The sequence below is a fragment of the Microbacterium aurantiacum genome, assembly GCF_040532595.1.
In the GTDB taxonomy this organism is placed as follows: domain Bacteria; phylum Actinomycetota; class Actinomycetes; order Actinomycetales; family Microbacteriaceae; genus Microbacterium; species Microbacterium chocolatum_B.
Genome location: NZ_JBEVYX010000002.1, coordinates 396,201 through 452,570, shown reverse-complemented (window position 1 = coordinate 452,570; position 56,370 = coordinate 396,201). Strand labels below are relative to the sequence as shown.

The 56,370-nt window shown below is 69.9% G+C and carries 54 protein-coding genes and 4 tRNA genes (2 of these 58 running past the window's edge); 41 read left to right on the top strand and 17 right to left on the bottom strand.

The features are described 5' to 3' along the window. On the top strand, positions 1–188 hold the 3' portion of the coding sequence (locus ABXJ56_RS14390; protein WP_354000408.1) for an undecaprenyl-diphosphate phosphatase. It extends 637 nt beyond the left edge of the window; only the last 188 of its 825 coding nucleotides appear in the window; its start codon lies off the left edge, out of view; it ends in the stop codon at positions 186–188. A gap of 7 nt (positions 189–195) precedes the next feature. On the opposite strand, the gene ABXJ56_RS14385 is transcribed toward ABXJ56_RS14390, so the two are convergent. Continuing rightward, on the bottom strand, positions 196–1,059 hold the full coding sequence (locus ABXJ56_RS14385; protein ID WP_354000407.1) for a PAC2 family protein: 864 nt from the start codon (positions 1,057–1,059) through the stop codon (positions 196–198). A gap of 61 nt (positions 1,060–1,120) precedes the next feature. On the opposite strand from ABXJ56_RS14385, the gene ABXJ56_RS14380 reads away from it, so the two are divergent. The 9 genes from ABXJ56_RS14380 to lnt are packed head-to-tail and all read left to right on the top strand — an operon-like array spanning position 1,121 to position 10,994. Further along, a complete protein-coding gene (locus ABXJ56_RS14380; RefSeq protein ID WP_354000406.1) occupies positions 1,121–1,813 on the top strand; it encodes an HAD family hydrolase in 693 nt (230 codons plus the stop codon). Further along, positions 1,810–2,817, top strand: coding sequence for a tRNA (adenine-N1)-methyltransferase (locus tag ABXJ56_RS14375; RefSeq protein WP_354000405.1), 1,008 nt, complete (start codon positions 1,810–1,812; stop codon positions 2,815–2,817). The genes ABXJ56_RS14380 and ABXJ56_RS14375 overlap by 4 nt, the downstream gene beginning before the upstream one ends. A gap of 9 nt (positions 2,818–2,826) precedes the next feature. Further along, the gene (locus tag ABXJ56_RS14370) at positions 2,827–3,780 is read left to right on the top strand and encodes an FKBP-type peptidyl-prolyl cis-trans isomerase (RefSeq protein WP_354000404.1); all 954 of its coding nucleotides are present in this window, start codon (positions 2,827–2,829) and stop codon (positions 3,778–3,780) included. A 46-nt stretch (positions 3,781–3,826) separates the two neighbouring features. Then, the gene (locus tag ABXJ56_RS14365; protein WP_354000403.1) at positions 3,827–4,819 is read left to right on the top strand and encodes a helix-turn-helix transcriptional regulator; all 993 of its coding nucleotides are present in this window, start codon (positions 3,827–3,829) and stop codon (positions 4,817–4,819) included. Beyond that, positions 4,816–5,781 (top strand): helix-turn-helix transcriptional regulator, encoded by a 966-nt coding sequence (locus ABXJ56_RS14360; protein ID WP_354000402.1) that lies wholly within the window; start codon positions 4,816–4,818, stop codon positions 5,779–5,781. The genes ABXJ56_RS14365 and ABXJ56_RS14360 overlap by 4 nt, the downstream gene beginning before the upstream one ends. 47 nt (positions 5,782–5,828) lie before the next feature. Then, positions 5,829–6,065: a twin-arginine translocase TatA/TatE family subunit gene (gene tatA / locus ABXJ56_RS14355; protein ID WP_354000401.1), complete on the top strand. Its 237-nt coding sequence runs from the start codon at positions 5,829–5,831 to the stop codon at positions 6,063–6,065. An 8-nt stretch (positions 6,066–6,073) separates the two neighbouring features. After that, positions 6,074–6,895: a twin-arginine translocase subunit TatC gene (tatC, locus tag ABXJ56_RS14350; protein WP_354000400.1), complete on the top strand. Its 822-nt coding sequence runs from the start codon at positions 6,074–6,076 to the stop codon at positions 6,893–6,895. Continuing rightward, the gene (locus ABXJ56_RS14345) at positions 6,892–9,384 is read left to right on the top strand and encodes a DEAD/DEAH box helicase (RefSeq protein WP_354000399.1); all 2,493 of its coding nucleotides are present in this window, start codon (positions 6,892–6,894) and stop codon (positions 9,382–9,384) included. The genes tatC and ABXJ56_RS14345 overlap by 4 nt, the downstream gene beginning before the upstream one ends. Positions 9,385–9,419: 35 nt before the next feature. Continuing rightward, on the top strand, positions 9,420–10,994 hold the full coding sequence (lnt, locus tag ABXJ56_RS14340) for an apolipoprotein N-acyltransferase (RefSeq protein ID WP_354000398.1): 1,575 nt from the start codon (positions 9,420–9,422) through the stop codon (positions 10,992–10,994). Between the two features lie 3 nt (positions 10,995–10,997). On the opposite strand, the gene ABXJ56_RS14335 is transcribed toward lnt, so the two are convergent. The 4 genes from ABXJ56_RS14335 to ABXJ56_RS14320 all read right to left on the bottom strand — a co-directional run bounded on the left by ABXJ56_RS14335 (position 10,998) and on the right by ABXJ56_RS14320 (position 13,864). Beyond that, a complete protein-coding gene (locus ABXJ56_RS14335) occupies positions 10,998–11,378 on the bottom strand; it encodes an RNA polymerase-binding protein RbpA (protein WP_354000397.1) in 381 nt (126 codons plus the stop codon). A gap of 93 nt (positions 11,379–11,471) precedes the next feature. Next, positions 11,472–12,206 (bottom strand): glycerophosphodiester phosphodiesterase family protein, encoded by a 735-nt coding sequence (locus tag ABXJ56_RS14330; protein ID WP_354000396.1) that lies wholly within the window; start codon positions 12,204–12,206, stop codon positions 11,472–11,474. A 70-nt stretch (positions 12,207–12,276) separates the two neighbouring features. After that, positions 12,277–13,365 (bottom strand): SPFH domain-containing protein, encoded by a 1,089-nt coding sequence (locus ABXJ56_RS14325; protein ID WP_354000395.1) that lies wholly within the window; start codon positions 13,363–13,365, stop codon positions 12,277–12,279. Next, the gene (locus tag ABXJ56_RS14320; protein WP_354000394.1) at positions 13,358–13,864 is read right to left on the bottom strand and encodes an NfeD family protein; all 507 of its coding nucleotides are present in this window, start codon (positions 13,862–13,864) and stop codon (positions 13,358–13,360) included. Before ABXJ56_RS14320 ends, ABXJ56_RS14325 begins: the two co-directional genes overlap by 8 nt. 129 nt (positions 13,865–13,993) lie before the next feature. Between ABXJ56_RS14320 and ABXJ56_RS14315 the strand changes: the two genes are divergently transcribed. Together ABXJ56_RS14315 and ABXJ56_RS14310 are read left to right on the top strand one after the other, a co-directional pair. Continuing rightward, positions 13,994–14,758: an SDR family oxidoreductase gene (locus tag ABXJ56_RS14315; protein ID WP_354000393.1), complete on the top strand. Its 765-nt coding sequence runs from the start codon at positions 13,994–13,996 to the stop codon at positions 14,756–14,758. 3 nt (positions 14,759–14,761) lie between these two features. Then, complete coding sequence (locus ABXJ56_RS14310) at positions 14,762–16,741, top strand: S9 family peptidase (protein ID WP_354000392.1); 1,980 nt, start codon at positions 14,762–14,764, stop codon at positions 16,739–16,741. Positions 16,742–16,798: 57 nt separating this feature from the next. On the opposite strand, the gene ABXJ56_RS14305 is transcribed toward ABXJ56_RS14310, so the two are convergent. From ABXJ56_RS14305 to ABXJ56_RS14290, 4 genes are all read right to left on the bottom strand, one after another. Then, the gene (locus ABXJ56_RS14305; protein ID WP_354000391.1) at positions 16,799–18,949 is read right to left on the bottom strand and encodes a 3-hydroxyacyl-CoA dehydrogenase NAD-binding domain-containing protein; all 2,151 of its coding nucleotides are present in this window, start codon (positions 18,947–18,949) and stop codon (positions 16,799–16,801) included. 11 nt (positions 18,950–18,960) lie between these two features. Next, complete coding sequence (locus ABXJ56_RS14300) at positions 18,961–20,166, bottom strand: thiolase family protein (protein WP_354000390.1); 1,206 nt, start codon at positions 20,164–20,166, stop codon at positions 18,961–18,963. A gap of 73 nt (positions 20,167–20,239) precedes the next feature. Further along, a complete protein-coding gene (locus ABXJ56_RS14295; RefSeq protein WP_354000389.1) occupies positions 20,240–21,439 on the bottom strand; it encodes a ribonuclease D in 1,200 nt (399 codons plus the stop codon). After that, positions 21,436–22,020 (bottom strand): DUF3000 domain-containing protein, encoded by a 585-nt coding sequence (locus ABXJ56_RS14290; RefSeq protein ID WP_354000388.1) that lies wholly within the window; start codon positions 22,018–22,020, stop codon positions 21,436–21,438. Before ABXJ56_RS14290 ends, ABXJ56_RS14295 begins: the two co-directional genes overlap by 4 nt. 25 nt (positions 22,021–22,045) lie before the next feature. On the opposite strand from ABXJ56_RS14290, the gene ABXJ56_RS14285 reads away from it, so the two are divergent. The 4 genes from ABXJ56_RS14285 (at position 22,046) to ABXJ56_RS14270 (ending at position 26,333) form a co-directional block, all read left to right on the top strand. Then, entirely contained in the window at positions 22,046–23,272 is a 1,227-nt protein-coding gene (locus tag ABXJ56_RS14285; RefSeq protein ID WP_354000387.1) for an alpha/beta hydrolase family protein, read from the top strand. Further along, the gene (gene zapE, locus ABXJ56_RS14280) at positions 23,269–24,294 is read left to right on the top strand and encodes a cell division protein ZapE (protein WP_354000386.1); all 1,026 of its coding nucleotides are present in this window, start codon (positions 23,269–23,271) and stop codon (positions 24,292–24,294) included. Before ABXJ56_RS14285 ends, zapE begins: the two co-directional genes overlap by 4 nt. 225 nt (positions 24,295–24,519) lie before the next feature. Continuing rightward, the gene (locus ABXJ56_RS14275; RefSeq protein WP_354000385.1) at positions 24,520–25,749 is read left to right on the top strand and encodes an ammonium transporter; all 1,230 of its coding nucleotides are present in this window, start codon (positions 24,520–24,522) and stop codon (positions 25,747–25,749) included. Between the two features lie 83 nt (positions 25,750–25,832). Next, the gene (locus ABXJ56_RS14270) at positions 25,833–26,333 is read left to right on the top strand and encodes a type II toxin-antitoxin system PemK/MazF family toxin (RefSeq protein ID WP_435405015.1); all 501 of its coding nucleotides are present in this window, start codon (positions 25,833–25,835) and stop codon (positions 26,331–26,333) included. Between the two features lie 64 nt (positions 26,334–26,397). On the opposite strand, the gene ABXJ56_RS14265 is transcribed toward ABXJ56_RS14270, so the two are convergent. Continuing rightward, a tRNA-Val gene (locus ABXJ56_RS14265) sits at positions 26,398–26,470 on the bottom strand. A gap of 148 nt (positions 26,471–26,618) precedes the next feature. Here ABXJ56_RS14265 and ABXJ56_RS14260 point away from each other — a divergent pair. The 3 genes from ABXJ56_RS14260 to ABXJ56_RS14250 all read left to right on the top strand — a co-directional run bounded on the left by ABXJ56_RS14260 (position 26,619) and on the right by ABXJ56_RS14250 (position 26,907). Then, positions 26,619–26,691 (top strand) — tRNA-Gly (locus ABXJ56_RS14260). A 47-nt stretch (positions 26,692–26,738) separates the two neighbouring features. After that, positions 26,739–26,809 (top strand) — tRNA-Cys (locus ABXJ56_RS14255). A gap of 26 nt (positions 26,810–26,835) precedes the next feature. Next, a tRNA-Val gene (locus ABXJ56_RS14250) sits at positions 26,836–26,907 on the top strand. 75 nt (positions 26,908–26,982) lie between these two features. On the opposite strand, the gene ABXJ56_RS14245 is transcribed toward ABXJ56_RS14250, so the two are convergent. Further along, positions 26,983–27,750 carry a hypothetical protein gene (locus tag ABXJ56_RS14245; RefSeq protein ID WP_354000383.1) on the bottom strand — a complete coding sequence of 256 codons (768 nt, stop codon included), beginning with the start codon at positions 27,748–27,750 and terminating at the stop codon, positions 26,983–26,985. Positions 27,751–27,841: 91 nt separating this feature from the next. Between ABXJ56_RS14245 and ABXJ56_RS14240 the strand changes: the two genes are divergently transcribed. Beyond that, positions 27,842–28,507: a DNA alkylation repair protein gene (locus ABXJ56_RS14240; protein WP_354000382.1), complete on the top strand. Its 666-nt coding sequence runs from the start codon at positions 27,842–27,844 to the stop codon at positions 28,505–28,507. Here ABXJ56_RS14240 and ABXJ56_RS14235 read toward each other — a convergent pair. Further along, positions 28,504–29,667 (bottom strand): SLC13 family permease, encoded by a 1,164-nt coding sequence (locus ABXJ56_RS14235; protein ID WP_354000381.1) that lies wholly within the window; start codon positions 29,665–29,667, stop codon positions 28,504–28,506. The genes ABXJ56_RS14240 and ABXJ56_RS14235 overlap by 4 nt on opposite strands. A gap of 90 nt (positions 29,668–29,757) precedes the next feature. Here ABXJ56_RS14235 and thrS point away from each other — a divergent pair, with 90 nt between their 5' ends. From thrS to ABXJ56_RS14220, 3 genes are read left to right on the top strand one after another with little or no spacing between them, the layout of a single operon-like run. After that, positions 29,758–31,767, top strand: a complete 2,010-nt coding sequence (thrS, locus tag ABXJ56_RS14230; RefSeq protein WP_354000380.1) for a threonine--tRNA ligase — start codon at positions 29,758–29,760, stop codon at positions 31,765–31,767. Continuing rightward, positions 31,764–32,324 carry an HIT family protein gene (locus ABXJ56_RS14225; protein ID WP_354000379.1) on the top strand — a complete coding sequence of 187 codons (561 nt, stop codon included), beginning with the start codon at positions 31,764–31,766 and terminating at the stop codon, positions 32,322–32,324. Before thrS ends, ABXJ56_RS14225 begins: the two co-directional genes overlap by 4 nt. A 59-nt stretch (positions 32,325–32,383) precedes the next feature. After that, positions 32,384–32,962, top strand: coding sequence for a hypothetical protein (locus ABXJ56_RS14220; protein WP_354000378.1), 579 nt, complete (start codon positions 32,384–32,386; stop codon positions 32,960–32,962). 6 nt (positions 32,963–32,968) lie between these two features. Here ABXJ56_RS14220 and pdxY read toward each other — a convergent pair whose 3' ends face one another. Both pdxY and ABXJ56_RS14210 read right to left on the bottom strand, forming a co-directional pair. Beyond that, positions 32,969–33,820 (bottom strand): pyridoxal kinase PdxY, encoded by an 852-nt coding sequence (pdxY, locus tag ABXJ56_RS14215; RefSeq protein WP_354000377.1) that lies wholly within the window; start codon positions 33,818–33,820, stop codon positions 32,969–32,971. A gap of 7 nt (positions 33,821–33,827) precedes the next feature. Next, positions 33,828–35,183, bottom strand: coding sequence for an aminotransferase class I/II-fold pyridoxal phosphate-dependent enzyme (locus tag ABXJ56_RS14210; protein ID WP_354000376.1), 1,356 nt, complete (start codon positions 35,181–35,183; stop codon positions 33,828–33,830). 98 nt (positions 35,184–35,281) lie between these two features. Between ABXJ56_RS14210 and pdxS the strand changes: the two genes are divergently transcribed. The 10 genes from pdxS (at position 35,282) to ABXJ56_RS14160 (ending at position 45,449) form a co-directional block, all read left to right on the top strand. Then, complete coding sequence (pdxS, locus tag ABXJ56_RS14205) at positions 35,282–36,172, top strand: pyridoxal 5'-phosphate synthase lyase subunit PdxS (RefSeq protein WP_354000375.1); 891 nt, start codon at positions 35,282–35,284, stop codon at positions 36,170–36,172. Beyond that, on the top strand, positions 36,166–36,762 hold the full coding sequence (gene pdxT, locus ABXJ56_RS14200; protein ID WP_354000601.1) for a pyridoxal 5'-phosphate synthase glutaminase subunit PdxT: 597 nt from the start codon (positions 36,166–36,168) through the stop codon (positions 36,760–36,762). The genes pdxS and pdxT overlap by 7 nt, the downstream gene beginning before the upstream one ends. A gap of 23 nt (positions 36,763–36,785) precedes the next feature. After that, positions 36,786–37,544: a YebC/PmpR family DNA-binding transcriptional regulator gene (locus ABXJ56_RS14195; RefSeq protein WP_354000374.1), complete on the top strand. Its 759-nt coding sequence runs from the start codon at positions 36,786–36,788 to the stop codon at positions 37,542–37,544. Positions 37,545–37,602: 58 nt separating this feature from the next. After that, on the top strand, positions 37,603–38,163 hold the full coding sequence (ruvC, locus tag ABXJ56_RS14190) for a crossover junction endodeoxyribonuclease RuvC (protein WP_354000373.1): 561 nt from the start codon (positions 37,603–37,605) through the stop codon (positions 38,161–38,163). 45 nt (positions 38,164–38,208) lie between these two features. Beyond that, positions 38,209–38,835, top strand: coding sequence for a Holliday junction branch migration protein RuvA (gene ruvA / locus ABXJ56_RS14185; protein WP_354000372.1), 627 nt, complete (start codon positions 38,209–38,211; stop codon positions 38,833–38,835). Beyond that, positions 38,828–39,856: a Holliday junction branch migration DNA helicase RuvB gene (ruvB, locus tag ABXJ56_RS14180; RefSeq protein WP_354000371.1), complete on the top strand. Its 1,029-nt coding sequence runs from the start codon at positions 38,828–38,830 to the stop codon at positions 39,854–39,856. The genes ruvA and ruvB overlap by 8 nt, the downstream gene beginning before the upstream one ends. A 74-nt stretch (positions 39,857–39,930) precedes the next feature. Next, complete coding sequence (locus ABXJ56_RS14175) at positions 39,931–40,380, top strand: preprotein translocase subunit YajC (protein ID WP_354000370.1); 450 nt, start codon at positions 39,931–39,933, stop codon at positions 40,378–40,380. A gap of 38 nt (positions 40,381–40,418) precedes the next feature. After that, positions 40,419–42,149 (top strand): protein translocase subunit SecD, encoded by a 1,731-nt coding sequence (gene secD / locus ABXJ56_RS14170; RefSeq protein ID WP_354000369.1) that lies wholly within the window; start codon positions 40,419–40,421, stop codon positions 42,147–42,149. Beyond that, the gene (gene secF / locus ABXJ56_RS14165; RefSeq protein WP_354000368.1) at positions 42,149–43,138 is read left to right on the top strand and encodes a protein translocase subunit SecF; all 990 of its coding nucleotides are present in this window, start codon (positions 42,149–42,151) and stop codon (positions 43,136–43,138) included. The genes secD and secF overlap by 1 nt, the downstream gene beginning before the upstream one ends. A 61-nt stretch (positions 43,139–43,199) precedes the next feature. Then, positions 43,200–45,449: a RelA/SpoT family protein gene (locus ABXJ56_RS14160; protein ID WP_354000367.1), complete on the top strand. Its 2,250-nt coding sequence runs from the start codon at positions 43,200–43,202 to the stop codon at positions 45,447–45,449. Here ABXJ56_RS14160 and ABXJ56_RS14155 read toward each other — a convergent pair. The 3 genes from ABXJ56_RS14155 to ABXJ56_RS14145 form a co-directional block, all read right to left on the bottom strand. After that, a complete protein-coding gene (locus ABXJ56_RS14155) occupies positions 45,428–45,979 on the bottom strand; it encodes a hypothetical protein (RefSeq protein WP_354000366.1) in 552 nt (183 codons plus the stop codon). The genes ABXJ56_RS14160 and ABXJ56_RS14155 overlap by 22 nt on opposite strands. An 81-nt stretch (positions 45,980–46,060) precedes the next feature. Continuing rightward, positions 46,061–47,335 carry a DUF349 domain-containing protein gene (locus tag ABXJ56_RS14150; RefSeq protein WP_354000365.1) on the bottom strand — a complete coding sequence of 425 codons (1,275 nt, stop codon included), beginning with the start codon at positions 47,333–47,335 and terminating at the stop codon, positions 46,061–46,063. Between the two features lie 89 nt (positions 47,336–47,424). Then, complete coding sequence (locus ABXJ56_RS14145; protein WP_354000364.1) at positions 47,425–47,739, bottom strand: dioxygenase; 315 nt, start codon at positions 47,737–47,739, stop codon at positions 47,425–47,427. Positions 47,740–47,853: 114 nt separating this feature from the next. Between ABXJ56_RS14145 and ABXJ56_RS14140 the strand changes: the two genes are divergently transcribed. From ABXJ56_RS14140 to aroC, 8 genes are all read left to right on the top strand, one after another. Beyond that, positions 47,854–49,203, top strand: coding sequence for a replication-associated recombination protein A (locus ABXJ56_RS14140; protein WP_354000363.1), 1,350 nt, complete (start codon positions 47,854–47,856; stop codon positions 49,201–49,203). A gap of 182 nt (positions 49,204–49,385) precedes the next feature. Continuing rightward, entirely contained in the window at positions 49,386–50,015 is a 630-nt protein-coding gene (gene rpsD / locus ABXJ56_RS14135) for a 30S ribosomal protein S4 (protein ID WP_053547503.1), read from the top strand. Positions 50,016–50,126: 111 nt separating this feature from the next. Next, on the top strand, positions 50,127–50,357 hold the full coding sequence (locus ABXJ56_RS14130; protein WP_354000362.1) for an ATPase: 231 nt from the start codon (positions 50,127–50,129) through the stop codon (positions 50,355–50,357). A 55-nt stretch (positions 50,358–50,412) separates the two neighbouring features. Continuing rightward, a complete protein-coding gene (gene alaS, locus ABXJ56_RS14125) occupies positions 50,413–53,070 on the top strand; it encodes an alanine--tRNA ligase (RefSeq protein WP_354000361.1) in 2,658 nt (885 codons plus the stop codon). Further along, complete coding sequence (ruvX, locus tag ABXJ56_RS14120) at positions 53,067–53,534, top strand: Holliday junction resolvase RuvX (protein WP_354000360.1); 468 nt, start codon at positions 53,067–53,069, stop codon at positions 53,532–53,534. The genes alaS and ruvX overlap by 4 nt, the downstream gene beginning before the upstream one ends. Beyond that, the gene (mltG, locus tag ABXJ56_RS14115) at positions 53,534–55,123 is read left to right on the top strand and encodes an endolytic transglycosylase MltG (protein ID WP_354000359.1); all 1,590 of its coding nucleotides are present in this window, start codon (positions 53,534–53,536) and stop codon (positions 55,121–55,123) included. The genes ruvX and mltG overlap by 1 nt, the downstream gene beginning before the upstream one ends. Beyond that, positions 55,093–55,992, top strand: a complete 900-nt coding sequence (locus tag ABXJ56_RS14110) for a shikimate dehydrogenase family protein (RefSeq protein WP_354000358.1) — start codon at positions 55,093–55,095, stop codon at positions 55,990–55,992. Before mltG ends, ABXJ56_RS14110 begins: the two co-directional genes overlap by 31 nt. Positions 55,993–55,996: 4 nt before the next feature. Then, positions 55,997–56,370: the 5' end (the start) of a chorismate synthase gene (gene aroC / locus ABXJ56_RS14105; RefSeq protein ID WP_354000357.1), read on the top strand. It continues 853 nt past the right edge of the window; only the first 374 of its 1,227 coding nucleotides appear in the window; the start codon lies at positions 55,997–55,999; its stop codon lies off the right edge, out of view.

Sequence of the window (56,370 nt, the reverse complement as noted above, 5' to 3'; positions counted from 1 at the left end):
AGGGGCCGTTCACCCTCGTCGAGACCGGGGTGGCGACCGCGGTGGCGTTCGTGGTCGCGCTCGCCGTCATCGCGTTCTTCATGGCCTGGATCTCCAAGCGCAGCTTCCTGCCCTTCGTGATCTACCGGATCGTTCTGGGATCGGTGATCCTGGTGCTGCTCGCGACCGGCGTGCTGTCGGCGTACTGACTTCGCCTCAGCGGCGGGGGTCGTCGCGCCCGGGCTTGCCGGGGCCGTCCCCGCGGCGTCGCAGGTAGCGCTCGAACTCCTGCGCGATCGCGTCGCCGGACGCCTCGGGCGAGTCCCACGTGTCGCGGGTGGTCTCCAGCTGGCGGATGTACTCCGTCATCTCCTCGTCATCGGCCGCCGCGGCGTCGATCGACGCCTCCCAGGCGGCGGCATCGGTCGACAGCGTGCCGCGCGCGATGTCGGCGCCGGTGAGGTCCTCGAGACGATCGAGGAGGGCGAGCGTCGCCTTGGGTGAGGGGGTGTGGCCGGCCACGTAGTGCGGGACGCTCGCCCACAGGCTCGCCGCGGGGATGCCGGCGGCGTCGGCTGCGTGCGCGAGGGCGCTGAGGATTCCGACGGGCCCCTCGTACGAGCTGCGTTCGAGGTCGAGCGTGGTGCGGAGCTGATCGTTGTCGCTGCCGGCGAAGACCGAGATCGGACGCGTGTGGGGGACGTCGGACATCATCGAGCCCAGAGCGACGAAGCCGGTCACATCCTCGCGCAGCGCGATGTCGACGAACTCGTTCGCGAACGCCTGCCAGGCGCGCGCCGGCTCCACACCGGTGAGCAGCCACAGCTGGGTGCCCGAGGCGGGGGACGTGGGTCGAAGGAGCGTGGCCTCCGGCCAGCGGAGCGTGCGCTTCCCGTCGGCGTCGGCGGCGATGTGCGGCCGGGTGTACTGGTAGTCGAAGTACAGCTCGGGGTCGACCGAGAACACCGGCTCGTACTCTCCGGAGTCCCGCAGGTGCGTCAGGGCGGATGAGGCCGCCTCGCCCGCATCGTTCCACCCGTCGAACGCGGCGACGAGCACCCGACGTCCCAGTCCGTTCACGCGACCTCCTCCTGCCCGCCGGCGCGGACTGTCTCCAGGATAGGCCCGTACCATGGGGCGGATGACTTCCCCCACCCTCGCCGCGGTCCTCTGGGACATGGACGGAACGCTCGTGGACACCGAGCCCTATTGGATGAACGCGGAAACGCCGCTCGTGGAGAGCTTCGGCGGTTCCTGGTCGCACGAGCAGGCCCTGGGGCTCGTCGGCCTCGGGCTGGAGGACTCCGCCCGCATCTTCCAGGACGCCGGTGTCCGCATGGGGGTGCACGAGATCATCGACCACCTCACCGACGACGTCATGCGCCAGCTCGCCGAGACCGGCGTGCCCTTCCGTCCGGGTGCCCGCGAGATGCTCGCAGAGCTCAAGGGGGCGGGCATCCGCACGGCCCTGGTGACGATGTCGATGCGTCGGATGGCCACCACCGTCGTGGACCTGATCGACTTCGACGCCTTCGACGTCATCGTCGCCGGCGACGACGCGACCCGACCCAAACCGCACCCGGACCCCTACCTGCAGGCGTGTGCCGCTCTCGGCGTGGACCCGACCGAGGTGGTCGCGATCGAAGACTCCCCGAACGGCCTGCGGTCGGCGGTGGCCTCGGGTGCGGTGTCCATCGGCGTTCCGCTCATGGTGTCGCTCGAGGGGACCGGCGCCCATGCCCTGTGGCCGAGCCTCGAGGGGCGGTCGGTGGACGACCTCCGGGCCGTCCACGCCGCCCACGCGGCGCGTCGTGGGACGGAGGCGTCCGCATGAGCGGTCGGCCGAGCGGCCCGTTCCGGCTGGGCGATCGCGTGCAGCTGACCGGTCCCAAGGGACGACTGCACACGATCACCCTCCGCGAGGGCGGCGAGATGCACACCCACCACGGCGTCCTCCGGCATGCCGACCTCGTGGGTCTCCCGGACGGCAGCGTCGTCACCGGCAGCGGAGGACACGAGTATCTCGCGCTGCGACCCCTCCTCCGCGATTTCGTCATGTCGATGCCGCGGGGAGCGGCGATCGTCTACCCGAAGGATGCCGCGCAGATCGTGGCCGAGGCCGATGTGTTCCCGGGCGCCGTGGTCGTGGAGGCGGGCGTCGGCTCGGGCGCCCTGTCCCTGTGGCTCCTCCGCGCGATCGGCGACGAGGGGCGACTGGTGTCGTTCGAGCGGCGCGAGGACTTCGCCGAGGTCGCGCGGGCGAACGTCGAGACCTTCGTCGGTGACACCCCGGAGAACTGGGAAGTCGTCGTCGGCGACCTCGCCGCCGCTCTTCCGGCGACCCTTCCCGCGGCATCCGTCGACCGGGTCGTGCTGGACATGCTGGCCCCGTGGGAGTGCATCGACGTCGTCGCCGACGCGCTCACCCCGGGCGGAGTCGTCCTCTGCTACGTGGCCACCGCGACGCAGCTGAGCCGTGTGGCCGAGTATCTGCGCGGCACCGGTCTCTTCACCGATCCCGAGGCGAGCGAGACCATGGTGCGCGGGTGGCACGTCGAGGGGCTCGCCGTGCGTCCCGACCACCGGATGATCGCCCACACCGGATTCCTCATCTGGGCGCGGCGCCTCGCCCCCGGTGCCGTCGCCCCCGAGCAGAAGCGTCGTGCCTCCAAGTCCAGTTACTCGGACGAGGATGTGGAGCTGTGGACCCCGGGCGCCGTGGGCGATCGAGAGATCACCGACAAGAATCTGCGCAAGCGCGTGCGCGAGGCCCGGCGCGCAGCGGATGCCGCGATCGAGGCGCAGCGCCGCGAAAGCGCACCCGACGCTTCCGCCTAGAATCGTCGGGTGCGTACCTTCTCCGCTGCCCTCACGATCCTCGGTCTGGCCGCTGTCGGCCTGACCGGCTGCGCCGCCCCCGCGGACACCGCGTGCGACCGGCCCGCCGGCGAGGCGGGCGTGCTCGACCTGATCTCGGTGTCCGGGGCGACCGACGCGCTCCCCGAAGTGGACGTGTACACGCCGTTCCGGACGGACGAGTGGGCGGCGCGCGACGAGATCGTCGGCGACGGCACGCCCATCACGACCGATGATCAGCTCGTGTCGGTGGACATCGCCCTCATCGGCGGCGACTCCGGCGAGACCATCATCGCCACGCCGTACGACGGAGATCTCTCGCGGGTGTACACCCTCACGCAGTGGGTCGACACGTTCCCCGCGTTCTCGGACGCGCTGTCGTGCGCGACCGAGGGATCCCGGGTGACGGTGGCCCTCGCCCCGGGCGACATCGCCGAGGGCGCGGCGGAGGGCCTCGGGCTCGCCGCGGACGAGTCGGCCATCGCGGTCGTGGACGTCCGCAAGGTCTACCTGCCGAAGGCCGACGGCGCCGACCAGTTCACGGACGGCTTCGGTCTCCCCTCGGTCGTGCGGGCTCCCGACGGTCAGCCCGGTCTCATCATCCCGGAGGGTGCGCCGCCCAGCGAGCTGGTGGTGCAGACCCTGAAGAAGGGCGACGGCCCGGTCGTCACGGGAGACGTGCCCGTGCGCGTCCACTACACCGGCGTGACGTGGGCCGAGCGCGAGGAGTTCGACTCCTCGTGGGGCCAGGCTCCGGCGTCCCTCACGCTCGATGGCGTCGTGCCCGGATTCGCGGCCGCCCTGGAGGGGCAGACCGTCGGCTCCCAGGTGCTCGTCGTCATCCCGCCCGACCAGGGGTACGGCGACACGGACCAGGGCGCCATTCCGGCGGGATCCACCCTCGTGTTCGTGATCGACATCCTCGGGCTCGACGCCGCGCCGTGACCGGAGGGGGTCGGCCGCGCGGCGGCACGACCGTAGGATGAAGCCGATGTCTGCCCCGTCCGCGAAGATCCCGCCCGAGGAGCGACTGGTCAACCTGGTCGTCGCCCTCCTTGCCACCGAGCAGGGGCTGACGAAGGACGCCATCCTGTCGTCCGTCGCCGGCTACCGTGAGCAGGGGACGGGCGGAGCGTCGAAGGACGCGCGGGAGAAGATGTTCGAGCGCGACAAGGAGAACCTCCGCGCACTCGGTGTGCCGATCGAGACGATCGGCGACTGGCTCGACCCCGACGATCTGCGCGAGGCCCGGTACCGCATCCCGACTTCCGAGTACGAGCTGCCCACGGACATCGACTTCGGACCCGACGAGATCGCCCTGCTCAACCTCGCCGCCGAGGTATGGGGGCAGAGCTCGATGTCCGACGGCGCGCGCGGCGCGCTGCGGAAGATCCGCGCGCTCGGCATCGCCGTCGACGCCCCGATCGTCGGGTTCGCCCCGCGCATCAGCCTGCGCGACCCCGCCTTCGCGCCGATGCAGCAGGCCATCGAGTCGGCGAGAGTCGTCGCCTTCGACTACCTCAAGCCGGGGGAGCGTGCACCGCGTCGGCGCCGCATCCGTCCGCTGGCGCTGGTGGACTACGAGGCCCGCTGGCACGTGTTCGGCTGGGACCTCGATCAGGATGCCGAGCGCACGTTCCTGCTCTCGCGCGTGGTCGGTGACGCCGTCCTCACCCGCGAGCGATTCGATCCCGCTCTGCGCGAGGGGGCCGGGGTACGGGCGCGCGCGGGCTTGGAGGCCGTCGCGGCCCGCAACGTCGCCGTCCTCGAGGTCGACCCCGGAACCGAGGCGGCGCTGCGTCTCGCCCGCCGCGCCGAGCCGGCGGATCAGGGCATCCGCGTGCCGTTCGTCGATCTGCACGTCTTCGCCGACGAGCTGGCCTCCTACGGGCCCGAGGTGCGTGTCGTCGCTCCGGACGCGCTCCGCGACCAGGTCATCGCGCGGTTGATCGCCGTCCGCGACCGGCACCGGGTGTCGGCGTGAACGCCCGTCCGCAGCTCGCCACGGATCGTGCGGCGCTCATGCTGCAGCTGGTGCCGTACCTCATCGGCAAGGGCGAGGTCTCGGTGACCGAAGCCGCGGAGGCCTTCGACGTCACCCCCGACCAGATGCGGGCGATGGTGCAGAAACTCACCGTGATCGGCCTCCCCGGCGAGCAGGGTTTCTGGCAGATGTCGAACGACCTGTTCGACATCGACTGGGACCTTCTGGATCAGCAGGACCGCATCGTCATCACCAACACCGTTGGTCTGGAGCGTGCGCCACGGCTCACCGCGCGGGAGGCTGCGGCTCTCCTGGCCGGTCTGCAGCTGGCGCGATCCATCCCGGGCGTCGGCGACTCCGAGCTGTTCACCGGTCTGCTGGCCAAGCTGGCCCGCGGTGCCTCGGCGACACCGGCGGATCTGGTGATGGTGCCGGGGCCGGTGGACGACGTCCGCTCCGCGGTGGCCGAGGCGCTCGAGCGCGCGGTCGCGGTGTCGTTCACCTACAAAGCGCCGGATGCGGCGCCCACGACCCGCACCGTCGACCCGGTGAAGGTCCACATCGCCGATGGCCAGTGGTACCTGCAGGGATGGTGCCACCTGCGGGAGGGCATGCGCACATTCCACCTCGACAGGGTGAGCGATCTCACGGTCACGGAAATCCCCGTGACCCACGTCCCGGACTCGGTGCCGGGCTGGCTGGAGGGCGCCGGAGGCGATGTGCCGGCGCGAGTCCGCTTCCCCGTGCACTCCGCTCCGCTTCTCGGCGACTACGCGGATCGAGCGCAGATCGAGATCGCGCCCGACGGTGTGACGGCGGAGGCGACGATGCGGGTCGCCGACGCGTACAGCCTCCGCAGGCTGGCGGCGCGTCGGGGCGGGGAGCTGGAGATCCTCGCACCCGTGGAGGCGCGGCGCGCCGCCGCGGAATGGGCCGAAGCAGGGCTCGCCCAGTATCGGTGACCAAACGCGGGGGTAGGATGGCCCGAAAGCCCCTCGGAAGGACGATCATGGGAATCCAAGGCTGGCAGTGGCTCCTCATCCTCGCGGTGATCCTGCTGCTCTTCGGCGCCGCCAAGCTGCCCGCGCTCGCCAAGAGCATGGGGCAGTCCGCGCGCGTGTTCAAGGGCGAGATGAAGGCGATGAAGGAGGACGACGAGAAGCCGACCGCCGAGTCGGCCGTCGCTCCTCCCGCGCCGGATGCGAAGCGCTCGGACAGCAGCGGCTCGCCGACCGCCAACCCCTGAGTCGGCCTATGGTCACGACTCCGCCGCCGCGCGTCGATGATCCCGACGTTCCGCGGCGCGACAAGCGGATGTCCCTGGGGCAGCATCTCGTCGAGCTCAAGAAGCGCCTGATCATCTCCGCGATCGCTCTGGTCGCGGCGATGGTGGTGGCCTTCCTCATCACCGATCCGGTCCTCGACCTCATCACCGAGCCCATCCGTCGCGTCGCCGAATCGCGCGGCGAGGCCGGACGTGTCGAGCTGATGTTCAGCACGGTCACCTCCGGGTTCGATCTGCGACTGCGGATGGCGTTCGCGCTCGGCATCCTGATGGCCGCCCCCATCTGGATGTGGCAGATCTGGGCATTCGTCACACCCGGCCTCACCCGCAAGGAGATCCGGTACACGATCGGGTTCGTCGGAGCGGCCGTCCCGCTGTTCTTCGCCGGCTGTGCGACCGGACTGCTGGTGATGCCGAACATCGTCACGCTGATGGCCGGTTTCGTGCCCGACGGCGCCGCCGCCTTCTACGACGCCAGCTACTACTACGACTTCGTGTTCAAGCTGCTGCTCTTCGTGGGAGTCGCCTACGTCCTGCCGGTCTTCCTCGTGGCGCTCAATCTCGCCGGCATCATGTCCGGCCGGGCGATCCTCGGGGGATGGCGTGTGGCCATCATCGTCGCGGTCGTGTTCGCGGCCCTCGCCACGCCGCCGGCAGATGTCGCCTCCACCTTCATCCTCGCCGGCATCATGACCGTGCTCTTCTTCGCCGCCGCCGGGTTGTCCCTGCTCTTCGACCGGCGCCGCGCGCGGCGGGAAGAGGCTCTCCTCCCGCCCGAGACCGCCGCGTGAGCGACGCGAGCCCCGCGGAGCGGTACGCGCGCGCCCGCGAGCGGAACGAGACCGCGCGGGCGTACCCCGACACCGCAGCGTTCGCGGCGGCCCAGCGTTTCGAGCTCGACGCCTTCCAGATCGCCGGATGCCGCGCCCTGGAGGACGGCCGCAGCGTGCTCGTCGCGGCTCCCACGGGTGCGGGGAAGACGATCGTCGGTGAGTTCGCGATCTACCTCGCGATGATGGAGCCCGGCGACAAGGCGTTCTACACCACCCCGATGAAGGCGCTGTCGAATCAGAAGTTCCGAGAGCTGCAGGCCGTCTACGGTGCCGACGAGGTCGGGCTCCTCACCGGCGACACCAACATCAACGGGAACGCCCGCATCGTGGTGATGACCACGGAGGTCCTCCGCAACATGCTCTACGCCGACTCGCCGGCGTTGCGGGGACTGCGCTTCGTCGTGATGGACGAGGTGCACTATCTCGCCGATCGGTTCCGCGGCGCCGTCTGGGAAGAGGTGATCATCCACCTCCCCGCTTCCGTCCGCCTGGTCTCGCTCTCTGCGACGGTGTCCAATGCAGAAGAGTTCGGCGATTGGCTCGACACCGTCCGTGGCGACACCGCGGTGATCGTCTCCGAGACGCGGCCCGTTCCCCTGGAGCAGCACGTGCTGGTGCGTGGCGATCTGCTGCCGCTGTTCGACGATCGCGCCGGTGTCGCGACCGCGCAGGTGAATCAGGAGCTGATGCGCCTCCGATCGATGAAAGGGCAGACGTTCGAGCGGAACCGCGATGCGCAGCGCGCTTCCAGCGCGCGCCACGCCGGCGCGGGTCAGCGACGGCCGCACCGGGGAGGTCACCGCGCCGTGCGCCCGTCGACGTCCGCGCGACTGGAGCGCATCGACCGGCCCGAGGTCGTCTCCCTCCTGGGTCGGTCCAACCTGCTCCCCGCGATCTTCTTCATCTTCTCCCGCGTCGGATGCGACGCCGCCGTGCAACAGGTGCGACGTTCCGGCGTCCGCTTGACCACCCCCGATGAACGGCGCGAGATCAGGGAGATCGTCGAGGAGCGGACACGGACCCTTCTGGAGGAGGACCTGGCGGTTCTCGGCTTCTGGGAGTGGCGGGAGAATCTGGAGCGCGGGGTCGCCGCACACCACGCGGGCCTGCTGCCGGCGTTCAAGGAGGTCGTGGAGGAGCTGTTCCAGCGGAAGCTCGTGAAAGTCGTCTTCGCCACCGAGACACTCGCCCTGGGCATCAACATGCCCGCACGCACCGTCGTCCTCGAGAAGCTCGAGAAGTTCAACGGCGAGGCCCGCGTCGCGATCACCTCCGGCGAGTACACCCAGCTCACGGGCCGCGCCGGGCGTCGCGGCATCGACGTCGAGGGGCACGCGGTCATCCAATGGACCGAGGCGATGGACCCGCAGTCCGTGGCCGCGCTCGCCTCGCGTCGCACCTATCCACTCAATTCGAGCTTCCGGCCGACCTACAACATGGCGGTGAACCTCATCGACCAGTTCGGGCGACGGCGTGCGCGGGAGATCCTGGAATCCTCGTTCGCCCAGTTCCAGGCTGACCGCGCCGTGGTCGGCCTTGCTCGAAGGGTGAAAGAGGAGGAGGAGTCGCTCGCGGGCTACCTCACCGCGATGTCGTGCGATCGCGGCGACTTCCCGGAGTATGCCGACATCCGCCGTCAGCTCAGCGAGCTCGAGAAGCTGAACCGGCGAGATGTCACGGCGGGTCGCGGCACCCGCGATGCACGCCTGCGGGAGATCGACGCGCTGCGACGGCGGATGCAGCGCCATGCCTGTCATCGGTGCCCGGACCGGGAGAGCCACGCGCGCTGGGGGGAGCGGTACGCCAAGCTCAAGCGGTCGGTGGACAAGACCCGGCGCCAGATCGAGACACGCACGGGAACCGTCGCGCGTGTGTTCGATCGCGTCGTGGACGTGCTCGCGGCGCTCGAGTACGTCGCCGTCGACGACCAGGGTGCGACGACCCTGACGCCCGCGGGCCGTACGATGCGTCGGATCTACGGGGAACGCGATCTGCTCATCGCCGAGGCGCTCCGGCGCGGCCTCTGGCGGCAGATGGATGCGCCGTCCCTCGCTGCGCTCGCCTGCTGCCTGGTCTACGAGCCCCGGCGCGATGACGGCGGCCCGGGGGAGCGGGGCCTGCCGCGCGGCGCGTTCCGCGTGGCCTTCGAGAAGACCTCGGAGCTCTGGGCGAACCTCGACGACCTCGAGCGCGACCGTCACCTCCCCGGGTCCGAGCCGCCGGCGCCGGGACTGGCCAGCGCGATGCACGCCTGGGCCCGGGGTGCGATGCTCGACCGCGTCCTCGCGGATGCCGACATGGCTGCCGGCGACTTCGTGCGCTGGGCCAAGCAGACGATCGATCTGCTCGATCAGCTGTCCCTGGTCGCCGAGCCGGAGGTCGCCACGACTGCGCGCCGCGCGCTCGAAGCCGTGCGTCGGGGCATCGTCGCGCACTCGACGGTCTGATCCGGCTCCCAGCCTCCGCGATCTAGGGTTGTGACGTGACCGCCCCTCGCTCGCCGCGTCCCCTCCTGCCCCTGTGGGCGGCTGTGCTGGTCGCCGCGGCGGGCGGAGCGCTCCTGGATCTGGCCTTCCCCTCGGTCGGCTGGTGGCCGCTCGCGTTCGTGGGCGTCGGCCTGTCGCTCGTCACCCTCATCGGCCGGTCGGTCGGGGGAGCATTGCTGGTGGGCTTCGTGTTCGGCGCGGCGTTCTACCTCATCCACATCGTCTGGATCACGCGCTACCTCGGTGTCGTCCCCTGGTTCGCCCTGGCGGGGATCGAGACGGTGTTCATGTCGGTCGGCGCCGTGCCCCTGGCCCTTGCCTATCGATGGGTGCCGCGGGTCCTGCCGGGGGCGGTCGGGCGTCTGCTCGTCCTTCCGCTGCTCGTGGGAGGACTGTGGACGGCTCGGGAGCTCTTCATGGGGTCCTGGCCGTACACCGGCTTCCCGTGGGGGCGGATCGGCATGAGCCAGTCGGAGAGTCCTCTCGCACACGTCTCGTCGTGGGTGGGGGTGGCCGGCCTGACCTTCTTGATTGTCGCGCTCACGGCGGCGATCATCGAGTGGCTGAGACGCCGCGAATTCTCCCGCTGGACCACCGCGGTACCGGCCGCGGTGATGGCCGCGCTCCTTCTCCTCGTCCCCGCCTTCCCCACTCAGGATGCCGGATCCCTCCGCGTCGGGAGTGTCCAGGGCAACGGCCCCTCCGGCTACTTCGATGCGCGTTCCCCGGACGCCATCCTCAACGCACAGCTCGCGGCCACTGCGCCGCTGCTCGACGAGGACATGGACGTCCTCCTGTGGCCGGAGGGGGGGATCGACTCGGACCCGCTCGCCGACACCGGCACCGCGCGGACCCTGGATTCGCTTGGGGAGCGTCTGGATGCGCCGCTGATCGTCAATGCCGCGACGGAGCGAGACGGGGCGACGTTCAACACGTCGATCCTGTGGGAGCGGAACGAGGGGGCCACGCAGGTCCACGACAAGGTGAACCCGGTTCCCATGGGGGAGTACGTTCCGGATCGCTGGTTCTTCGAGGCCCTCGCTCCGGATCTGGTGGGCCTCATTCAGCGCGAGTACACCCCGGGGAGCAACCGGCCTTTCTTCGACGTCGACGGGGTCGGGATCGGGCTGGCGATCTGCTTCGACGTGATCTACGACGACGTGATCTGGGAGGGAGCGCGCGAAGGGGCCGAGATCTACATGTTCCAGACCAACAACGCCGACTTCCGAGACACCGACGAGAACCTCCAGCAGCTGGCCTTCGCACGGATGAGGGCGATCGAGACCGGTCGCTCGGTCGTGAACATCTCGACCGTCGGAACCAGCCAGGTCATCGCACCGGATGGCTCCACCCTGGACGCGCTGGATGCGGGTGTCGCCGGCCACATGCTGACGGATGTGCCGTTGCGGACGGGAATCACGCCCGCGGTCGTGATCGGACCGGCAGTGCAGATGCTGCTCGGGTGGGGAAGCGTCCTCGCGCTCGTCGCCCTCGGCGCCTTCGCTCGTCGTCGGAACCGTCAGGACACGACGAAGACGCCGACCCCTGACGGGGTCGGCGTCACGAAGTGATGGTCAGGCGCTGAGCTTGTCGGCGGACTCGCCACCGGCGCCGCGTCGCGCCCGCACGTAGGCGAGACGCTCTTCGAGCAGTTCCTCGAGCTCAGGGATCGTGCGCCGCTCGAGGAGCATGTCCCAGTGGCTGCGCGGGGTTTTGTCGCCCGAGTGATCGACCGTCGCCGTCGTGTCTCCGATGCGGAGCAGCGCCTCGGCGCCGCACGTGCGGCACTCCCAGGCCTCCGGCACCTCGGCGTCGGCGGCGAACGTCAGAGTGGTGTCCCGCCCGCAGGCGGTGCAGGAGTAGATGTGCTGTGCACGCTCATGGAAAACGACGCCCTCTTCGCTCTGTAGGCTCTGGGCGCCGAGTCGGATGCCGCGCAAACTGCGGTCTGCCATTGTGTGGTCCTCTCGTCGCTGTTCAGGTATAACGAAGAGACCTGGGCGGATCATCCGAACAGCGCGTCTGGCGCCTCCTTTCCCAGCCGATGTTCAGCCCCGCGGTCGGTCGGGCGCGTCGAGTGCGCGAAGCGCATCGTCGGCCCGGTCGGTGACGATCCCCTGCACTCCGCGCCGGACGAGATCCCGCATCGTGCTCGGATCGTTGACGGTCCAGACGTGCACCTCGACTCCGGCTGCGGCCGTGAGCCGGAGGAGACGATCGGAGAGGACGGCGACCCCCGCGTGGCGTTCGGGGATCTGAACGGCGTCGATCCCGCTGAGCACTCGTGCCACGAGCGCCGACGACCCCGAGGCGACCGCGGCGAGCAAGCGGACGATCGTGGACCGGCCGGCGGAGGTCGCGGGACGAACGGCTCCCGGACGGGTGGCGGCGGCCAAAGCCTCGCGGCGTCGATCGTCGGAGAAGCTGGTGATCAGGACCCGCTCGGTGTCTCTGGCCACCCCGATCCCGACGGGTGTCGCGGCCGCTGTCGCCTTGACGTCGAGGTTCCAGCGCAGATCGGGGAACGCCTCCAGGGCCTGTGGCAGGGTCAGCAGGCCGCCGCGGTCGCTCATCAGGGCTTCGAGTTCGCGCACGCGCACGTCCGCGATCCGCCGGGGATCCCCCGTCACCCGGGAGAGATCGTCGTCGTGGAAGAGCACGACGACGCCGTCCGCGGTGAGGTGGCAGTCCGACTCGACGTATCCGACGCCCGCCGCGTGGGCTGCGGCGACCGCGGCGAACGAGTTCTCGGTGACGCCGTCCCGCGCGGCGTCCGCGCTCACGAGTCCCCGGTGCGCGAGGACGCGCGGAGTGCCGGTCGCCGTGAACCAGGGATGCGCCGCGGGCGACGGGTCAGAGGGTCGCGTCACCGGCGGTGGGGCGTGTGCGCGCCGCCTCCGAGGCGATGTCGTCCGCGGCGGAGGCGGCTTCCCGCGCGGCTGCGACCGCAGCATCGGCGGCGGTGGAGACGGCTCCCGTCCGCGTGCGCTGCGGCTTGGAACGGGGCGCATCGTCGCGGCCTCGTCCGCCGTCACCGGTGTCGGGTGCGCCGCCACCGAATCCGCGACCGATGCCCTTGAGGGCCTCGGTCAGCTCGCTCGGGATGATCCACAACTTGCTCGAGGAGCTCTCGGCCACCTTCGGAAGCGTCTGCAGGTACTGGTACGCGAGCAGCTTCTCATCCGGGTCGCCGGCGTGGATCGCCTCGAAGACCATCTCGATCGCCTCGGCCTCACCCTGCGCGCGGAGGACCGCCGCCTGCTTGTCTCCCTCGGCGCGGAGGATCTCGGCCTGTCGGCGGCCCTCGGCCTCGAGGATCTGGGACTGCTTCGATCCCTCGGCCGTGAGGATCGCCGCGCGGCGATCGCGCTCGGCGCGCATCTGCTTCTCCATCGAGTCCTGGATCGACAGGGGCGGGTCGATCGCCTTGAGCTCCACGCGCGAGACGCGAAGTCCCCACTTGCCCGTCGCCTCGTCGAGGACGACCCGCAACTGACCGTTGATGTTGTCGCGGCTCGTGAGCGCCTCCTCGAGGTTCAGCCCGCCGACCACGTTGCGCAGCGTCGTGGTGGTCAGCTGTTCGACCGCGCTGAGATAGTTGGCGATCTCGTAGGTGGCCGCCCGGGCATCCGTCACCTGGAAGTAGACGACGGTGTCGATGGACACGACGAGGTTGTCCTCGGTGATCACCGGCTGCGGAGGGAAGGAGACGACCTGCTCGCGCATGTCGACGAGGGGGCGCAGCCGATCCACGAACGGCACCAGCAGGTTCAGGCCCGGCTGGAGCGTCCGCTGGTAGCGGCCGAGCCGCTCCACCACACCGGAGTACGCCTGGGGGATGATGCGGATGGAGCGGAAGATCACGACGATCACGAAGATCGCCAGAACGACCAGGAGGACGATCACGAAGATCTGTCCGGCGAAGGCGCCGACGTCAATCATGGGGCTGATTCCTTTCCTCTTCCGCGCCGCGCGATGCGGAAGCGGGAACGACATCGACGGTGGCGCCGCGTACGGTCTCCACGACGACACGGTCGCCGGGAACGAGGGGTGCTCCCTCGAACGCCGGGGCGAGACGAGCCGTCCACGTCTCCCCGTTGTCCAGCTTCACCGACCCGGCATCCTGCACGAAGGGGCTGGCCACGCGGCCCGCCATGCCGTATAGGGCATCGACGTTCGTGCGGGCGAGCGGCTGATCCTTGTGCAGAGCGCGCAGCAGCAGGGGGCGGATGGTGAACAGCAGCAGCGCGGAGATCACCGCGGCGACGCCGATCTGGAGCCACCAGGGGCCGCCGAGGAGGTTCACGCCGAGCCCGCCGATGAGCGAACCCGCGGCGAGCATCAGGAACGTGAACTCGAGGGTCAGAAGCTCGATGATGATGAACAGGAAAGCGAGCACGAGCCACGCGATCCACATGTACTGAATCAGATCCGGCAGCATCGCCACCCCTTCGTCCCGTTCTCCGACCCTATCAACGGGCTCGTTCCCGAGGGCCGGCGGATCGCGTTGATAGGGTCGTTGCGGCCCGGATACCGCACCCGGACACCGATCCATCCAGGAGCACACGTCATGTCCCAGACACTTCCCGTCGATTCCCTGAAGGGCCGGGTCGCCCTGGTCACCGGTTCTTCGCGCGGCATCGGCGCCGACACCGCCCGCTACCTCGCCGAGGCGGGCGCCGACATCGTCATCAACTATCGCAACAAGGCTCCGCGCGCGCAGAAGCTGGCCGACGAGCTCCGCGGGCTCGGCGTGCGGGTGCTCGTCGTCGGCGCGGATCTCACCGACGCGACCTCGGTGCAGCAGATGTTCGCAGAGGTCGAGCGTGAGTTCGGCTCCCTCGACATCCTCGTGCTCAACGCCTCCGGCGGCATGGAAGCCGGGATGGCGGACGACTACGCCCTGGCCCTCAATCGGGACGCGCAGGTACGCGTGCTGGAGACGGCGCTGCCCCTGCTGTCGGCGGGTTCGCGCGTGGTCTTCGTCACCAGCCACCAGGCGCACTTCATCCGGACGACCCCGACGATGCCGGAGTACGAGCCCGTCGCCCTTTCCAAGCGCGCCGGCGAGGACGCGCTGCGCGAGCGCATCCCGGCTCTGACCGAACGCGGTATCGAGTTCGTCGTCGTGTCCGGAGACATGATCGAGGGCACCATCACCGCCACGCTGCTCGAGCGCGCGAACCCGGGCGCGATCGCCTCGCGTCGCGAGTCGGCGGGCAAGCTCTACAACGTGTCGGAGTTCGCCGCAGAGGTCGCGCGCGCCGCGCTGGATCCTGTGCCCGCCGACAACACGCGTCTGGTCGGGGACACCCGGTCGTTCGCGGGGGAGTGAGCCGTGCGGGCTCGTGACATCGAGGCCCTCGTCGCCGTCGGTCGACCGGATGTCGCCCGCGACGGGTCGTTCACGGTCTTCGCGACGTCGCGGCCGGATCTCGCCGCCGATCGGGCAGTCGGTCAGATCTGGCGCCTCGATCCGGTCTCGGGGGCGCACCGCCGCCTGACGCGCGGCGTGTCCGACTCGTCTCCCCGCATCGCGCCGGACGACAGCGCCGTCGCGTTCCTCCGCGCGGACGCGCGAGGCCGTACGCAGCTCTTCGTCGTGGCGCCCGAAGGGGGAGAGCCGCTCCAGGTGACGGATGCCCCGCTCGGCGTCACCGGGTACGCGTGGGCGCCGGACGCCCGGTCGCTGGCGTTCATCGCGCGCATGCCCGAGCAGGGTCGGTACGGAACCGTCGACGGGCTTCCGTCGGAAGCGGAGCCGGCGCGCCGCATCACCGGCATCCGCTGGCACGCCAACGGCCTCGGCTACATCGCCGATCGTCCCGCGCAGCTCTTCGTCGTAGCCGCCCCGGATCTCGAATCCGAGCCGACGTACCCACCGGCGGTCACCACCTCGGGGGACACCCCCGACAGGGTGGTCGTGCCCCACGAACCCCGCCGCCTCGTCTCGGATGACGTGTCGTATGCGTCGCCGGTGTTCACGCCGGACGGCGCGGACATCCTGGCCGTGTGCGAGCGCATCGAAGAGGACCGACGGGATCTGCGAACGCCGGTGGTGGCCATCGCCGTCGACGGGTCATCGATCCGCGAGGTTGTTCCGATGGACGCCGGTCTCGCCGTCAACGAGGTCGCCGTCGCGGCGGACGGGTCGATCGTCCTCCTCGCCTACACCGTGGGAGCGAGCGGTCGCGACTTCGTCGCCCCGGGCGTCGCGCTGTGGCTGCTCGAGGCGGACGGGCCGCGGGCGCTCACCGATGCCGAGACGATCGACCTCGGCGAGGTGGGGAGCCACCTCGCGATCGATGGTGACGGTTTCCTGGTGCAGGACCGCACGCGGGGTCGGGTGCGCCTGCTCCGTGTCGATCGCGGAGGAGAGACCCGCGTCGTCCTCGACGGCGACGTCGAGGTGCTCGGCCACGCCACAGCGGGCGGGCGCGTCGTCGCGGCGGTGGCCACCCCGGATTCCTTCGGCGAGGTGGTGGTCGTCTCCGGCACGGACCGCCGGACGGTCACGGACTTCGGCTCGGCCGTCCGCGAGCGAGGGGTGGTCCTTCCGCGGGAGCTGGAGGCGGTCGCCCGGGACGGCTATCCGCTGCACGGGTGGGTGGCCACTCCGGCCGGGGAGGGCCCGTTCCCGGTCATCCTCCAGATCCACGGTGGCCCCTACGCCGCATACGGCGTCCACCTTTTCGACGAGACGCAGGTCCTCGTGGATGCCGGATACGCCGTCGTCTACGGCAACCCCCGGGGCTCGGCCGGATACGGTCGCACCCACGGGCGCAGCATCCGACAGGCCATGGGGACGGTGGACATGACCGATGTCCTGGAACTCCTGGAGGCTGCGCTGCACAGCGATTCCCGCCTCGACGGCGATCGACTCGGCATCATGGGCGGCTCGTACGGCGGGTATCTCACCGCGTGGACCATTGCCCACGATCACCGCTTCGCCGCGGCGATCGTCGAGCGGGGATTCCTCGATCCGGTGTCCATGCAGGGTACGAGCGACATCGGCACCTTCTTCGGTGACGAATACGTCGGCGTCGACGCGGAGGACATCGCACGGCAGAGTCCGCTGGCGGTGGTCGGCGGAGTCCGGACGCCGACGCTGGTCATCCACTCGGAGCTCGACTTTCGCTGCCCGCTGGAGCAGTCCACGCGCTACTACAGCGCTCTGCGACGGCACGGGGTACCCGCGGAGATGCTCATCTTCCCGGGCGAGGATCACGAGCTGACCCGAGCCGGGCGTCCTCGGCACCGGGTCGAGCGCTTCGACGCCGTCGTGCAGTGGTGGAATCGACACCTGCCGGTCGCGTAGGGACTGCATGACGAAGGCCGGGTCGCGCGTGCGGACCCGGCCTTCGTCATCGGTGCCTCAGTCGCCCTGGGCGATGCCGCGGATCGGCGGCTCGTGGAACGTACCGCCGAAGACGCGCTCCGATGCCCCCTCCCGGTCGAGGTAGGGGGAGGCGCCGCCGTCGATGAACGGCCAACCGGCTCCGAGGATCAGGCAGAGATCGATGTCTTCGACCTCGGGGACGACCTTCTCGTCCAGCATGATCCGGATCTCCTGCGCGAGGCCGTCCTGCACGCGCCGCAGGATCTCCTCGGCGGGCACGGTCCGGGTCCCGGCGTGCGGTTTGATCGTCTTCAGTGCAGCCTTGGTGAAGCCCGTCACGCGACCGCCCTTGTCCTTCTCCACGACCTCGTCCAGCTCGGCGAGCCGGTGGAAGTTCTCGTGCGCGAAGAAACGATCGGGGAAGGCACGGGTCATGGTGTCCTGCACGTGCGCCGCGACCTTCCAGCCGACCAGGTCGATGAGCTGGAACGGACCCATGGGCAGTCCGAGAGGCGCGAAGGCCTGCTCGACGTCGGCCACCGGCGTTCCCTCGTAGACCGCTCGCGCGGCCTCGCCCATCACCTTCGCGAGCAGGCGGTTCACGACGAATCCCGGTGCATCGGCGGTGAGGACGCCGTTCTTGCCGAGGGCCTTCGCCACGACGAACGCCGTCGACAGCGCGGCATCCGCCGTCTGCGTGGTGGACACGATCTCGATCAGGGGCATGACCGCGACGGGGTTGAAGAAGTGGAAGCCGACCAGCCGTTCGGGGTGTGCCAGCGTGCTGCCGATCTCCGCGACGGAAAGGGACGAGGTGTTCGTCGCAAGGATCGCGTCCTCGGCGACGATCTTCTCGATCTCGCCGAACACGGCCTGCTTCACGCCGACCTCCTCGAAGACCGCCTCGATGACGAAATCGCAGTCCGCGTAGAGCGTCTTGTCCGTGGTCCCCGTGACGAGTCCGCGCAGCTTGTTGGCCGCGTCGGCGTCCAGACGCCCCTTGGCCTCGAGCTTCCCGATCTCGTCGTGGATGTACGCCACGCCCTTGTCGACCCGGGCCTGATCGAGGTCCGTGATCAGCACGGGCACCTGGAGCTTCCGCACGAACAGCAGAGCGAACTGGCTGGCCATGAGGCCCGCCCCGATGATCCCGACCTTGGTGACCTTCTTGGCGAGTTCCTTGTCGGGAGCTCCGACGGGTCGCTTGGCACGCTTCTGCACGAGATCGAACGCGTACATCGACGCGGCGAACTGATCGCCGACGACCAGGTCGGCCAGCGCCTCATCCTCCCGGGCGAAGCCCTCCGCCTTCGTTCCCGACCGTGCCTTCTCGAGCAGGTCGAGCGCGACGTACGGCGATCGGGGCACCGTGCCGATCTTGGACTCGAGCATGCCTCGCGCCATCTTGATCGCCACCGGCCACTTGACCGCGCGCTCGATCTTGCCCGGAACGTTCTTCCGGTCGACGGAGACACGTCCGGTCAGGACCCCGTCCGCCCAGCGCAGCGAGTCCTCCAGATAGGAGGCGGCGGGGAAGATGGCGTCCATGATGCCGAGCTCGAAGGCCTGCGCCGGCTTCAGCATGCGATTCTGCTTCAGCGGGTTGGAGATCACGACCTCGAGGGCGTTCTCGATGCCGATGAGGTTCGGCAACAGGTAGGCCCCGCCCCACCCCGGGATGATGCCGAGGAAGACCTCCGGGAGCGCGATCGCAGCCGCCGAGGCGTCCACGGTCCGGTAGGTGGAGTTGAGCGCGATCTCGAGGCCGCCCCCGAGTGCGAGGCCGTTGACGAAGGCGAAGGAGGGGACACCGAGATCGCCGAGCCGCCCGAGCACCTTGTGCCCGAGCTGCGCCACGAGTCGGGCGTTGTCCTTCGATCCGACGCGCGTGATGTCGCTCAGATCCGCACCGGCCGCGAGGATGTACTGCTTGCCCGTGATGCCGACCGCGTCGATCTCGCCCGCACCGGCGCGCACCGCGAGGGTGTCGAGGACCTCGCCGAGCTCGGTCAGCGTCGCAGGACCGAGGGTGTTCGGTCGCGTGTGGTCGCGTCCGTTGTCGAGGGTGATGAGCGCCAGGGTCTTCCCGGACGCGAGGGTGACGTCCCGCACGTGCGAATGCGTCACCACCTCGCCGTCGGCGAGCGCCTGAAGGGGGGAGAAGTCGATGGATTCGTAATCGGTCATGCTCGCGGTCCTCACTTGCGCTTCTTGCCGTCGTAGTGCGGGTTCTCCCAGATGACCGAGCCGCCCTGCCCGAGTCCCACGCACATCGCCGTGAGTCCGTAGCGGACGTCCGGCCGCTCGGCGAACTGCGCGGCGAGCTGGATCATGAGGCGGACTCCGGATGCCGCGAGCGGGTGCCCGACGGCGATGGCGCCGCCCCACGCGTTCACGCGCGGATCGTCGTCGTCGATCCCGAAGTGGTCGAGAAGCGAGATGACCTGGATCGCGAAGGCCTCGTTCAGCTCGAACAGTCCGATGTCGGAGATCGACAGCCCCGCCTTGCGGAGGGCCTTCTCCGTGGACGGGATCGGCCCGATCCCCATGATCTCGGGCTGCACTCCCGCGTACGCGAAGGACACCATCCGCATCTTCGGGGTCAGTCCGAGCTCCTTCACCGCGCCGCCGCCCGCCAGCAGCGACATGGTCGCTCCGTCGGTCAACGGGGACGAGGTTCCGGCCGTCACGCGTCCGTGCGGGCGGAACGGGGTCTTGAGGCCTGCGAGGTCCGCCATGGTGGTCTGCGGGCGTCGACCCTCGTCCTCGGTGGCGAGGCCCCACGCGCCGTCGGCGTTCTTGACAGCCACGGAGACGAGGTCCGGCTGGATCTTGCCCTCGTCGTACGCGCTCTGCGCCTTCTGCTGGCTGAGCATCCCGAAGCGGTCCGAGCGCTCCTTGGTCAGGTGGGGGAAGCGGTCGAAGATGCGCTCGGCGGTGACTCCCATGTTCAGGGCGCCGGGGTCCACCATCTTCTCGGCGACGAAACGCGGATTGGGGTCTGCGTTCGTGCCGATCGGGTGGCGGCCCATGTGCTCGACGCCGCCGGCGAGGGCGACGTCGTACATGCCGACGCCGATCGACGCAGCCATGGTGGTCACGCTCGTCATCGCGCCGGCGCACATGCGGTCGATGGCGAAACCGGGCACGCTCTGGGGCAGACCGGCCAGGATCGCGACCGATCGACCGAGGGTCAGGCCCTGGTCGCCCGTCTGCGAGGTGGCCGCGATGGCGACATCGTCGATCCGGTCCTTCGGCACCGATGCGTTCCGCTCCATCAGACCGATGGTCGCCTTGACCGCGAGGTCGTCGGATCGGGTGTTCCAGTACATGCCCTTTTCGCCGGCGCGCCCGAACGGGGTGCGCATTCCGTCGACGAAGAAGACGTCCGAGATATCGGCCACTCTGCCTCCAATGGTTGGGATCGCCGCAAGCCTAGGAGGCTCCTGCGGGCGGGCAGAACCCGGTGGCGGATACCTACGAATCCGCCGGCGGAGCCTCGGCCGGCTCTTGCACGGAATCCACAAAGGCATCGGTGATCAGCTGTGCAGTCTGGTCAACCTGCCAGCCGCGCGCGCCGAGGGTCAACAGCGCGGCGGCGATCGTGTCCGTCGTGACGGCCGCCGGCGGCGACCATGCGACCCGCCGCAGGAGATCGGGCGTCAGAAGGTTCTCCGTCGGCATCCGGAGGTCGCTCGCGCGTTCCTCGACCCGCGGGCGGGCGGCCTTCAGCCGCGCGTCCGCCTCGGGGTTGCGATCCGCCCACACCCGGGGTGGGGGGAGTGTGTCGCCGTGGGACACCCGTTCGCGGGGAAGGTCGGTCTGAGCCCGGCCGGCTTCGAATGCGGCCCACCAGCGATCGAGTTGCGACCTGCTCGCGCGGCCCGTGAACTCCTTCACTCCGGCGAGCTCCTGCTTCGAGCGGGGGTCGGCGAGGACCGCCGCCACGAGGGCGCGGTCCGGAACCAGGCGGCCGGGGGCGACATCCTCTTCGCGCGCGAAATCTTCGCGCGCCGTCCAGAGCTCGCGAGCGATGGCGAGCCCGCGGCGGCCGCGCACCGCGTGGAGTCCACTCAGTCGTCGCCACGGCTCCTCGCGGGCGGGCTTCGGTTCGCGCAGCAGCACGGCGAGGAACTCCTCCTCGGCGAAGTCGGTCTTTTCCTGCTCTTCGAGCTCGGCGACGAGCGCATCTCGGACGTCGACGAGGTGCACGACGTCCAGCGCGGCATACTCCAACCACGACTGGGGGAGAGGTCGCGTCGACCAGTCCGCTGCGGAGTGCGCCTTGGCCAGGGTGATCCCGAGCGTCTGCTCGACCACCGCCCCGAGCCCGACGCGCTCGTGGCCGAGCAGGCGCGCGGCCAGCTCGGTGTCGAACATCCGCTCCGGCTCGAGTCCCAGCTCGCGGAGCGAGGGGAGATCCTGACTGGCGGCGTGCAGCACCCACTCCTCGTCAGCGATGACCTCCTGCAGGGGGGAGAAGTCGGTGATCGGCGGGGGGTCGAACAGGAAGACGCCCGCCCCGCGTCGAAAGACCTGGACCAGATAGGCGCGCTGCGAGTAGCGGAATCCGGAGGCGCGCTCGACGTCCACGGCCACCGGTCCGGTTCCGGCCGCGATCGTACGCGAGGCCTCCCGCAATCCCGCGTCGTCGACGATGACGTCGTACGCCGTCACTGCAGCGACCTGCGCGATCCCAGCATCTCGATCCCTTCTGAACCCGGCGGAAGCCCCGCCAGCATGCACACGAGCTCCGCCCATGCTTCCACGTGTCGGCCGATCGGTCCCGTCGGGGACCACGAGGCCCGCAGCTCGATCTGCGATCCGTCGCCCTCCGCGGCCAGCGAACCGAACCCACGGGAGAGGGTCTTCGTCGCGGTGCCGGCCTCGGCGTGGAAGGGCGCGCCACGCGACTTCAGGGCATCGAGCAGCCAGGACCACGCGACATCGGCGAGCATCGGATCGACGCCGATGTCGGTTTCCAACGGAGCCTGAGCGAAGCAGACGATACGCCAGGCTCCCTCCCAGGACGCCGGTTCGTCGCTGTCGTGCAGAAGGATGAAGCGTCCCGTGCCGAACACGGACTCTCCCGTCGCCGCATCGGGGCGGACATCTCCCGCCAGAGCGATCGCTTCCGGGGCGAGTCCCGCGGGTGCGGGGATCTCTCGAACGGCGAAATCGTCGCGGAACCCGACAGCGCGGACATCGTCCGCGACCTGCGCAAAGGTCGGAGGCGCCGGTCGGCGGTGATCTTCCACCCGGACAGACTAGAGTGAGGCCCCGATGGTCTCCTCCAGGCGCGCCGCTGCGGGCGGCGCCTTCCCCGCTCCGGCAGCTGCGATCCGCCTGCTGATCTCGGTCCTGACCGGTGCGCTGTCCATCGTGGTGAGCATCTGGGCTCTGGCCGCCCTCCGGATGGCGCGGCGCGTCGTGACGCCGGCCACCCGGATCGCGGACACCCGCATCCTCGATCTGGACACCACCGCGCAGACGATCCGGCTCTCCAAGACCGATGACACGGCGCTGCCGGGGAGGTACGGACTGTTCACCCGCGGATCCGAGCCGTATCTGAAGCTCGGGACCGTCCTGGCGGAGGACGCCGACAGCGTGACGAGGAAGCTCCTGACGCACATCGGGTCCGATGCCCATCTCGACAGTGCGGCGGCCTTCAGCGGCTGGTACTTCGACCATCCTTCCGACCTCCACCTCCCGTACACGCCGGAACTCATCGGGTCCGGCGTCGGCCCCTGCCCCGCCTGGCTCTTCCCAGCCGGAGACGGTGACGTCTGGGTGATCCAGGTCCACGGTCGGGGAACGACGCGCGCCGAGTGCCTCCGCGCCGTACCTCTCTTCCACGGGCTGGGGATCACCTCACTGGTGGTGTCGTATCGCAACGACGGCGAGGCGCCCCGCAGTCGAGCGGGGACCTACGCGCTCGGGGCGACCGAATGGCGCGACGTGGACGCGGCGGTCGGGTTCGCCCGCAGGCGCGGCGCGAAGCGGATCATCCTCATGGGCTGGTCCATGGGCGGCGCGATCGCCCTGCAGGTGTCCCTCAACTCCGCTCATCGCGACCGTATCGCCGCGCTCATCCTCGAGTCGCCCGTCGTCGACTGGCGGGTCGTCCTCGACTATCAGGCGGGCATGATGAAGGTCCCCGCGCCCGTCAGCTCGCTCGCCATCCACGCTCTCGAGACGGAATGGGGTTCGGCGCTCGTGCACAGCGGCGGCCGGATTCCCTTCGATCGGCTCGATGTCATCGCCCGCGCCGGCGAGCTGCGGCATCCCATCCTGATCCTGCACAGCGACGACGACGGCTTCGTCCCCTCCGACGCATCGCACGATCTTCTCGTCGCGCGTCCGGATCTCGTCCACATGGAGGTCTTCGACGTGGCCCGACACACCAAGCTGTGGAACTACGACCAGGAACGCTGGAGCTCGGCGATCACCCGATGGCTGCGTGATCGCGATCTCGCCTCGCAGGACGCGGCTCCGGAGGACGCGCGATGACTGCCCGTGTCGGGGTGGAGCACCTCGTCGATCGGACGCCGCAGCTCTCCGGTGCCGAGATGGTCGCCGCCCTCGTTCCCCCGCCGCAGTTCACCGCGGCGCGCTTCGACACCTATCGCGCGGATCCCGCGTACCCGTCGCAGCAGGAGGCGAAGGACCTCCTCGTCCGGTTCGCCGGGGGAGGACCGGCACCTGCGAAGAGCGGCTTCTTCCGTCGCGCCAAGCGGGAGCCCGCCCCGCGTCCAGGGGTCTATCTCGACGGCGGCTTCGGGGTGGGCAAGACCCACCTCCTGGCCGCGATCTACCACGACATGCCCGCGCGTCGGAAGTACTTCGGCTCGTTCATCGAGTACACCGCGCTCGTCGGCGCGCTGGGGTACAAGAACACCGTCGAGCTGTTCCGCGGCGCGGACCTTCTGTGCATCGACGAGTTCGAGCTGGACGACCCCGGCGACACGATGGTGATGACGAGACTGCTGGGCGAACTCGTCACCGGCGGCACCCGATTCGCCGCCACCTCCAACACTCCGCCGAACGCGCTGGGCGAAGGGCGCTTCGCCGCTCAGGACTTCCTGCGCGAGATCCACGCCATGGCCGAGCGGTTCCAGACGATCCGCATCGACGGGACCGACTATCGCCAGCGCGCGATCGACGGTCACGCGGTCGCGCTCAGCGCCGCCGAGTACGACGCGGCGATCGGCGATGCCGCCGCGGTCGGGGTGGCCACCGACGACACCTTCGCGGACCTGGTCGCGCATCTCGCCCGCGTCCACCCCTCGCGGTACATCCGCCTGATCGAGGGCGTCGACACGGTCGGGCTCCGCGACGTCGAGGTGTTCAGCGATCAGTCGGCGGCGCTCCGGTTCGTCGCCTTCATCGACCGGGTCTACGACGCGCAGATCCCCATCCGCGCCACCGGTGTCCCGCTCGACGGCGTCTTCCCCGAGGAGATGCTCTCCGGCGGGTACCGCAAGAAGTACCTGCGGGCCATGTCGCGACTGGTCGCCTCGACGCTCGCCTGACACATCCGCATCCGTTCGTCGAGCACGCTCCGGGCGTTCCCGGTGCTCTCGCGTCGGCGCGAAACGTGATGTTTACCTCGCGTTCCCTCGCGTAACCAACGCGAAACACGGGGTGCACGGCGCTCGAAACCCCCGCTCGGGAAACTGGGCGTGCCCGACAGCCGTGACCCGACTCGGCGCCGGCAGGGGCTTTTTGTGTAACACGACACATGGATGAGGAATCTCATGGACAGCGGAAATCTTGCCTGGTTGATCACCGCGTCAGCGCTGGTGCTCTTGATGACGCCAGGCGTGGCGTTCTTCTACGGAGGCCTCGTCAAGGCGAAGAGCGTCGTCAGCATGATGATGATGAGCTTCGGTTCGATGGGCCTCATCGGAGTGCTCTGGATCATCTACGGCTTCAACATGAGCGCGGTTCCGGAGGGCAACGTCTGGGCGTTCGCCGGAAACCCGTTCTCGGACCTCGGCCTCGGCAGCCTCGGCAGCGATGACCTGGTCGGCGCCCTGTTCGGCGCCACCTTCGCCATCATCACCGTCGCGCTGATCTCCGGTGCGATCGCCGACCGCGCCAAGTTCGGCGCCTGGATGATCTTCGCCGGCATCTGGGCCACCGTGGTGTACTTCCCCGTCGCCGCCTGGGTCTGGGGTGGCGGCTGGATCCTGAACCTCGGCACCTCGCTCGGCTTCACCGCCGAGGTCATCGACTACGCCGGTGGCACCGCGGTGCACATCAACGCCGGTGCCGCGGCTCTGGCCCTGGCGCTCGTCCTCGGCAAGCGCATCGGCTTCCAGAAGGGCATCCAGAAGCCCCACAACGTGCCGCTCGTTCTGCTCGGCGCGTCGCTGCTGTGGTTCGGCTGGTTCGGCTTCAACGGCGGTGCGGAGGGTCTGGGTGCGCTGGGCACCGAGGACAGCGTCGTCGGTCTGATCGTGATCAACACCCTGGGCGCCACCGCCGCCGCCATCATCGGATGGCTGATCGTGGAGAAGCTCAAGGACGGCAAGGCCACCTCGGTCGGCGCCGCCTCGGGTGCCGTCGCCGGTCTCGTCGCGATCACCCCGGCCTGCGCGAACCTCACGCCCGGCTGGGCGCTCCTCCTCGGTGTCGTCACCGGTGCCGTCTGCGCCCTGGCGATCGAGCTGAAGTGGAAGCTCGGTTACGACGACTCGCTCGACGTGGTCGGCATCCACCTGGTCGGTGGTCTCATCGGAACGGTCTACCTCGGCTTCTTCGCCACGGAGACCGGCCTCTTCCTCGGTGGCGGCTGGGAGCAGCTGATCGTCCAGGTCATCGCCGCGGTCGGCGTTCTGGTCTACTCCTTCGTCGTCGCCTTCATCATCGGCTTCGCCATCCAGAAGACCATCGGCTTCCGGGTCAAGAACGAAGACGAGCTGGCCGGCGTCGACACCAGCGTGCACGGCGAAGAGGGCTACCTCATCGACGAGCGCGTCTGACGTCTCTCGAGCCGCCCGACAGGGGCGTCGCGGATCCTCCGCGGCGCCCCTGTCGCTCGTCGTAGGGTGAGCGGGTGAACCGACTGACGTCCTTGTTGTCGAAAGCCCTGAGCGTCTTGACGCCCGCGCGGCCTCGCGCATCGAGGCGTGCCGAGGGTGCGGCATCCGTCCCGCAGACCACACGCCTGATCTCCCCACCGCGCAGATCCGAGCTCCGGATCGCCTACGCGCCGGACAAGGACGGCGATCCCGATGCCGGTGAGGTCATCTGGACGTGGGTGCCCTATGTCGAGAACGACGGGCGAGGGAAGGACCGGCCCGTCCTCGTCATCGGTCGACTCGACGACGACCACGTGTACGGCGTGCGGCTGACCAGCCGCGCCCACGATGGAGACCGCGACTTCCTCCCGCTCGGCTCGGGGGCGTGGGACTCGCAGGGGCGGCCGTCGTGGGTGGACATCGAGCAGATCTATCTCGTCCACCGGGGCGGGATGCGCCGAGAAGCCGCCGCTCTCGACCTGGAGCGGTTCACCCGGGTCGCGCGGGCACTGCAGCAGCGCTACGGATGGGATGCCGGAGCCTGACCGTCTGCGAACCCGGGGGCTTCGCCCGAAAGCAGAAGACCCCCGCCGGGGCGAGGGTCAGGAGTGGGCGATACCGGACTCGAACCGATGACCTCTTCCGTGTGAAGGAAGCGCGCTACCAACTGCGCCAATCGCCCATGGCCGTGCGGCCGGTTACCGATCCTACCCGACGCGGACGGTTGTGAACGACACCCGGGGCGGGGACACTCCCGGGGAGCGGCTGGTTTTGCACTCGGCCCGTCCTGGGCTAAAGTCATTCAAGCGCCCGGGGAAATCCGGGAGCATGCGGATGTAGCGCAGTTGGTAGCGCATCACCTTGCCAAGGTGAGGGTCGCGAGTTCGAGTCTCGTCATCCGCTCGAGTGCAGTGGTTCCTTGAACCAGCACGTGGGGTCAAACCACACGCGGTGGCGTGGCCGAGCGGCTAGGCACCGGCCTGCAAAGCCGTTTACACGGGTTCGAATCCCGTCGCCACCTCGCTCACAACTTCATAGCCCATACGGGCGCGATTGGCGCAGCGGTAGCGCGCTTCCCTGACACGGAAGAGGTCACTGGTTCGATCCCAGTATCGCGCACAGATAAACCCCCGGTTCACCGGGGGTTTTGTCGTTCTCGAACCAATAAGCGAGTCCGCCGCGTACCGGAGCCCGTCAGCCCGCGCGGCTCCGGATACGTTGCAGATCTTCGTCGGCGATGTCCTGGTAGCCGATGGCGATGGGTGCGAAGCGGGCGGCCGTTTCAGACCCCTCGGCGGTGAGGGTCGCGGACGGGCTGATGATGTAGAAGTCGGCGGCGTCGGTGCACTCCAGGCCGATGCGGATCGCCTGTTCAGCCGGGAGAGATTCGACGCTCGTAGCTTCGACGTCGGGGACACCGGTGGTGAAGCCGGTGGCGGCGGTGACGTCGGCGGCGACCGGAAGGTTCGCGCTGGTGCATCCGGCGATGGCGGCGACCTCGGCGGCGGCCGTGACGGTGGCGAACTCCTCGGCGGGGGCGGTGGCTATCGTCCAGGACCCGACCTCGACCGCGCGCGGCTCGGTGAGCCCGTCGTAGAACAGCTCGACCGTGTCGAAGGCGACGGCTGTATCGGGTGGGGCCACCTCGACACTGATGTTCCCGAGGAGGTAGCCGTCGGTGCCCTCTCCTTGCGTGACGGAGAACTCGCCCGGGGCGAAGTCGAAGCCTCCGAAGGCGAGGCCGTTGAGGTCTGTCCAGATGGTGTCGCTATCGGGGGCCACGAAGATGAAGTTGAGGGGATACACGCCGCGGTCGTCGGGTACGACGGCCTCGGCGGATGTGAGCGCGAAGGAAGGTGCACTGTCGCTGGGCGCCTGGGGCGAGCATGCGGCCGCGCTGACCGCGGCGGTGCTCAGAAGCAGCACTGCGGCGGTCAGCCGGAATGAGCTCGTGCAGGTCACGGGTAGCAGACTACGAGGAGTGGGAAGAGGTGGCGGGGAAGGCGTCTCGTGATGCGTCGCCCTACGTCCCCAGTGGGGCTATCGTCTCGGCATGGAATCCGACGGCCTGGTGCGGCAGATCAGGGACGCGCTTCGCGCACGAGCTGACCCCGAGAGGGCGGTGGCGCAGCAGGCGTACATGAAGTCGGCGCTCCCGTTCTACGGGGTGCGCCTTCCCGAGGTCCGCGCGGTGGCACGTGCGGCCGCGCGATCGTACGACGTCGCGGTCGCTGCGGAGGCGGCATCCGCTCTCTGGGACACCGTCACCCACCGGGAGGAGTGGTACGCCGCGATGGCCCTCCGCGGCCTTCCCGGGTTACGTCGGGCGCCGGACACCCTCGAGGTCGTGACCGCCATGGTCCGGTCCGGGCGATGGTGGGACATCACGGACGAACTGAGCCACCGCGTGGCCGACATGCTGGACGCGGATGCCGTGACCACCGCACGCGCGGTCCGCGCATGGAGCGTCGACGAGGACCTCTGGATCCGGCGGCTCGCGATCATCTCCCAGCTCGGCAGGAAGGAGCGGACCGATCGGGCCCTCCTCGAGGACGCCATCGAGCCGAATCGCGCCGACGCGGCGTTCTTCGTCGCGAAGGCGATCGGCTGGGCGCTCCGCGACTACGCGCGGACGGATCCGGACTGGGTGCGCGCCTACCTCGATGCTCACGACCTCCGCGCATTGTCGCGTCGGGAGGCCGCACGTCACCTGCTCTAGCGGGGTGCCCCGATCGCGAGCGGGACCACCGCGAGGAGGACGGTGAGCGGAGCGATCACAAGGCCCAGGATCACGAAGGTCCGCCACCGCACCGGTACCCCGGCCGCGCGGAGCCGGTCCGCCCAGAGCAGGGTCGCGAGCGACGCCCACGGGGTGACGAGAGGACCCGCGTTCACACCGACGAGCAGAGCGGCCAGACGCGCGGGGGAGTCCGCCACCGCCTCGAGGGCGAGGTAGGCGGGGAGGTTGTTGACGCCGTTGGCGAGGAGCGCACCGGCTCCGGCGAGCTGCCAGAGCGCGAAGAGATCGTCGCCGGATCCGGCGATGGCCCCCAGCACTCGTCCACTCCCGAGGGACTCGAGCGCCGCGACGGCGGTGAACAGGCCGAGCACGAAGAGCAGGAGCGACCAGGGGACGAGGCGGACGGACAGCGCCTTCGGTGCACGCCACGCGAAGACCACGCCCAGGACGAGGGCGGCGGCCGTTGCGGGAATCCAGGGTTCCAGCCCGCTCACGAGGAGGGGCAGGAGAGCGCCGGTGACGATACCGGCCGCGATCAGGAGGGGACGATCCGCGGTGACGGGCTCCGACGCGGTCGGATGCGCGCGGGGAAGCCGTGGCAGGAAGGCCACCGACAGCACGCCGACCGAGATCACGATTGCGAGCAGGGCCGAGGGCCCGAGAAGAGAGAGGAAGGCCGCCGGGTCATGACCGGTGCCGAGGCGGTCCAGGGAGAGCAGATTGGTGAGGTTCGACACCGGAAGCATCAGCGACGCGGTGTTGGCGAGCACGACGGTGACGAACGCGAAGGGCAGCGGATCGAGCCGTCTCGACACCGCCATGGCGACCACGACCGGCGTGAGGAGGACCGCCGTGGTGTCGAGGGAGAGGAACGCGGTCGCGGTGACGGCGAGCGCGACGATGAGGATCCACAGCGCCGCGGTCCGCCCGCGCGCGAGACGCGCGAGACGACTGGCGAGGAGGTCGAAGAGCCCGGCTCTCGCGGCGAGCTCGGAGACGACGGTGACGGACACGACGAAGACGAGGACGGGCCAGACCCGCTCCGCCACCGCCGCGAGCTCCTCGGGCGGAAGGATGCCGACCCCCACCGCGAGCATGCCGAGGGCGGCGAGCGCTGCGCCGATGATCGCCAGAGTCACCGCTCCATCCTGGGCCACCGGACAGCCTGCCGTGTCCTACCGGCCGAGACGCGGCCGGTAGCCTTGATCGCGACCCTTCAGGAGAACGCTGTGACAGATGCCGCCCCGCCCTCGGATGCCGCTCGGCCCGCCGACGGTTTCGCCCTTTTCCCCGATCGCTCCGTCGTCGCGCTCCGCGTCAACGGCGAGCTGAAGGATCTCGCGACGGTCGTGCACGACGGCGACACCGTCGAGCCGGTGGCCGTCGACAGTGCGGACGGGCTCGACATCCTCCGTCACTCCGCCGCGCACGTCTTGGCGCAGGCGGTGCAGCGGATCCGGCCGCAGGCGAACCTCGGGATCGGCCCGCCCATCACCGACGGCTTCTACTACGACTTCGGCGTCGATGAGCCGTTCACGCCGGAAGACCTCAAGGCGATCAAGAAGGAGATGGAGCGCATCGTCCGCGAGGGCCAGCGCTTCGTCCGCCGCGTCGTGACGGACGACGAGGCGCGCGCCGAGCTCGCCGACGAGCCGTTCAAGCTGGAGCTGATCGGCCTCAAGGGTGCCGGCGCCGAGAAGACCGAGGGGGCGTCGGTCGAGGTCGGGGCCGGAGAGCTCACGATCTACGACAACGTCTCCCGCGACGGTGCGACCGCGTGGAAGGACCTTTGCCGCGGCCCCCACGTGCCGAACACCCGCATGATCGGCAACGGCTGGGATCTGCAGCGCGTGGCGGGCGCCTACTGGCGCGGGAGCGAGAAGAACCCGCAGCTCCAGCGCATCTACGGCACGGCCTGGCCGACGAAGGACGAGCTGCGCGCCTACCAGCACCGGCTCGAGGAGGCTGCACGGCGCGACCACCGGAAGCTCGGTGCCGAGCTGGATCTCTTCTCCTTCCCCGACGAGATCGGTCCGGGGCTTGCGGTGTTCCACCCCAAGGGCGGCATCATCCGCTACGAGATCGAGCAGTACATGCGCCGCCGACTGCTCGCCGCGGACTACGAGATGGTCAACTCCCCGCACATCACCAAGGGCGACCTGTTCATGACGAGCGGGCACCTGCAGTGGTACGCCGACGGCATGTACCCCCCGATGGAGCTGGATGAGGTGGTGGATGCCGAGGGGCACGTCACGCGCCAGGGGCAGGAGTACTACCTCAAGCCCATGAACTGCCCGTTCCACAACCTGATCTTCCGCTCGCGCGGGCGCAGCTATCGCGAGCTGCCGCTCCGTCTCGCGGAGTTCGGCACGGTGTACCGCTACGAGAAGAGCGGCACCCTCGCGGGCCTCACCCGGGTGCGGGGGATGACGCAGGACGACGCGCACATCTACGTCACCTCCGACCAGGTGCGCGACGAGCTGACGAGCAACCTCGAGTTCGTGCTCTCGGTGCTCCGGGACTACGGTCTCGAGGACTTCTACCTCGAGCTGTCGACGAAGGAGGAGGGCAACCCCAAGTTCATCGGCGACGATGCGCTGTGGTCGCAGGCGACCGACACCCTGCGAGAGGTCGCGGAGGCGTCGGGTCTCGAGCTCGTCCCCGATCCGGGGGGCGCGGCGTTCTACGGGCCGAAGATCTCGGTGCAGGCGCGCGACGCCATCGGACGCACGTGGCAGATGTCCACGATCCAGCTCGACTTCAATCAGCCCGAGCGCTTCGAGCTGGAGTACACCGGCCCGGACGGCGACAAGCACCGCCCGATCATGATCCACCGCGCGCTGTTCGGTTCGATCGAGCGGTTCTTCGCGATCCTGCTCGAGCACTACGCCGGTGCGTTCCCGGTGTGGCTCGCGCCGGTCCAGGTCGTGGCGATCCCCGTGGCCGACGAGTACGCCGACTACCTCGGTGAGGTCGTCCGCGAACTGCGCCAGCGCGGCGTGCGGGCCGAGCTCGACCGCTCCGACGACCGGATGCAGAAGAAGATCCGCACCCACACCACGCAGAAGGTGCCCCTGCAGCTCATCGCGGGTGAGCAGGACCGTGCGGGCGGCACCGTGTCGTTCCGCTTCCGTGACGGTTCTCAGCGCAACGGCATCCCCGTCGCGGACGCGGTGGCGCAGATCGTCGGCGCGATCGACGGACGCACCCTCGTGAACACCGCGGAGGACCTCGGGTGAGCGACGTCCGGGAGCCGGATGCCGAAGCCTCGGTGATCGGGGCGGACGCCCTCGCCGGGGTCCCGGACGAGTTCCAGCGTCTGTGGACCCCGCATCGGATGGCCTACATCCAGGCGGGGCGCGAGCCGCATCACGCGGAGTGCCCGTTCTGCTCGGCGCCGGAGAAGTCCGACGAGGACGGGCTCATCGTCGCGCGCGGTCGGACGGCGTACGTACTGCTCAATCTCTTCCCGTACAACTCCGGGCACCTGCTCGTGTGCCCCTACCGTCATATCTCGACGTACGACCAGGCGACGGCCGAGGAGGTCGCCGAGATCGGCGCGCTGACGCAGGTCGGCATGCGGGTCCTCCGCGACACCTCCCGATGCGACGGGTTCAACCTGGGCATGAACCAGGGTGCCGTGGCCGGCGCCGGCGTGGACGGACACCTGCATCAGCACATCGTTCCGCGGTGGTCCTCGGACGCGAACTTCTTCCCGATCATCGCGAAGACGAAAGCGCTTCCTCAGCTGCTCGGCGACGTGCGGCGCACCCTGGCGGGCGCCTGGCCGCGCTGAGCGCGCTGCCTGTGGAGGATGCTGACGTCCTCCACCGGTGTATGAGTAAGGTCGTGCGGGTGATCTTCCGCTCCCTGCATCGATTCCCCGCCGCCGCGCTGTCGGTGGTCGTCCTCGCGGCGGCGCTCGCCGCGTGCGCGCCCGCCCCCTCGGACCCCGGCGGATCGAGCACGGCACCGCCGGCTCCGTCGGCGACGTCTGCGGCACCCGGCGGGGCGGAAGAGAACGCGGCACCCGATATGGAGGCCGCCCTGATCGAGCGCGAGGAGTTCTTCGAGGCGCAGCAGCAGCCCCGGGACGGCTCCCTGCTCTCGGCGAAGACCCCCGAGCAGCAGGAGTTCATCGCGCAGCAGCGGGCCTACCTCGAATCCCAGGGGGCGACCTGGGCGCCGGAGACCGAGTCCCTGCTCCTGGCCACCACGCTCGACGCCTGCGAGACGGCGATCCTCAACAACCATCGCACCGATGCGAGCATCTTCGCGACGCACGTGGAATCGTCGCCGCTGTTCGCCCAGGTCGCCCAGGGCGATGCGGCCGCCGAGCAGGGGCTCGCGAGCATCATGGTGTTCGGGATGTCGTTCGTGTGCCCCGCGGACGCGGAGCAGTGGGATGCCGCCTACACGGAGGTGTACGGCTGAGGTCCCTCAGCGGACCTGTTCGACCGAGAACTGCATCCGCGGGTGGGCGTAGGCCTTCTGCGACTCGATGAGACGCAGTTCCCGTTCACCTGAATTGAACGTGTTCTGCAGGAGATCGAACACGCTCGAGGTGGTTCGCGCGAGCGCGTCGGCGGCGTCGCCGGAGGCGGTGAGGTGCGCGGTGAACAGCGCGGCGGTGACGTCGCCGGACCCGTTCGCCTTCAACGGGATGTGCGGTGTCCGCACCAGCCAGGCGCCGTCGTCGGTGACGGCGAGCATCTCGATCGTCCCCGCGGGCCGATCGGGACGCTCGACACTGGTGACCAGCACCGTGCGCGGACCCATGGCGCGGGCGAGATCGGCCGACGCCAGCGTCGAGGCCAGATCGGTGGGCTCCGTTCCCGTGAGGAAGCCGAGCTCGAACTGGTTCGGGGTGATGATGTCGGCCGCCGGCACCACCTTCTCGCGCAGAAGCACGGGGATCGCCGGGGCGACGAAGCAGCCGCTCTTCGCATTGCCCATGACCGGGTCGCACGCGTAGACCGCGCCGGGGTTGGCCTGCTTCACCCGGGCGACGGCGTCGAGGATCACGTCGGCGATGCCCTCACCGCCCTGGTATCCCGACAGGATGACGTCGATGTCGCCGAAGACGCCGCGGTCGCCGATGCCCTCGATGACGGCCGCGACGTCGTCCGGCGCGATGAGCGGTCCGCGCCACGCACCGTATCCGGTGTGGTTGGAGAAGTTCACGGTGTAGACCGGGAGCACCTCGACCCCGATGCGCTGGAGGGGGAAGACGGCGGCCGAGTTGCCGACATGGCCGTAGGCGACGGCGGACTGGATCGAGAGGATCTTCACCGGACGATCATCCCACTGCCGGAGCCCGAGTCGTCGCGTCGACCGCGGCGAGGAGGTCGCGCACGAGGGCCGCGGCATCCGTCTCATCCAGATCGTGGACCGTCAGGCGCAGGTGGAACCGCGCCGCCTCGTCGCCGAGGAGGAACTCGTCGCCAGGTCGCGCGAGCCACCCGCGACGCATGAGCTGCGCGCAGACGTCACGGGCGGGGGAGGGCACCCGAACCCACAGGTTCAGCCCGTCGCCCGCCGACACCACGAGTCCGGCGTCGCGGAGAGCCGCCGCGAACGCGGCATTACGTTCGGCGTAGTGCACCGCCGCCGACTCGATGTCGGCGCGCACGGCGGGGTCGGTGACGAGGGCGTGGGTGAGGCGCTGGAGCAGGTGGCTCACCCAGGTCGTCCCCGGGCTCAGCCGCTGGGCGAGCCTCGAGGCGGTGTCGGGATCGGATGCCGTCACGGCCAGGCACATGTCGGGACCGAGGAACTTCGACACGGATCGCACGAGCGCCCACCGCTCGTGCTCGGGCGGGATGACGGAGGTGTGCGGCATCCGCGAGAGGAGGGAGAAGTGGTCGTCCTCGATCACGAGGACGTACGGATGCGCCGCGAGCTCCGCCCGCAGCTGCTCCGCCCGACGCTCGGTGATGCTCGCGCCGGTCGGGTTCTGCGCGCGCGGCGTGCAGATCACGGCCCGGACGCCGTCGGCGAGCGCCGCGCGCAGGCCCGCCACGGTCATGCCCTCCTCGTCGACGGGGACGGGGACGGCTCGGTACCCGCCGAGGCGCACGGTGTTCAGGCTCGCCAGGAAGCAGGGGTCCTCGAGTGCCACGGCGTCGTCCCGTGTCAGGTACTGAGAGAGCAGTCGGTCGATCGCATCGGAGGCCCCGCTGGTGATCGTGAGCCGCATCGGCTTCCCCGAGGGCAGGGCCGCCCGCATCCATTCGTCCGCCCAGGCCTCGAGATCGCGATCGATCACGGGCTCCCCGTAGAGCACCGGGCGCCCGGCGATCCGCGTCAGCGCCGACGTCGGGTCCGGGATGCGCGCGGGGTCCGGATTGCCCGTCCCCACGTCCCGCAGAACGGTGTCGGCGGCGAACCCGTCCTGGGCGACGGCCGCGGGGCCCGTCACGTGCGTGCCCGCGCGGCCGCGCGAGACCACCAGCCCCGCCTGGGCGAGCTGGCGATACGCCGCCATGACGGTGTTGCGATTGACCTCGAGGGCCTCGGCGAGGGCGCGCACCGGGGGGAGGGCGTCGCCGGCGCCGAGGAGTCCGCGCTCCATGCGTTCGCGCACGCTCTCGGCGATCTCGTTCGCCGTCCCCCCGCGGATGCCGGCGGACGTGTCACGGTCGGAGCGGGCCATGTCCCGAGTCTAGGGGTGCGTCTGCGCGTGTCTGCCCCGTGCTACCTTTTGGCCTAGGTCAAATTCCATCCTGTCCTCACCCGTCGAAACGGAGCATCATGTCCACCTCCACCACCGGTTCCTCCCGCGTCAAGCGGGGCCTTGCGGAGATGCTCAAGGGCGGCGTCATCATGGACGTCGTCACCCCGGAGCAGGCGCGCATCGCCGAGGACGCCGGCGCCGTCGCCGTCATGGCCCTCGAGCGCGTGCCGGCCGACATCCGCGCCCAGGGGGGAGTGTCCCGCATGAGCGACCCCGACATGATCGACGGGATCATCGACGCCGTGTCGATCCCCGTGATGGCGAAGGCGCGGATCGGACACTTCGTCGAGGCGCAGGTGCTGCAGGAGCTCGGCGTGGACTACATCGACGAGTCCGAGGTGCTCTCGCCCGCGGACTACGTCCACCACATCGACAAGTGGAAGTACACCGTGCCCTTCGTCTGCGGTGCGACCAATCTCGGCGAGGCGCTCCGCCGCATCAACGAGGGGGCGGCGATGATCCGCTCCAAGGGGGAGGCGGGCACGGGCGACGTCTCCGAGGCGATGAAGCACATCCGCAAGATCCGCGGCGAGGTCGCGGCCCTCAGCGCCCTGTCGAAAGATGAGCTGTACGTCGCCGCCAAGGAGCTCCAGGCCCCCTACGAGCTCGTCGCCGAGGTCGCCGAGGCCGGTGCGCTGCCCGTCGTCCTGTTCGTCGCCGGCGGCGTGGCCACCCCCGCCGACGCGGCGATGATGATGCAGATGGGTGCCGACGGCGTCTTCGTCGGCTCGGGCATCTTCAAGTCCGGCAACCCGGCCGAGCGTGCCGCCGCCATCGTCAAGGCGACGACGTTCTTCGACGACGCAAAGGTCATCGCGGAGGTCTCCCGCGGGCTCGGCGAGGCGATGGTGGGCATCAACGTCTCGGACCTGCCCGCGCCCCACCGCCTGGCCGAGCGCGGCTGGTGACCCACCGGCCCCGGGTCGGCATCCTCGCCCTCCAGGGGGACGTCCGCGAGCACGCGCGCGTCTTCGCGCAGATGGATGCCGACGTGCACCTCGTCCGTCGGCCGGAGGACCTCGCCGTCGTCGACGGTCTGGTCATCCCCGGCGGGGAGTCGAGCGTCATCGACAAGCTCGCTCGGGCCTTCGGGATGCGGGAGTCGATCCGCGCCGCCATCGCCGGGGGGCTTCCCGTCTACGGCACCTGCGCCGGCATGATCCTCCTCGCCGACCGTCTGGAGAACCCGATCGCCGGGCAGCAGACCTTCGGCGGGCTCGATGTCACCGTGCGCCGGAACGCGTTCGGGGGTCAGGTCGACTCGTTCGAGGTGGCGCTGGAGGTCCCGGTGCTCGGCGCGCCGCCCGTCCACGCCGCGTTCATCCGCGCTCCCGTGGTGGAGGAGCACGGCCGCGGCGTCGAGCCCCTCGCCGCGCTGGACGACGGTCGCATCGTGGCCGTACGGCAGGGGCCGATCCTCGCGACCGCGTTCCATCCGGAGGTGAGCGGCGAGACGCGCTTCCACGCGCTCTTCCTCGATGCGCTCCGCGCCCGCTGAGCGTCGCCGGTAGGATCGACCCCATGTCCGGACACTCCAAATGGGCCACGACCAAGCACAAGAAGGCGGTCATCGACTCGCGCCGTGCCAAGTCGTGGGCCAAGTTGATCAAGAACATCGAAGTCGCCGCGAAGCTTGGCGGACCCGACCTCCAGGGAAACCCCACCCTGTTCGACGCGGTCCTCAAGGCCAAGAAGACGTCGGTGCCCAAGGACAACATCGACCGGGCGATCAAGCGCGGCGCGGGGATCGGCGGCGAGTCCGTCGAGTACTCCTCGATCATGTACGAGGGCTACGGCCCGAACGGTGTCGCGCTGCTGATCGAGTGTCTGACGGACAACAAGAACCGCGCTGCCGCCGAAGTGCGCACCGCTCTCAGCCGGAACGGCGGGACGCTCGCCGATCCGGGCAGCGTCGCGTACAACTTCTCCCGGAAGGGCGTCATCGTCGTCGCCGGTGACGACACCAGCGAGGACGACGTCATGCTCGCGGTGCTCGAGGCCGGAGCCGAAGAGGTCGAGCCGCACGCGCAGGGCTTCGAGGTCATCACGGAGGCCTCCGACCTCGTCACGGTCCGCAGCGCGCTGCAGGATGCCGGTATCGAGTATGAATCGGCCGACGTCGAATTCGTGCCCAACCTCAAGGTCGAGATCGACGCCGACACCGCGCGCAAGGTGTTCCGCCTCATCGATGCCCTTGAGGACAGCGACGATGTGCAGAACGTCTTCAGCAACTTCGACCTCACGGAGGAGGTCCAGGCCGAGCTCGAGCAGGACGACTGATCCCGCGATCCCGGCCCGGCGTCGCGGCATCCGTCGGTTCCGCGCGTAGCGTGGTCGCGTGACGTCGGTCCGCGTGCTCGGGGTCGATCCCGGCCTGACCCGCTGTGGGATCGGCATCGTCGACGTGCGGGCGGACCGCTCCGCGACACTCGTGCACGTCGGCGTCGCTCGATCGGACCCGACGGCCCCGATCGAGGAGCGCCTCGCGGCGATCGCCGCGGGGATCCGCGCGGCGATCGACGCGCACTCCCCGGAGGTCGTCGCCGTCGAGAGGGTGTTCGCGCAGCACAATCGTCAGACGGTGATGGGAACCGCCCAGGCGAGCGGTGTGGCCCTCCTGGTGGCGGGGGAGCGCGGGCTCCCGGCGGCGACCCACACCCCGTCGGAGGTGAAGGCGGCCATCACGGGCTACGGAGCCGCCGACAAGCGACAGGTGCAGACGATGGTCGCGCGTGTCCTGCGCCTGGACGCTCTACCGACCCCGGCGGATGCCGCGGATGCCCTCGCCATCGCGCTGTGCCACGCGTGGCGTCGCCCCCTCGCTCCGAACGGTGTCGGGGCGACGCTGACCCCCGCCCAGCGCGCGTGGGCGCAAGCCGAGCGGCGCGCACGATCCTGAGCGTGTTGCTCGAACAAACATGCGATACGACGTAAGGTCGGTGACATGATCTCTTCACTGCGGGGACGCGTCGCCCACGCCGACGATGACGGCATCGTCGTGGAGGTCGGCGGCGTCGGCCTGTCTGTGGCGGTGACCCCCGCGGTCGCTCGCACCGCGCATGTCGATGCAGAGCTGACGCTGCACACGACGCTCATCGTCCGCGAGGACGCGCTGTCGCTCTACGGGTTCGAGTCCCGCGACGAGCTGCGGGTGTTCAGCCAGCTTCTCGGCGTGACGGGGGTCGGGCCGAAGTCCGCGCTCGGCGTGCTGTCATCGTTGACCGTGGGACAGATCGCGGATGCCGTCGCCGCCGAGGACGACGCGCCCTTCCGTCGGGTGTCGGGGATCGGCCCCAAGACCGCCAAGCTCATCGTCGTCCAGCTGACGGGGAAGCTCGACCACGTGACGGCGTCGAGCGTCCCGGGCCTGGGATCGACGGTGGCACCGGGAGTCGCCGCACAGGTGGTGACCGCTCTCGTCGGTCTCGGCTGGCCGGAGCGGACCGCTGCGCCGGTCGTGGAGTCCGTGCTCGCGGAAGCGCCCGACTCCGAGCGGGCATCGGTCCCGGCGCTGCTGCGTCGCGCGCTCGCCCAGCTCGGGCCGGCGCGGAAGGAGGTCGTCGGTGGATGACCTGAGGGACGTCGACGAGCCCGTCGACGAGTCCGAGCTCGCGATCGAGGGCGCCCTGCGCCCGTCGTCGCTGGCGGAGTTCGTCGGGCAGCAGAAGGTGCGGGGTCAGCTGCAGCTGCTCCTCGATGCGGCGCGGATCCAGCAGCGCCCCGCCGACCACATCCTCCTCTCGGGCCCGCCGGGTCTCGGCAAGACGACTCTCGCGATGATCGTGGCCCACGAGAGCGAACGTCCGCTCCGCCTGTCCAGCGGTCCCGCGATCCAGCATGCCGGCGACCTCGCCGCGCTCCTGTCGAGCCTCACCCCGGGCGAGGTGCTGTTCATCGACGAGGTGCACCGGATGGCGCGCTCGGCCGAGGAGATGCTGTACCTCGCGATGGAGGACTTCCGCATCGACATCATGGTGGGCAAGGGGGCCGGCGCCACCAGCATCCCGCTGGATCTCGCCCCCTTCACCCTGGTGGGGGCGACCACGAGATCCGGCCTGCTGCCGAACCCGCTGCGCGACCGGTTCGGGTTCACCGCCCACCTGGAGTACTACGAGCCCGCCGAGCTCGAGCGGGTGATCGAGCGGTCCGCGCGGCTCATCGGCGTCGCCGTGCCCCCCGCCGCCCGCGCCGAGATCGCCCGTCGATCGCGCGGAACCCCCCGCATCGCCAACAGGCTGCTCCGTCGCGTGCGCGACTACCTCATCGTCCACGGCGACGGCGCGGATGCCGATCACGCGATCGTCGACGCCGCGCTCGACCTGTACGACGTGGACCCGATCGGACTGGACCGGCTCGACCGGGCCGTCCTCGATGCCGTCGTGCGCCGTTTCCGAGGAGGGCCGGTCGGGCTCAGCACCCTCGCCGTGACGGTGGGTGAAGAGGCCGAGACCATCGAGTCGGTGGTCGAGCCGTACCTGGTGAGGATCGGATTCCTGGGACGCACACCCCGCGGACGCGTTGCGACCCCCGAAGCGTATGCGCATCTGGGCGTCCGCAGCCCCGAATCGATGCTCGAACTCGATGACCTATAATCGCTGAAGGCTTGCGCCGACCCTCCAGGCAGTGCCGCCCCGGCCATGCCCTCTCGAAAGGCCCTTCCCCCTCCATGGACTTCCTCGCCAATTACGGCCTGCTCATCCTGCTGATCGCCCTCCTGGTGTTCATGTTCTGGAGCTCCCGCCGGCGCATGCAGCGCCAGAAGCTCGAGCAGGAGGAGCGCGCACGTCAGACCGTTCCCGGCGCCGAGGTCCTCCTGCAGGGCGGCCTCTACGGCACGATCGTGGCGTACGACCCCGAGAACCTGGATCAGCCCGCGATCGTCGAGCTTGCCCCGGGAGTCGAGATCAAGGTGCACAGCCAGGCGATCCTCCGCGTCGTCTCGCCGACCGAGGGCGCCGTGACCGAGGACGACTACCTCGCCGCCGAGCAGAGCCACGAGGAGTACGCCGAGGCCGTCGCCGACGGCGAGATCACCTCGATCAGCGACGACCGTCGCGCCGCGGGTGCTCACGAGGCGATCGACCCCGACGCCGAGCCCGGCAAGCCCCAGGCCTGACCCGTCCTCCGGGACGTCCCCACCAGAAAGCTGAGTCCGTGGCGACTTCCACCCCCGTTCGCAATGCCTGGCGTGCGCTGACCGGACTGCTGGCGATCACCGCTGTGCTGTTCGGCATCAACGCGCTCGGCGTGCACGTCTTCCAGCAGAGCTCCTGGGTTCCGGAGCTCGCGCTCGACCTCCAGGGCGGCACGCAGATCGTCCTGGAGGCGCAGACCGAGGACGGCGTCGCGCCCTCCGAGGAGCAGATGAGCCAGGCGGTCACGATCATCCGCCAGCGCGTCGACGCCTCCGGTGTCAGCGAAGCCGATGTCACCACCCAGGCCGGCAACCAGATCGTCGTCCAGATCCCCGGTCAGGCCGACCAGGAGACCCGCGACCGGATCGAGGCCTCCGCGCAGCTCCAGTTGCGCGCCGTCCTGTTCGCCGGGAACCCCGCCACGAGCTTCGTGGGCGAGGACGGAACCGAGACGCCCTACCCGACCCCGGACCCGTCGCTGGTCGCGACGCCCACGGCGTCGCCCACGAACGGCAGCGACCTCGCGTGGATCACTCCGGCGCTCGAGGCGGAGTTCCTCGCCTACGACTGCGCCGATCCGGAGAACGACCCCGCGCAGGCGCCGGCCGATGAGCCCCTCATCACGTGCGATCCGACCGGTACCCAGAAGTACATCCTCGGTCCGGTCGAGCTCGACGGTTCCGCGATCGACGACGCGACCTTTGGCTTGCAGTCGACCAACGGCCAGTGGGCCGTCAACCTGCGTCTCGACAGCGAGGGCACCGAGACCTTCGCCGCCATCAGTCAGCGACTCTACGGTGCCACCCCTCCGCTGAACCAGTTCGCGTTCGTCCTGGACGGCTCGGTGCTCTCGGCCCCCTCGATGAACGCGATCATCGTCGGCGGCGACCCGAGCATCACCGGCAGCTTCACGCAGGAGAGCGCACAGGTCCTCGCCGACCAGCTCAAGTACGGTGCGCTCCCGCTGAGTTTCAGTGTCGAGAGCTCCAACACGGTCTCGGCGACGCTCGGATCCCAGCAGCTGCAGATCGGTCTGGTCGCCGGCCTCATCGGCCTCCTCCTCGTGGCGATCTACTCCGTCGTCGTCTATCGTGCGCTGGGCTTCGTGATCATCGCCTCGCTCATCGTGATGGGCGTGCTGACCTACGTGATGCTGGCGATCCTGGCCTGGCGCATGGGCTTCCGTCTGTCTCTCGCGGGTGTGGCCGGCATCATCGTCACCATCGGATTCACCGCCGACTCGTTCATCGTCTACTTCGAACGCATCCGAGACGAGATGCGCGACGGGAAGTCGATCACCAGCGCGGTCGAGGACGGCTGGGCGCGGGCGAAGCGCACGATCTACATCTCGAAGTCCATCAACATCCTGGCCGCAGTGGTCCTGTACATCCTGGCGGATGCCAGCGTGAAGGGCTTCGCCTTCACGCTGGGTCTCACGACCCTGATCGACATCCTGATCTTCATCCTCTTCACCCACCCCGTCCTGCAGCTGCTCGCACGGACGAAGTTCTTCGGGTCGGGGCATCCGCTCTCCGGGTTGGATCCGGACGCTCTCGGTGCCGTGTACCGCGGTCGCGCTCAGTTCCGCACACCCGTCGCCGCCGGCGCATCCGGTGCGGCGAAGCGGGCGGGTCGTGCACGCGGGGAGGCGGTGCGACGTCAGACCATCGCCGAGCGCAAACAGGCGGAGCTCCAGTCCGCGGGCACGGACACGACATCGTCGACCACCGGCAAGGAGGGAGACCGCTGATGCGCTCCATGAATCAGCTCGGCAACGACCTCTACACGGGCAAGGTCTCCTTCCCGTTCGTCGGTCGGCGGCGCCTGTGGTTCCTGATCGCGGCGATCCTGGTCATCGGGGCGGCGCTGGTGCCTCTGTTCCGCCCCATCCAGTTCTCGATCGAGTTCACGGGCGGCTCGCAGTTCACCGTGAACAACGTCGCCGAGACCGATCAGCTCATCGCCGACGAGGCGGTTCGCTCCGTCGTCCCCACCGCGACGACGCGCGTGGCCACGGTCGGCGAGGACACGATCCGCGTCCAGACGGACCAGCTGACGGATGCGGAGACCCGCGAGGTCTCGGCCGCCCTCGCCGATGCATACGAGGTTCCCGTCGCGGACATCAGTGAGTCGTTCATCGGGCCCAGCTGGGGTGCCGATGTCACCCGCCAGTCGCTGTGGGGGCTCGCGATCTTCCTCGCTCTGACCTTCTTGATCCTCGCGCTGTACTTCCGCACCTGGAAGATGTCGGTGTCGGCGATCATCGGTCTGGTCGACGTGCTCGTGATCACGATCGGCATCTACGCGCTGTTCGGATTCGAGATCTCGCCCGCGGCGGTGATCGGGTTCCTCACGATCCTCTCGTATGCGCTGTACGACACGACCGTCGTGTTCGACAAGATCAGGGAGAACACCACCGAGGACGGTGAGATATCCGGCCGCACCTTCGGGGAGTCGGTGAACCTCGCCGTGAACCAGACCCTCGTGCGCTCGATCAACACCACGGTGGTCGCCGCCCTCCCCACCGCGGCGATCCTCATCATCGGCCTCATCTGGATGGGCGCGCAGACGCTGACGGATCTGTCGCTGGCGATCTTCGTGGGAACCATCGTCGCCGCGTACTCGACTCTCTTCGTGGCCGCCCCGCTGTACTCCCTGCTCCGGGAGCGCGAGCCGAACCTGGTCGCCCGCGACCAGCGGGTGCTCGAGGCCCGCGAGCTGGCCGGCACGCCCGCCTGACTCGGCTCGCCGCCCGCGGGCGGCGTAGGATGATGATCTTCACCGGAGGGTAGGGCGTCGATTGGCAGAGACCGTTCCCCCCGCGTCGACATCGTCGCTTCGGCGACTCGTCCCGCGGATCTTCTCGCGGTCGGCTCGACGGGATGACGTCGAGCAGCTGCTGAGGACGGTGCGCACGCATCACCCCAAGGGCGACCTGGTCATCCTCGAGCGTGCGTACGCGGTCGCCGACAAGGCGCACAGCGGACAGACCCGCCAGAGCGGCGAGCCGTACATCACCCATCCGCTCGCGGTTGCGCAGATCCTCGCGGATCTCGGGCTCGGCCCCCGCGCCATCGCCGCTGCGCTGCTGCACGACACCGTCGAGGACACCTCTTACGGGCTCGACGACCTGTCGGCCGAGTTCGGCGACGAAGTGGCGATGCTGGTCGACGGGGTCACCAAACTCGACAAGGTCAAGTACGGCGAGAGCGCGCAGGCCGAGACGGTCCGCAAGATGATCGTGGCGATGTCGCGCGACATCCGCGTGCTGCTCATCAAGCTCGCCGACCGCCTCCACAACGCCCGCACCTGGGGCTTCGTCCCTCCCGAGAAGGCGCGCAAGAAGGCGACCGAGACGCTCGAGATTTACGCGCCGCTGGCGCATCGTCTCGGCATCCAGGCCATCAAATCGGAGCTGGAGGATCTGAGCTTCGCGGTGCTGCACCCGAAGCTCTACGCGGAGATCGAGAGCCTGGTGCGTCAGCGGACACCGCAGCGCGAGCAGTACGTGCAGAACGTCATCGATTCCGTCGACGCTGATCTGCGGGAACTGCGCATCCGAGGGCGGGTCATGGGCCGTCCCAAGCAGCTCTACTCCGTGTACCAGAAGATGATCGTGCGCGGTCGCGAGTTCGACGACATCTACGACCTCATCGGCATCCGCGTCCTCGTGGGAAGCGTCCGCGACTGCTACGCGGTGCTCGGTGCGATCCACGCACGCTGGACCCCCCTGCCCGGGCGGTTCAAGGACTACATCGCCACACCCAAGTTCAATCTGTACCAGTCGCTGCACACCACGGTCATCGGGCCCAACGGCCGCACGGTCGAGATCCAGATCCGCACGAACGAGATGCATCAGCAGGCGGAGTTCGGCGTGGCCGCGCACTGGAAGTACAAGGAGCAGATGGCGGGCGCGAAGCCCGATGCCAAGGCGGTCGACACCGACATGGCCTGGCTCGCGCACATCTCCGACTGGCAGGCCGAGACGGCGGACCCGGGGGAGTTCCTCGATTCGCTGCGGTTCGAGATCGGCGCGAAGGAGGTCTACGTCTTCACACCGAAGGGACGCGTGATCGGCCTGCCCGCGGGGGCGACTCCCGTCGACTTCGCCTACGCCGTGCACACCGAGGTGGGGCATCGGACCATGGGGTCCAAGGTCAACGGCCGCCTCGTGCCGCTGGAGTCCGAGCTGAAGAGCGGCGACGTCGTCGAGGTCTTCACCTCCAAGAACCCCGACGCCGGTCCGAGTCAGGACTGGCTGAGCTTCGTCAAGAGCACGCGGGCCCGCTCGAAGATCCGCGGCTGGTTCACGAAGGAGCGTCGCGAGGAGGCGATCGAGCAGGGCAAGGAGTCGATCGCCCGGGCGATGCGTCGCCAGAACCTCCCCCTGCAGCGCCTCATGAGCCAGGACTCGTTCGGCGAGGTGGCGCAGCAGCTCAAGTACGAAGACGTGTCCGCGCTCTATGCCGCGGTCGGCGAAGGTCACGTGTCGACGCAGTCGGTGATCGAGAAGGTCACGGCCCTCGTCAGTGCCCAGGACACCTCGACCGGTCCTATCGACATCCCCGTCGTCGGTCGTGCCCGCCAGCCGCGCAGCGGCGATTCCGGTGTGCTCGTGCGGGGTGCGCCGGACATCCTGGTCAAGCTCGCCAAATGCTGCACGCCGGTGCCCGGAGACGAGATCGTCGGCTTCGTCACGCGGGGGAGCGGGGTCTCGGTGCATCGCGAGGACTGCACGAACGTGACCGCGCTCAAACAGGACCCGCAGCGGCTGATCGATGTCGAGTGGGCCCCGACGACGAAGAGCCTCTTCCTCGTCCAGATCCAGGTGGAAGCCTTGGATCGATCGGGTCTCCTCAGCGACGTGACCCGCGTGCTCAGCGAGCATCACGTCAACATCCTCTCGGCGACGGTGTCCACGAACAACGACCGTCTGGCCATCAGCCGGTTCGTCTTCGAGATGGGCGACACCGTGCACCTCGACCGGGTGCTGAACGCCGTTCGTCGCATCGACGCGGTCTACGACGTCTACCGGGTCACGTCGAGCTGACCCGCCAGAGCCGTCAGCGCCTCGCGCGCTCGACGGACATAGGGGAGCGAGCTGGCCTCGAGCCAGCAGCGCGCCTCCTCGAGGACGGCGGGCACCGCGACGGCGTAGGCGCGTGCGGCGGCGGCGTAGTCCGCCGAGCCCTCTCGCAACAGGTCGGCGAGCGTACGCGCCGGGGAGGTGACGAGCGTTCCGCCGCAGCGGAGGAGGTCGCCGGGGGACACCCGGATGTCGCGGTAGTGCAGGCGCCGCGACACCAGGGCGCGACGACGCTGCGGGCTCGCGCGCTGCACGGTGTGGCGGCCGGGGGGATCCACCAGACCGCCGTGGATCCACGCGGCTGTCAGGTGCGAGGCGGCGAGATCGTCTCGGAGGAGGGGCCGGAGGGATGCCGCGCGCAGCGCCACGGTCTCGACGGTGTCGGCGGGTGCGTACCCTTCGCCGATCTCGACGACGTCACCGTCGAGGCACGCCGCCGTCAGCTCGGCGTGCGACAGACGGTCACCGGCGAAGTACAGGAGACGAGAACCCACCCTCGAAGTGTGCCGTGTAGCGCGCCCTCCCGCCGGTCGGGCGCCGGCCCTGTGGATATCTCCCGCGGTCAGGGGGAGGGGTCAGAGGCCCAGGGCGGAGAGCCAGGCGCGTCGGGCTTCGAGGGCCTCGGTGGCGCGTGCGAGCGCCTTCTTGTCTCCGGACGCCTCGGCGGCGGCCACGTCGGCCTCGAGCTTGGCGATCGCGTCGGTGAGCTGACGGGTCATGTCGTTGGCGCGCGCCTTGGTCTCGGGGTTGTTGCGCTTCCAGTCGACCTCTTCGCGTCCGCGCAGCGCCTGCTCGATCTTGCGCAGATCGTCGTCGAGGGCGCGCTCGGCGTCGCGCGGGAACACACGCCCGATCTCGTCCCAGCGCCGCTGGATCCCGGTGAGCAGCTGACGGGCCTTGGCGATGTCGCGCTCGTCCGCCACGGCCCCGGCCTCGACCAGAAGCTCGCGCTTGGCCTCGATCTTCTCGCGCGAGGCCTCGGCATCCGCCGCCTCGCGCTCTCCGCGCGCGGAGTAGAGTGCATCGCCCGCGGCCTTGAACCGTGCCCAGAGCGCGTCGTCGGCCTTCTTGCCCGCGCGACCCGCGCCCTTCCACTCGTCGAGGAGGTCGCGATAGGCGGGGATCCCCTCCTCGCCGCGCGGGGCGAGGGCCTCGGCGCGCTCCACGAGACGAGTCTTGCGGTCCCGGACGGCCTTGTGCGCCTCGTCGAGCTCGGCGTAGAACTCGCGGCGGTGCTTGTCGACGCTCGCGCGTGCATCGCGGAAGCGCTTCCAGAGCTGCTGCGCGGTCGCCTTCGGCAGACGCGGTCCGTTCTGCTGCTGCGACTGCCACTGATCGAACAGCGCGCTCATCTCCGCCGACGCCTGCTTCCACTGCACCGTCCGCGGATCGCGGGCGGCGATCGCTTCGGCGGCTTCGACCACCGCGGTGCGCTCGCGCACCGCTTCGTCGACGGCTTCGCGAGCGGCGGCGGCCTCGGTCTCGGATGCCGCGGAGAGCGCGTCGACGAGGGCGGCGACGCGGGCCTCGAGCGAGGCGAGATCGCCGACGGCGGCTGCGCCGTCGAGCTTCCCCGCGACCGTCTTCGCGGCGGAACGGAGATCGGACGCGGACGCCCCGCCGCGACGGTGGCGCACCTCGAGGAGGGTGACCTCCGAGGCGAGGTCGGCGTACTTGCGCTCGAAGTACGCCAGAGCCTCCTCGGTCGTGCCGTCGGGATACTGGCCGACGACACGCCACCCGGCGGCCTCACGCACGGACACGGTGCCGTCGTCGTCGACGCGCCCCCAGGGCTCGGTCGACGGGGTGTCGGTGGCGGTTTCGGGTCGGGATTCTGCTTCGGCAGTCACGGGATGCACCTCATCGCGGATCTCTCCGCCTGTGGGGGAATGAACGGCTCCTCAGCCTAGTACGCGGGCCCGGGCCGCCGGAGGCCGACTCACTCGGTCGGCGTCGGCGTGGGCTCCGGTGCATCCTCACCCGGTGCCGGGGTCGTGTCGTCCGAGGGGGTCGGAGTCTCGGCGGGGGCGGGCGACTCGGTCGGGGCGGGGGACTCCGTCGGCACGGGAACGCCGGGGCCGGCGGTGAAGTAGACGGTCTGCACGCCCACGGCGGCGAGGATCAGCAGCCCTCCGACGACGCCGCCGATCACATTGTCGCGACGACGGCGGGCTCCCTGAGAACGGTGGAACTCCGTCCGCGCCTGGTACAGCCGCGCGCGCTCCCGCGCCTGTCGGTCCTTCGCCTGGGCCACCGGTTCTCCTCCACATCGAGCGCGTGCCAGCCCGATCGGCCCGATCCTACGGTGCGCGCGGGGGAGGTCCCAAACCTGACCGGCGGCGTCGGCGGTGACGATTAGCCTGGTCGGGTGAGTTCCTCCGCCGCGCTCTTCCAGGGGCAGACCCCGCTGGCGGTGCGCATGCGGCCCGCGTCGCTCGACGAGGTCGCCGGCCAAGAGCATCTCCTGCGGCCGGGATCCCCGCTGGTGAAGCTCGCGGACGCGGGGACGACCGGTCGCACGGCATCCTCCGTCATCCTGTGGGGCCCGCCCGGCACCGGCAAGACGACCATGGCGCAGGCCATCGCGCGGTCCTCCGGTCGGCGCTTCGTCGAGCTGTCGGCGGTGACGGCGGGCGTGAAGGACGTCCGCGAGGTGATGCAGGAGGCCGTGACGCAGCGCGATCTCTACGGCCAGTCGACGATCCTCTTCCTCGACGAGATCCACCGCTTCACGAAAGCGCAGCAGGATGCCCTGCTCCCCGGTGTCGAGAACGGATGGGTGGTCCTCATCGCCGCCACGACCGAGAACCCGTCGTTCTCGGTCATCTCCCCGTTGCTGTCGCGCTCCCTCCTGCTCACCCTGCGCCCGCTCACCGACGACCAGCTGGGGTCGCTCCTCGACCGCGCCGTGACGGACCCGCGCGGGCTCGATGCCGCGGTGCTCCTGCTCGACGAGGCGCGGGAGGCCCTCGTGCGGCTGGCGTCCGGAGACGCGCGCCGCGCGCTGACCGCGCTCGAGGCGGCGGCCTCCCTCGCCGAAGCGCCGGAGGAGGACGGCGACGACGACGGGGCCGAGCGTCGCCCCGAGATCACCGCCGACCACGTCGCGCAGGCCGTCGACCGCGCGCTGCTGCGCTACGACCGCCAGGGCGATGAGCACTACGACGTCATCAGCGCCTTCATCAAGTCGATCCGCGGCTCCGATCCCGACGCGTCCCTCCACTACCTCGCCCGCATGATCGAGGCGGGCGAGGACCCGCGCTTCATCGCGCGGCGCCTCATCATCTCCGCCTCGGAGGACATCGGCCTCGCCGACCCGCAGGCGCTCGTGATCGCGGTCGCCGCAGCCGACGCGGTGCAGCTCATCGGCATGCCAGAGGGCAGGATCCCGTTGGCCGAGGCCACCGCCTACCTCGCCACCACCGCGAAATCCAACGCCGCCTACCTCGCGATCGACCGGGCGATCGCCGATGTCCGTGCCGGGGGGTTCGGCCGCGTGCCGCTGCACCTGCGGGACGCGCACTACGCGGGCGCCAAGCGACTCGGGCACGGGAAGGGGTACCGCTACCCCCACGACAGCGACGTGGGCGTGGTCGCGCAGCAGTACCTGCCGGACGAGCTCCGAGGCCGCCGCTACTACGACCCGACGCCGCGCGGGCAGGAGCGGGACATCGGAGCACGGTTGGAGAAGATCCGCCGCATCGTCGACGGCGCCTGACCCTTCGAGGGCGGCGGAGGTCGCTCTGGTAGCATGGGACGGCTCGAAACCGAGTTTTCGGGCATCTCCCTCTTCCGACACAGACCTTCTGGCGTGCCCCGGCGTGCAGTCCAGACGGGCGAAGAGGGGGGATACGTCCGCAGGCCGTGACACGCACGGCCGCGTATCGGAAGGAAGTCTTCGTGGCAACGAAGTCCCAGGACCGCCGCAAGGTCCGTCTGTCCCGCGCCCTCGGCGTCGCCCTCACCCCGAAGGCCGCCCGCTACCTCGAGAAGCGTCCCTACGCTCCCGGCGAGCACGGTCGCACCAAGCGCAAGGCCGACAGCGACTACGCCGTCCGTCTGCGGGAGAAGCAGCGTTTGCGCGAGCAGTACGGCATCCGCGAGAAGCAGATGCGCAACACCTTCAACGAAGCCCGTCGCAAGGACGGCCTGACGGGTGAGAACCTCGTCGAGCTGCTCGAGATGCGTCTGGACGCGCTCGTCCTGCGCGCCGGCTTCGCCCGCACCACCGCCCAGGCTCGCCAGCTCGTCGTGCACCGCCACATCCTCGTCGACGGCGAGCTCGTGGACCGCCCGTCGTTCCGCGTGAAGCCGGGCCAGCTCATCCACGTCAAGGCGAAGAGCGAGGGCACCGAGCCCTTCCAGGTCGCCGCGGCCGGTGGGCACGCCGAGGTGCTGCCCCCCGTTCCGGGCTACATCGAGGTCGAGCTCGACAAGCTGCAGGCGCGCCTCGTGCGTCGCCCGAAGCGCGCCGAGGTCCCCGTGGTCTGCGACGTCCAGCTGGTCGTCGAGTACTACGCGGCCCGCTGACACACCGTCAACGTGCCGAAGGGCGTCGGGGAAACCCGGCGCCCTTCGCTGTTTCCGCCTACGATGGGGATGCCGCGGCCCGGCGGATGGGGGCCGCGAGGAAGTGGTGACATGAAGAACGTCTTCTGGTTCGTGTTCGGTATCGCCGGCGGGTTCGTCCTCGCGCATCTGGTCAACAAGGACCCGCGCGGGCACGAGGTGCTCGCCGAGGTGGACGCGCGGATCTCCGAGTTCACCGATCGCATCGGCGACGCGTACCGCGAACAGGAAGCCCGATTCGCCGGCGTCGTCGACGACGCCGTCACCGCGGCGGGCAAGGCCGCCGACAAGCTCACCGACTGAACCGCACCCGTGCCCTCTCGGAGGACGCGTGTGCCCGTGCTGCAAGGATCCCCACATGAAGACCGCCGAGATCGCCCAGCGCTACCTCGACTACTTCCGCAAGAACGACCACGTCATCGTTCCCTCGGCCTCCCTCGTCACCGACGACCCGGCGCTGCTGTTCACCGTCGCCGGGATGGTGCCCTTCATCCCGTACCTCTCCGGTGACGTCCCGGCGCCGTACAAGCGCGCCGCCGACAACCAGAAGTGCATCCGCACCCTCGACATCGAGGAAGTCGGCAAGACCCCGCGGCACGGCACCTTCTTCCAGATGCTCGGCAACTGGTCGTTCGGCGACTACTTCAAGGAAGGAGCCATCCGGTTCGCCTGGGGGCTCCTCACCTCGCCCGAGGAAGAGGGTGGGCTGGCCTTCGACCCTGCCGATCTGTGGGTCACCGTGTACGAGGAGGACGACGAGGCGCACGACCTGTGGCTGCGTCTCACGGACCTGCCGGAGGAGCGCATCCAGCGCCTCGGCAAGGACACCAACTACTGGTCGACCGGGCTTCCCGGTCCCGCCGGGCCCTGCTCCGAGATCTTCTTCGACCGCGGTCCCGACTACGGCATCGACGGGGGACCCGCCACCGACGACGACCGGTATGTCGAGATCTGGAACCTCGTGTTCATGCAGTACGAGATCACGAACGTGCGCTCGAAGTACGACTTCGACATCGTCGGGGAGCTCCCGGCGAAGAACATCGACACCGGCATGGGGCTGGAGCGCGTCGCGTTCATCAAGCAGGGCGTGGACAACATGTACGAGACCGATCAGGTCCGTCCGGTCCTCGACAAGGCCGTCGAGCTGTCCGGCCGCACGTACGGCGAAGTCCACGAGGACGACGTGCGTTTCCGCGTGGTGGCCGACCATGTCCGGTCCTCCCTCATGCTGCTCTCCGACGGCGTGACGCCGTCGAACGACGGCCGCGGGTACATCCTCCGCCGCCTGATGCGACGTGCCATCCGCTCCATGCGGCTGCTGGGGGTGGAGGGTCCGACCTTCGCCGAGCTCTTCGCGGCATCCCGCGATGCGATGAAGTATGCCTATCCCGAGGTCGAGGCGGACTGGGCGCGCATCGCGCCCTACGCGCTGGCCGAGGAGGCGACGTTCCTGCGGACCCTGGCGTCGGGATCGGCCATCCTGGACGAGTCCCTTGCCGCGACGAAGACGGCGGGCGGAACCTCCGTGGCCGGCGCGGAGGCGTTCCTGCTGCACGACACGTACGGCTTCCCGATCGACCTCACCCTCGAGATCGCCGAAGAGGCGGGTCTGACCGTCGACCGCGCCGCGTTCGACACCCTGATGGCGGAGCAGCGCGACCGCGCCAAGGCCGACGCGCGCTCCCGCAAGAAGCAGCTCGCCGACACCAGCGTCTACCGGGCGCTGCGCGCTCAGGGCGAGACGGTCTTCACCGGCTATTCCGATCTGGAGACGGAGTCGCGCGTGCTCGGCATCCTCGTCGACGGGCATCCGGCCGACCGCGCCGCGGTCGGACAGGTCGCGGAGATCGTTCTCGCCGAAACCGCGCTGTACGCCGAATCGGGCGGCCAGGTCGCGGACAAGGGCGTCATCGTGGGGCCCGGGTACGAACTCGACGTGCTGGATGTCCAGCGCCCGGTTCCCGGCCTCATCAGCCACACCGTCGAGGTGGTGTCGGGCGAGGTCGGTGTCGGCCAGCCCGCGACGTCGGTGGTGGACGCGGCGAACCGCCGTGCGGCACGGCAGGCGCACTCCGCGACGCACCTCGTCCACGCCGCACTGCGCGACACACTGGGCAAGACCGCCACCCAGGCGGGTTCACTCAACCGCGCAGGCTACATGCGGTTCGACTTCTCGTGGAGTCAGGCTCTGTCCGAGGCGACCCGCACGGAGATCGAGGAGATCGCCAACAACGCCGTGCGCGACAACCTCGAGGTGCAGACCCGCGTCCTCCCGCTCGACGAGGCGAAGGCCCTGGGGGCGATGGCGCTGTTCGGCGAGAAGTACGGCGACAGCGTCCGGATGGTCGACATCGGTGGCCCGTGGTCCCGCGAGCTCTGTGCCGGGACGCACGTGGCCCGCAGTTCCGAGGTGGGGCTGATCAACCTGGTCGGCGAGTCGTCCGTGGGGGCGTCGAACCGCCGCGTGGAGGCTCTGGTCGGGCTCGATGCGTTCCGGTCGTTGGCCGCCGAACGCGCCCTGGTGTCGCAGCTCTCGTCCACGTTGAAGACGCCGCGGGAGCAGCTGCCGGCTCGTATCGCCGAGCTGACCGCGAATCTCAGGGCCGCCGAGAAGCGCATCGCCGCCCTCGAGGCGAAGTCGCTCGGCGAACGGGCTCCTGCGCTGCAGGCCGCCGCGCGCCGCGTCGGCGCGGTCACCGTGGTCGCCGAGGCCCTCGGTGCGGCGTCGTCCGCCGACGACGTGCGGACCCTCGCCCTGCAGGTCCGGGACCGCCTCGGCAGCGACGCGGCGGTCGTGGTGCTGGGCGCCGACGTCGGGGGTCGACCCGTGGTCGTCGCAGCGACGAACGAGGCCGCCCGTGCCGCGGGCGCCAAGGCCGGAGCCCTCGTGAAGGTCGCCGCCGGTGTGCTCGGCGGTGGCGGCGGCGGACGCGACGACGTCGCGCAGGGTGGAGGAACGGATGCCGCAGCCCTCCCGGCGGCGCTGACCGCCGTGACGGATGCTCTGAGCGCGTGAGCGGCTTCCGCCGCGGCGTGCGGCTCGGCATCGACGTCGGCCGCGCGCGCGTCGGCGTCGCGCGGTGCGACCCCGACGGACTGCTCGCCACTCCGATCGAGACCGTGCCCCGCGACGACGCCGCGGTGGCGCGCATCACGGCCCTGGCGGAGGAATACGCCGCGACGGAGATCTGGGTGGGCCTGCCCACCAATCTGCGCGGTGAGGACACCGCCTCCACGGCCGACGCGCGGGGCTTCGCGGCGGAGATCGCCGCTCGCGTCGCCCTTCCCGTCCGCCTGGTCGACGAGCGCCTGTCGACGGTGAGCGCGCACGCGGTCCTCCGCAATGCAGGCAAGAGCCAGCGTTCGTCTCGTAGCATTGTGGATCAGGTCGCCGCGGTCGTGCTCCTGCAGCATGCACTCGATGTGGAGAAGAGCACGGGGCGCCCACCTGGCACACCCGTCCCCCAGGAGTCCCCCTGATGCCCCACGACACCGATCCGTTCGCGGACCTGTTCGGCAAGCTGCCCGACCCGCGGACCCGGTCCTCCGCCGGCGACGGCGCCGGTCCGAGCGCGGGGCGTGACGCCCCTTCCGAGCCCCGCGCCGATGCGCGCGGCACGGAACCGGCCTCCGCTCCGACGGCACAGACCCCGGCATCCGCCGAGGCTCCGCTCACGCGGCGCCAGGCTCGGCGGGCACCGGATGCGGGTGCCGAATCCCCGGTGCGCCCGGATGCGCCGCGGTCGACGACGACCCCGGGGGAGTCGGGGTCCGCGCCGACGCCCTCGATCACGCGTCCTCCGGCGACGCCGAGTCGAGGAACCGCCGCGGCGGCGTCCTCGGCGGCCGCGTCCTCGTCGTCGGCGACCGCGGACCAGCCCGTCCGCGCGGCGCGCAGCTCCGCGAGTACGGCCACCCTCGAGGACCTCTTCGCGCGGGAGAGCGCGGTCGACGAGGCGGGGCCGTCGCCCCGCACTCCGCGACGGCGCCGACGGGTCGGGATGTGGATCGCCCTCGCGCTCGTCCTCCTCGTGGTCGGCGGCGTCGCCGCCGGTGGCCTCTGGGTGTGGAACACCTACGAGACCCAGATCCGCGCCGTCATGGGCTGGGAGGAGCCGAAGGACTACGAGCCGGGCCTCGCCAACGGGGAGGCGTTCGTCACGATCGCCAGCGGTGACAGCGGAGGTCCCATCTCCCAGTCGCTGTTCGAGGCGGGGGTCACCAAGACCCCCGGGGCCTTCTACGACTACCTCATCGCGACGGCGCAGAACCCGCCGTTCCAGCCGGGGGTCTACGCGCTGCAGCGCCAGATGACGTCCGAGGCGGCGCTGGAGGCGCTGCTGAACCCCGAGAACAAGATGGAGGACTCCGCGCAGCTCCCGGAGGGCCTCACGGTGGAGCAGTCGCTCGGGCGGCTGGCCGACGGCACCGGCATCCCGCTGGAGGAGTTCGAGGCCGCGGTCGCCGACCCGTCCGCGTACGGTGTGGAGGCGGACACACTCGAGGGCTGGCTGTTCCCTGCCACGTACACCTTCGACCCGGGGACGACCGCCCCGCAGGTCATCCAGCGACTGGTGGATCGCACGGTGCAGTCACTCGACTCGGCCGGCGTGCCGGTCGAGGACCGCGAGGAGATCCTGACCATCGCCTCGATCATCCAGCGCGAGGCCCGTTTCGAAGCCGACATGCAGAAGGTCTCGCGCGTCATCCAGAACCGCCTGGATCCGACCAATCAGGAGACCTTCGGACTCCTGCAGATGGACTCCACGGCTCAGTACGGCTACGGCGAGATGCATGCGGGGAGTGCGAGCACCTCCGCCGAAGCGCAGTTCGACGACAACCCGTGGAACACCTACGTGCGGACGGGACTCCCGGTCGGTCCGATCGCCAACCCCGGCGACGTCGCGATCGCCGCGGCGCTGAACCCCGCCGACGGGGACTGGCTCTACTTCGTCACGGTGAACCTCGACTCCGGGGAGACGGTGTTCACCAACAACCTCGCCGATCACAACGCCGCGGTGTCGCAGTGGCAGGCGTGGTGCCGCGACAACCCGGACTCGGGGTGCTGATCACCGGCGACCGGCTGGCGGTGTGGGGTGATCCGATCGCGCACAGCCGATCGCCCCAGCTGCATGCCGCCGCCTATCGCGTGCTCGGACTCGACTGGGTCTACACGCGTCGCCGCGTCGACGAGGCCGGGTTCCCCCGCGCCCTCGCCGATCTCGACGGGCGCTGGCGCGGGCTGTCCCTCACGATGCCGCTGAAGTCCATCGCGCACCGCACCGCCCGTACGCACGACCGGCACGCCCGGCTCACCGGCGCGGTGAACACCCTCCTCCCGGAGGCCGGGGCCCCTCGTGGCTACAACACCGACGTCGGCGGGATCGTCGCCGCTCTCGCCGAGGCCGGCATCGACGAGGTGGCGTCCGCGCGCATCATCGGAGCCGGTGCCACCGCGACATCCGCGCTGGTCGCGATGACCGAGATGGGCGCGCGCGAGATCGAGGTCGTCGCCCGCCGCCCGGAGGCTGTGGAGCCGCTCGTCCTCCTGGGGGAGACCCTGGGTGCGCGCGTGCGCGGCGTGCCGTTCGGCGCCCCCGCACCGCGACCGGCACCGGTCACCGTCGCCACCCTCCCGGGCGACGCGTCGGTGGCCGAGGGCGACGCCCGCGGGTGGGCACGGGGCGGCGGCCTGCTGCTCGACGTCGTCTACGGACACTGGCCCACCCCCCTCGCCGGGTTCTGGCAGTCCGAAGGGGGCACGGCGCTGTCGGGGCTCGGGATGCTGCTGCATCAGGCGGTCCGACAGGTGCGCATCTTCTCCTCCGGCGAGGCGGAGACGCCCCTCCCGGACGAGGCCGCTGTCCTGGCCGCGATGCGTTCGGCGGCCGATGGACCGCTCGACGCGTCATCCGACCCGGACGACGTGGGAGACTAGACCAATGCTCCGCGTGCTCACGGCCGGCGAATCGCACGGCCCCGAACTCGTCGCCATCATGGAGGGCCTCCCCTCCGGCATCCCCGTCTCGCGCGCCGCGATCCAAGCCGATCTCGCGCGCCGGAAGCTCGGCTACGGTCGCGGCTCGCGGATGAAGTTCGAGGAGGACGATCTGTCCATCTCGTCCGGGGTCGTCCAGGGACTCACCCTCGGCAGCCCGGTGGCGCTGCGCATCGGCAACACCGAGTGGCCGAAGTGGGTCGAGGTGATGAGCGCGGAGCCGACCGAACTCACCGAGCGTTCCCGCGGACGCGGCGCGGCCCTCACCCGCCCTCGTCCCGGCCACGCCGATCTCGTCGGGATGCAGAAGTACGACTT

What these genes read in the sequence shown, in the direction of transcription:
- zapE (WP_354000386.1), top strand. Translation starts at nt 23,269, where the DNA reads ATGACTGCCCGTGTCGGGGTGGAGCACCTCGTCGATCGGACGCCGCAG.
- alaS (WP_354000361.1), top strand. Translation starts at nt 50,413, where the DNA reads ATGAAGACCGCCGAGATCGCCCAGCGCTACCTCGACTACTTCCGCAAG.
- ABXJ56_RS14240 (WP_354000382.1), top strand. Translation starts at nt 27,842, where the DNA reads ATGGAATCCGACGGCCTGGTGCGGCAGATCAGGGACGCGCTTCGCGCA.
- tatC (WP_354000400.1), top strand. Translation starts at nt 6,074, where the DNA reads ATGGTCACGACTCCGCCGCCGCGCGTCGATGATCCCGACGTTCCGCGG.
- ABXJ56_RS14130 (WP_354000362.1), top strand. Translation starts at nt 50,127, where the DNA reads ATGAAGAACGTCTTCTGGTTCGTGTTCGGTATCGCCGGCGGGTTCGTC.
- mltG (WP_354000359.1), top strand. Translation starts at nt 53,534, where the DNA reads ATGCCCCACGACACCGATCCGTTCGCGGACCTGTTCGGCAAGCTGCCC.
- ABXJ56_RS14335 (WP_354000397.1), bottom strand. Translation starts at nt 11,378, where the DNA reads ATGGCAGACCGCAGTTTGCGCGGCATCCGACTCGGCGCCCAGAGCCTA.
- ABXJ56_RS14195 (WP_354000374.1), top strand. Translation starts at nt 36,786, where the DNA reads ATGTCCGGACACTCCAAATGGGCCACGACCAAGCACAAGAAGGCGGTC.
- ABXJ56_RS14375 (WP_354000405.1), top strand. Translation starts at nt 1,810, where the DNA reads ATGAGCGGTCGGCCGAGCGGCCCGTTCCGGCTGGGCGATCGCGTGCAG.
- ABXJ56_RS14380 (WP_354000406.1), top strand. Translation starts at nt 1,121, where the DNA reads ATGACTTCCCCCACCCTCGCCGCGGTCCTCTGGGACATGGACGGAACG.
- secF (WP_354000368.1), top strand. Translation starts at nt 42,149, where the DNA reads ATGCGCTCCATGAATCAGCTCGGCAACGACCTCTACACGGGCAAGGTC.
- ABXJ56_RS14305 (WP_354000391.1), bottom strand. Translation starts at nt 18,949, where the DNA reads ATGACCGATTACGAATCCATCGACTTCTCCCCCCTTCAGGCGCTCGCC.
- ABXJ56_RS14325 (WP_354000395.1), bottom strand. Translation starts at nt 13,365, where the DNA reads ATGATTGACGTCGGCGCCTTCGCCGGACAGATCTTCGTGATCGTCCTC.
- ABXJ56_RS14365 (WP_354000403.1), top strand. Translation starts at nt 3,827, where the DNA reads ATGTCTGCCCCGTCCGCGAAGATCCCGCCCGAGGAGCGACTGGTCAAC.
- ABXJ56_RS14315 (WP_354000393.1), top strand. Translation starts at nt 13,994, where the DNA reads ATGTCCCAGACACTTCCCGTCGATTCCCTGAAGGGCCGGGTCGCCCTG.
- ABXJ56_RS14320 (WP_354000394.1), bottom strand. Translation starts at nt 13,864, where the DNA reads ATGCTGCCGGATCTGATTCAGTACATGTGGATCGCGTGGCTCGTGCTC.
- ABXJ56_RS14210 (WP_354000376.1), bottom strand. Translation starts at nt 35,183, where the DNA reads ATGGCCCGCTCCGACCGTGACACGTCCGCCGGCATCCGCGGGGGGACG.
- tatA (WP_354000401.1), top strand. Translation starts at nt 5,829, where the DNA reads ATGGGAATCCAAGGCTGGCAGTGGCTCCTCATCCTCGCGGTGATCCTG.
- ABXJ56_RS14175 (WP_354000370.1), top strand. Translation starts at nt 39,931, where the DNA reads ATGGACTTCCTCGCCAATTACGGCCTGCTCATCCTGCTGATCGCCCTC.
- ruvA (WP_354000372.1), top strand. Translation starts at nt 38,209, where the DNA reads ATGATCTCTTCACTGCGGGGACGCGTCGCCCACGCCGACGATGACGGC.
- ABXJ56_RS14285 (WP_354000387.1), top strand. Translation starts at nt 22,046, where the DNA reads ATGGTCTCCTCCAGGCGCGCCGCTGCGGGCGGCGCCTTCCCCGCTCCG.
- pdxS (WP_354000375.1), top strand. Translation starts at nt 35,282, where the DNA reads ATGTCCACCTCCACCACCGGTTCCTCCCGCGTCAAGCGGGGCCTTGCG.
- ABXJ56_RS14275 (WP_354000385.1), top strand. Translation starts at nt 24,520, where the DNA reads ATGGACAGCGGAAATCTTGCCTGGTTGATCACCGCGTCAGCGCTGGTG.